Here is a 54,784-nt window from a genome sequence, read left to right on the forward strand (position 1 = left end):
GGGAGGACGTCAAGACAACGCCGTTGCGCTTTATCGTCTGTGAGTCTGTAGCCCGATGAGGAAACCCGTATGCAACTGACCGACTTCGATACGTTGACTTTCGACTGCTATGGGGCGTTGATCGACTGGGAGAGTGGCATCTTTTAAGGCTTGCGGCCGCTGCTGGAGCGTGTCGTGCCGCCGCTCACGCGTGACCAGGTGCTCGAAGCCCATGCGCGGCATGAGTCGTCGCAGCAGAAGTCCACGCCGCATCTGCGTTATCAGGAACTGCTGTCTATCGTCTACAAGCGTCTCGCCGAAGAATGGCGGGTGCCATGCACGCTCGCGGACTGTGCCGCATATGGCAAGTCCATCCGCAACTGGCCTGCGTTCGACGATTCCGCGCAGGCATTGCACTATCTGAAGCAGCACTACAAGCTCGTGATTCTGTCGAACGTCGATAATGAAAGCTTTAGCCATAGCAACGCGAAGCTGCAGGTCGAATTCGACGCGATCATCACGGCCGAAGATGTCGGTTCATATAAGCCGTCGCCGCGCAATTTCGAGTACATGCTGGAAAAACTCGGCGAACGGGGCATCGGCAAAGAAAAGATCCTGCACACCGCCGAGAGCCTCTTTCACGATCACAAGCCCGCGAACGAATTCGGCCTCGCGTCGTGCTGGATTTATCGCCGGCACGCGAAGCAGGGCTTTGGCGCGACGATGAATCCGGGCTCGCAGCCGAAGTTCGACTTCCGGTTCAACAGCATGGCCGATCTCGTGACCGCGCATCAGGACGCGTTGCAGCGGAAGTGACGCGGTGGCTGGTGATCTATTAGCGTCAGCGCCGCTGCCGCGGTCCCGTCGATGCGCGCACGATCAGTTCGGGTAACGGCCCAAGCACCATCGACGGCTGCTGCTCCGGCGTCTGGATCAGGCGGATCAGACTCTCGATCGACAACTCCGCGACCGCCGCGGTCTGGATCGCCACCGTTGTGAGGGCAGGGTGCACCTGGTGCGCGAGCTGAATGTCGGTGATGCCGATCACCGACACGTCGTCCGGCACCGCACGGCCAAGCGTGATCAAAGCCTGCGCAGCGCCGATCGCGAGCAGATCGTTGGTCGCGAAGATCGCGCTCAGTTGCGGCCGGTTCGACATCAGCTGCATGCAAGCGGCGTAGCCGGCGTCGATCGAGTCGCGAATCTGCAGCACGGCGGCGGCATCCGCTTCGATGCCGGCCGCGCGCATCGCCGCGCGAAAGCCGTTCGAGCGCGCATCCTGCAAGCCGCCGCAACCGTCGCCGATCAACAGACCAATCTCGCGATGGCCGAGTTCGAGCAGATGCCGCGCCGCCAACTCGCCCGCATGCGCGAAGTCCACCGCGATGCAGGGCAGCGCGGGTGGCGACTCCGGGTGCTCCCACATCGCCAGCAAAATCGGCGCACTGTGCGCGGCCGACGCGCACAGATCGTTGATCGTGATGTCCGTGTTCATCACGAGCACGCCGTCGGCGAGCGTGCCCGCGATCTGGTTCAGATACGCGCGGCCGATCTCGGCGTCGTCGTCGGTATTGCAAACCATCAGGAAGTGGCCGGATTTGCGCGCGGCGCGTTCCGCGGCCAGCACGAACTCGGGGTAGAACGGGTTCGAGATGTTCGACAACATCAGCGCGAGCGTCGACGAGCGCCCCTCGGCCAGTGCGCGCGCGTTCAGATTGGGCCGGTAGCCGAGATCGGCGATTGCCTTCAGCACGCGTTCGGCCGTTTCCGGGCGGACCTTCTCGCGATTGCGCAGCACGTTGGAGACGGTGGCGGCGGTAACGTGCGCGCGCTTCGCCACTTCGGACAGCGTGACCATTTTTTGGTTATCCCATATTTAGGGAATACGATTCAAATGTTGCAAGCGATCTGCGACGTTGATAAGTTTCTGGAAAAGACAGCGGAGACAACCCACCATGACTTTTTCCCTCGAACTCGAATTTAAGCGATTAAATGCTTGCCGCACAAGGGCTGGCCGTTTATTTTTTCAAGAAATTTAAGCGGTTAAATCGAACGGAGGCAGCATGGCGACCATTCGTCTCGCGGACGTGCAGAAGTCATACGGCGATCATCCGCCGGTGATCCGGCGCGTCAATCTGGAGATCACCCAGCACGAGTTCTGCGTCTTTCTGGGACCGTCGGGTTGCGGCAAGTCCACCTTGCTGCGGATGATCGCCGGCCTCGAAGATCTGAGCGAAGGCGAACTGCACATCGGCGGGCGGCTCGTGAACGACGTGCCCTCGGCGCAGCGCGGCGTGGCGATGGTGTTCCAGAGCTACGCGTTGTTCCCGCACATGACCGTGTTCGACAACATGGCGTTCGGCCTGAAGCTCGCGAAGCAACCGAAGGACGTGATCGAGCGCAAGGTGCGCGAAGCCGCACGCATTCTGCAACTGGAGAGCTTGCTCGAGCGCTATCCGAAAGCGCTCTCGGGCGGACAGCGACAGCGCGTCGCGATCGGCCGGGCCATCGTGCGCGAGCCGGGCGTGTTCCTGTTCGACGAACCGCTGTCGAATCTCGACGCCGCGCTGCGCGGCCAGACGCGCGTGGAAATCGCACGTCTGCATCAGCGCTTTGCGAATGCGAGCGTGGTCTACGTGACCCACGACCAGGTCGAAGCGATGACGCTCGCCGACCGCATCGTGCTGCTGCACGCCGGCGCGGACGCCGAGCGCTATGGCAGCATCGCGCAGACTGGCGCGCCGCTCGAGCTGTATCACCGTCCGAAGTCGCGCTTCGTGGCTGGCTTCATCGGCTCGCCGCGGATGAACTTCATCGACGCGACGGTCGAATCGGTCGGGCCCGGCAGCGTGACGGTGTCGCTCGCGCAAAGCGGCGAGAAGCTGATCGCCCACGTCGATGGCCAGCGTCTGCGGCGCGGACAGCCGGTCACGCTCGGCGTGCGGCCTGAGCATTTGCGGCTCGACGGCGACGAGCAGTTCGTTCAGTGCACGACAGTGCTCTCGGAGCGCCTCGGCGAACACAGCTATATTCACGCGGACCATGCAACGGGCACGCTGATCGCAAAGGCGCCCGGCGATTCGCCGATCGGCTCGGGCGAGCGCATCCGCATTCACGTTCCGCCTTGCGCGTGCCATCTGTTCGACGCGGAAGGCATCGCGTTGCGGCGGAGCATGTTCGAACCCGAACGCGTCGCCGCCTGAAAATAGTTAGGGTGCCGAACAAGTGACTATCAGATTCACCAAGCCAAATTCCGCCGCAGAGCGGGTTACTTCGCTGGCAGCCACCCGCTGTCAGTCAACAAGGTACTCAAGGAGACACAATATGATTGCTCATCGCCTTCGCCGTCTTGCCCAGGTGTCGATTGCGGCCGCCGTGGTGGCTGGCGCGTTAGCCAGCGTCACCGCCGACGCCGCCACGCTCAACGTCAACGTGTCGGCGCGCGGCAATCAGCGCTCCACATGGCAGGACGCGTTCGACAAGTTCAAGAAAGCCAATCCCGATGTCGATCTCAAGGTGACCTACATCACCGAAGAGGCGTACAAGGTGCAGATGGGCGGCTGGCTCGCCACCGATCCGCCGGATGTCGTGTCGTGGCACGACGGTGAACGGATGGCCTATTACGCGCAACGCGGCCTGCTCGAAGATCTGTCCTCCGACTGGGCCAAGAACGGCTGGTCGCAGCAGTACGCGTCGGTCAAGGAAGCATCGACGTACAAGGGCAAGCAGTACGCCGCGCCGCTAGGCTATGACGCTTATGGCTTCTTCTATCGCAAGGACCTGTTCGAGAAGGCCGGCATCAAGAGCGAGCCGAAAACCTGGGATGAGTTTCTCGAAGCCAACAAGAAGCTGAAGGCAATCGGCGTCGCGCCGATCGCCGTGGCCGCGCGCGACAGCTGGACGCTCGCCGCATGGTTCGACTATTTGAACCTGCGCATCAACGGCAATGCGTTCCATCAGAAGCTGATGGCAGGCGAGATTCCGTACACCGATCCGCGCGTGAAGAAGGTCTACACCACGTGGAGGACGCTGATCGACAACCACGACTATATCGACAACGCGCTCTCGTACGACCTCGATTCGATCGCGCCGTTTCTCGTGAACGGCAAGGCCGCGATGATGTTGATGGGCACGTTCTTCTCGGCGAGCATTCCACCGTCCCTCAAGGATCAGATCGGTTTCTTCCGCTTCCCGGTGATCGACGCCAACGTGCCGATGGCCGAGGACGGTCCCGTCAACGTGCTGCTGATTCCGGCAAAGGCGAAGAACAAGGCAGACGCGCGCAAGCTGCTCGCCTTCATGGAACAGCCGCAAATCAACGCCGATCTCGCGAAGGGCTGGGGTCAACTGCCGTCGAACAGCAAGGCGGCCGAGCCTGACGACGCGATCTCGAAAGTCGGCTTCCAGACGCTCGCGAATACGCAGGGCGGCATCGCGCAGTTCTACGACCGCGACATGCAGAAGGAAATGGCCGACGAAGGCATGAAGGCCATGCAGCAGTTCTACAGCGATCCGTCGCAACTCGACGCCGTGCTCGCCCGCCTCGAAGCGACGCGCAAGCGCATCTACCAGAAGTAAGTCCCGCAGCGCCGGCCGCGTAGTCGCGGCGGCCGGCGCTCGCCTTCGATTCCCGACGAGGCTCGATCCATGTCTCATTCCGCAGCGCGCCGCCTACCCGCGGCCCAGCACCGTCACGTCTCGACGACGCGCCGTCATCAGCATCGCGCCGCGTTTTTCTTTCTTCTGCCGGGCTGCGCGTTGTTCTGTCTGTGCGTGATCTACCCGATCATCAGCAGCATCTCGCTCAGTTTCTACAACTGGGATGGGATGACGCCGAAGACCTTCGCGGGTCTTTCCAACTACGTCGAGCTGTTTCATTCAGACACGTTCTACACGGCGCTGAAGAACAACCTGATCTGGCTCGCGCTGTTCCTGCTGGCGCCGCCGCTCGGCCTGCTGTTCGCGTTGTATCTGAACCAGCATACGCGTGGCATGCGTGTCGTGAAGTCGCTGTTCTTCGCGCCTTTCGTGCTCTCGGGCGTGGTGGTCGGTCTCGTGTTCAGCTGGTTCTACGACCCGAGCTTCGGCCTGTTGCGGCTGATCGTCGGCCGCGGCATTCCGGTGCTCGGCGATCCGCGCACGGTGACGCTCGGCATCATCTTCGCCGCGCTGTGGCCGCAAACGCCGTTCTGCATGGTGCTGTATCTCACCGGCCTCACGGGCATCAATCCCGAGGTGGTCGAGGCGGCGCGCATGGAAGGGGCGAAGGGCCTGCGTCTGCTGTGGCACGTGATCCTGCCGCAATTGCGGCCCGCCACCTTCATGGCGGTGGTGCTGACCGTGATCGGCGCGCTGCGCAGCTTCGACCTGATCGCGGTGATGAGCGGCGGCGGTCCGTTCGACAGTTCCACCGTGCTCGCCTATTACATGTACGACCAGGCCATCAAGTACTACCGCGAAGGTTATTCGGCCGCGATTGCGGTCGTGCTGTTCGCCATCATGCTCGTCTACATCGTGTTCCATTTGCGCCGCATGCTGCGCGAAGAACGCTGATTGCCCAGGAGTTACGTGTCATGTATCCGCTTCCCGTCGAACGCTGGAAACCGCTCAATCGCACGCTCTACAAAGCGTCGTTGCCGCTCGCCTTGCTGATCTGGCTGCTGCCGATGCTCGCCGTGCTCGTCACGTCGATCCGCTCGTCGGACGAGCTTTCGCGAGGCGACTACTGGACCTGGCCGAAGCATTTCGCGCTGCTCGAAAACTACGGCACCGCGCTCACGCAAACGCCGATGCTGCATTACTTCGCCAACAGCGTGCTGATCACGGTGCCCTCGGTGATCGGCGCGATCGTGCTGGCGTCGATGGCCGGCTTCGCATTGGCCACTTACCGCTTCCCCGGCAATACGGCGGTGCTGTTCGCATTCGTCGCCGGCAACTTCGTGCCGATCCAGATCCTGATGATTCCGGTGCGCGACATGGCGCTGAAGTTTGGTCTGTTCAACACCGTGTGGGCGCTGGTGATTTTCCATGTGTCGTTCCAGACCGGCTTTTGCACGCTGTTTCTGCGCAACTTCATCAAGCAGTTGCCGTTCGAGATGATCGAAGCGGCGCGCGTGGAAGGGGCGAGCGAATGGGCCATCTATCTGCGCATCGTGCTGCCGCTGATCCGGCCCGCGCTCGCGGCGCTCGGCATTCTGGTGTTCACCTTCGTCTGGAACGACTACTTCTGGGCGCTGTGCCTCACACAGGGCGACGAGGCCGCGCCGATCACCGTGGGCGTCGCCGCGCTCAAGGGGCAATGGACGACCGCGTGGAATCTGGTCGCGGCGGGCTCGGTGCTGGCCGCGTTGCCTTCCGTGCTGATGTTCTTCGCGATGCAGAGGCACTTCGTCGCCGGCCTGACCTTCGGTGCAAGCAAAGGCTGAGCACTTGCTCGACCCAACTCGTCAACTCATAACGAGACTTTCTCATGCAACTTGGTGTCTGTTACTACCCGGAACAATGGCCGCGCGCGATGTGGGCCGACGATGCGAAGCGTATGGCCGAACTCGGCATTACGCATGTGCGGATTGCCGAATTCGCGTGGAGCCGGATGGAGCCGCGCGCGGGCGTTTTCGAATGGCAATGGCTCGACGAAGCGGTCGAAACGCTCGCGGCAACGGGCCTGAAGCTGGTGCTCGGCACGCCGACCGCGTCGCCGCCGAAGTGGCTGATCGACACGCATCCGGACGTGTTGCCGGTGCGCGCAGACGGCACGCGCTGGAATTTCGGCTCGCGTCGTCACTACGACATTTCGAGCGAAACGTACCGGCGCGAATGCGTGCGCATCGTCGCTGCGATGGCGCGGCGTTACGGACGGCATCCGTCGATCGTCGCGTGGCAGACCGATAACGAACTCGGCTGTCACGAGACCGTGCCGAGCTATTCGGCCGCGGCGCTCGAGCGCTTCCACGCGTGGCTGCAGCGGCGCTATGAAACCGTCGCGTCGCTGAACGACGTGTGGGGCAACGTGTTCTGGAGCATGGAGTATCCGTCGTTCGACGCGATCGGCTTGCCGAACCTCACGCCGACCGACGCCAATCCAATCCATCTGCTCGACTTCCGCCGCTTCATGTCCGACGAGGTGGCGAGCTTCCACCGCGAGCAGATCGAAGTGTTGCGTGAGCATGCGCCGACGGCGGATCTGCTGCACAACTTCATGGGCTTCTTCACGACCTTCGATCACTACCGCTTCGCCGAAGACAATACACTCGACGTGGCGGCATGGGACAGCTATCCGATCGCGCGTACTGAATCGATCGCGCTGCCGGAAGAGCAGAAGGCACGTTTCGCGCGCACCGCGCATCCCGATGTATCCGCGTTCGACCACGACCGCTATCGCGCGATCGGCGCGGGACGTTTCTGGGTGATGGAGCAGCAGGCTGGTCCGGTCAACTGGGCGCCGTGGAATCCGGTGCCCGCGAAGGGCATGGTCCGGCTGTGGGCTTACGAAGCGTTTGCGCACGGTGCGGAACTGGTCTCTTATTTCCGCTGGCGCCAGTGTCCGTATGCGCAGGAACAGATGCACTCCGGCCTCAACCTGCCGAACAACGAACTGTCGCCGGGCGGCCTCGAAGTGCAGCAGGCGGCGCGCGAGATCGCGAACTCCGTGGCGCTGTCGACGCTCGGCGCGCCTGTGCGCGCGGCGACGGCGGTCGTGTTCGACTACGAGACGCAATGGATGTTCGAGATCCAGCGTCATGGCAAGACCTTCGACTACCAGACGCTGGCGTTCGATTACTACGAAGCGCTGCGCGAACTCGGGCTCGACGTGGATATCGTGTCGAGCCGCGCGGACCTTTCCGCGTATTGCCTCGTGGTCGTGCCGAGCATCGCGGTGATCGACGACGCGCTCGTCGATCAGATCGAACGTAGCAGCGCGCAATGGGTCTTCGGTCCGCGCAGCGGCTCCAAAACGGACGCGTTCGCCATTCCCGGCAACCTGCCGCCCGGCGCGTTGCAGCGCGTGTTGCCGATGCAGGTGCTGGAAGCCGAATCGCTGCGGCCGACGCTCACGCCCGCACTGTCGATCGACGGCACGCAGGGCGCGGCGATGCATTGGCGCGAGCATGTGCGCGCCAACGTCGAGACGCGCGTTGCCGCGCAATTCGACGATGCGTGGCCGGCGCTTCTCACGCACGGCAAGGTTAGGTACGTGGCGGGCTGGTTGTCTCACGCGTTGCATCGCACGGTGTTGCAGCAGGCGGCGCGCGACGCCGGTATCGACACGCAACTGCTCGCCGACGGTTTGCGCATTCGCCGGCGCGGCGGGCTGACCTTCGCGTTCAACTTCGGCCCGGAGCCGGTGCACGCGCCGGCGCCCGCTCAGGCGAGTTTCGTGCTCGGCGAGCCGCGCCTGGGTACCGGCGACGTCTGCGTATGGCAAGACGCTTGAAATTGGAAAGAGGGTGCAGTCGGAAGGTGATAACCGGAGGGTGAAACACAGGCGCTTCAAACCGGACCAGGCGGCCGTTGTCAGAGCCGCCATTCAATCGATGGAGGATGACAGATGAACCGAAGAGAAATGCTGGGATGGCTGGCCTCTGCCGCTGCGGCGGGCGTCGGCACGACGGTGGGCCTGCCCGTCGTCGCGGGGGAGCGGGAATCCGCAGCGCGTGGCGGCCGCTTTGCGATGGGCGCGGACGTCTCGACGCTGCTCGAACTCGAAGCGAACGGCGCGAAGTTCTACGAGCACGGCGAGCGGCTCGACTGTCTGCGGATTCTGAAGGACCATGGCGTCGACTCGATTCGTATCAAGGTCTGGAACGATCCTGGGAATCCGAACTATTTTCCGGCCAATCAGAGCCCCGCGGCCGGTTACAACAATGCCGAACATGCTCGCGTGCTGGCGCGCCGCGCTGCCGCACTCGGCATGCGCGTGCTGATCGACCTCCACTACAGTGACTGGTGGGCCGATCCGGGCAAGCAGTATCCGCCGCACGAGTGGGCCGGCAAGGACATCACGCAGACCTGCGCGCTGCTGTCCGAGTACACGTCGAATGTGCTGCAGATGCTCAAGCGCGACGGCGTTCATCCGGAGTGGGTGCAGATCGGCAACGAAATCACCGGCGGCATGCTGTGGCCGCTCGGCAAGTACGACCAGTTGGACAACCTCGCGCTGTTGTTGAAGGCCGGACATGACGCGGTCAAATCCGTCGACGAGCGCATCAAGGTGATGCTGCACATCGACAGCGGCGGCAACAACGCGACGAGCCGCTGGTGGTTCGACAGCGCGACGCAGCGCGGCGTCACGTTCGATGTGATCGGTCTGTCCTACTATCCGCAGTGGCAAGGTTCGCTGAGCGATCTGCAGAACAACGCGAACGATCTGGCGACGCGCTACGACAAGGACGTGATCGTGGTCGAGACCGCGTATCCGTGGACAACCAGCGACGGCGATTCGGAACCCAACTCGATGACCAACGTGGGGACCGCGACCTATCCGCAGACCCCGGCCGGCCAGGCGCAGTTTCTCGGCGCGGTGACGGATGTCGTGAAGGCGATTCCCGATGGACACGGCAAGGGCGTGTTCTGGTGGGAGCCGGAATGGATTCCGACGCCGAACGTTGGCTGGAAAGTCGGCGCGGGCGATCAGTGGGACAACAACACGCTGTTCGATTTTCACGGCAATGCGCTGCCGTCGCTGGACGCATTTCGCAGACGCTAGCACCGGCACAGGCACCTACATTCGCGGACGGCGTTTGCGTGCGCATTCGTGCCGTTCAACGCGGCGGGGCCGTCGAGCCCGCCGCGTTGACAGCAGGCCTCACTGCGCGGGTGCCTGCTCGTGCTTCTGCTTCACACACGCCGACGTGAACGCCATGCTGGCCTGATCGGGCGTCATATGGGGCGCGTCCGGGCTGAAGATCTTTTCGATGATGGCGTCGACCGACTGACGGTCGGCGGGGTCTTTGTAGTACCGGGCCGCCTGGTCCAGCGCCTGGGCCTTGGTCTTTTTGTGTGCGCGCCATGAAGCGACCTGGCCGGCAATATCGCCGATCGCGAAACATTGATCGCTGACTGTCTGTGCAACGGCCTGGGCGGCCGGTTGCGCGAGGCACGCCGCCAGCAGCGCGGATACGACTACGCGTTTCATTACCGGAATCCTGACTTGAGATGAGCGACGGCGCGGCGATAACGACATCCACCATCGCGGCGTCCGCACGGGCAAACAACGGCGTAGTTTATCGGGAAGTGACGTGTGCCGTTTTTTACCCGCTCACGCGTGCGCGGCGGAAATGAAAAAGCCGCCCATTGCGGCGGCTTCGAAGAATCAGTGGACCATCCAGCTTACGCGTTGCAGGGCGGCGCCGGCGCGGCGTCGAAACCGACACCGCAGCCAGCGCCCATGCAGACGCTCAATGCCCGAACGACTCAGTCTTCGACCCAGTCGTCGCCGCCACATGCGGCCGTGCCGCCTGCTTGAGCAGCAAAGCCACGCACGAAAGCAGGCCCGCCACCGCGACCGTCGCGAAGATGCCGCCGAACGTGAAGTGGCGGCGAGTCAGTTCGGCCACGAGGAACGAACCCGCGATCCCGCCGAAGCGCCCGATGCCGAGCATCCATGCCACGCCCGTGCCACGACCTTCGGTCGGGTAGAACGCGGCGGCGAGCGCGGGCATCGACGATTGCGCGGTATTCATCAACACGCCCGCGACGAACACGATGAACACCAGCGCGCCCACGTTGCCGGCCGCCTGGCCGATGAAATACACGCTCACCGCCGTCAGTGCATAGCAGGCCGCGATGATCCGGTTCGCGTTGAAGCGGTCCATCAGCACGCCGCACAGCACCGCGCCGACGCCGCCGAGCGGGAACAGCGCGGAAATCAGCGTCGCGCGCTGCGGAGTGAGGCCGGCATCCTTCAGCAGGATCGGCATCCAGTTGATCGACGCGTAGAAGATCACGAGGCCCATGAAGTAGGCCACCCAAAGCATCACCGAGCCGATGATGTACGAACGCGACAGCACGACGGCGAGGCCCTTGCCGCCGGTTTGCGGCGCGCTTTCGGTCATCGTGAAGGCGTTGGCGTGCACCGCGTCGCCCGAAATGCGCGAGAGCGCCGCGCGAATCCGCTCGGTCGGCTTGCGGTTCGCCACCATGTAGCGGACCGACTCCGGCATTTGCGACAGCAGCAGGATCAACAGCAACAGCGGTGTGGCGCCGCCGAGAAGCAGCACGCTGCGCCAGCCGAAATGCGGAATCATCCACGCGGCGAGAAAGCCGCCGAACGCCGCGCCGAGCGGAAAGCCGCAGAACATCAGGTTGATCAGGGTCGCGCGGCGGCGGTCCGGGCAATACTCGCCCATCATCGTCACGGCGTTCGGCATGGCCGCGCCGAGGCCGACGCCCGTAACGAAGCGCAGTATGGTCAATTGCTCGATGCCGGTCGAGAAGGCCGATGCGAGGCACATCGCGCCGAACAGCAGCACCGAGCCGATCAGCATCACGCGTCGACCGAGACGGTCCGACAGCGGGCCCGAAACGAGCGCCCCGCACGCGAGGCCGAACAGCGCCGCGCTCAGCACCGGCGCAAGCGCCGGCTTGGAGATGCCCCATTCGCCGATCAGCGAAGGCGCAATGAAGCCGATCGCCGCGGTGTCAAAACCGTCCAGCAGGACGATCACGAAGCACATGAAAAAAACCAGCCACTGGAACGGCGAAAAGGGATGTTCGTTGATGAAAGTTTGAACGTTCACAGCGGTGCTGCGGCTCATGATGGTCTCCTGATTGCAAAAGCGCTTGGAAACGCGCCTTTCCTTTTTTACGATCGTACGCCGTTTGGAAGCAGTACACGATGCCTGCGTCCGCCGCAAACCGGCTGTGCCGACGACGGCGCGGCGCACCGTGCCGCACGTACCTTGTCGTCGATGCGCCGCAATGCCATGTGACGCATGAAGGCCGGTACGCTCAGACGGTAAATAGTACCCGGACGGCCCGGCTGCCCGCCCCGCGCCGGATTCGCGATGCCGGGTGTCCTCGTGGCGCAAGTATCGCGGTGGCCGGGCGGGCCGGTCGCGCAGTAGCGCGGCCAACTGCCGCGAAGTCGGGACGCCCCGGCCTATGGCGCGTTTGTTCGCATATAGAACTGCGATTCTTTATACGAACATCGAACTGTAAGTAATCCGATAGCAATGGGTCAACGCGGGATTACCCGACACTGTCTACCGGGGTAGCAAAAGACTCAGGCGGTTCACGCGAGTTTTGCCGCGATCGCCTTGCCGACTTCGGTTGTGTTCGCGTTGCCGCCGAGGTCGCCGGTATGCGGGCCTTCGACCAGCGTTGCCTCGATCGCCGCGAGGATCGCATCGTGCGCGTCGCGCTCCTTGCCCGTGGAATTGCCGAGGAAGTCGAGCATCATCGCCGCGGACCAGATCATCGCGATCGGATTGGCGATGTTCCTGCCGGCGATATCGGGCGCCGAGCCGTGCACCGGTTCGAACAGCGATGGAAACTTGCGGTCCGGGTTCAGGTTGCCCGACGGCGCCAGGCCGATCGTGCCGGTGCAGGCGGGGCCGAGATCGGACAGGATGTCGCCGAACAGATTGGTCGCCACCACCACGTCGAAGCGATCGGGATTCAGCACGAAGCGCGCGCAGAGAATGTCGATGTGCTGCTTGTCCCACGTGACGTCGGGGTACTGCGCCGCGATGCCGGCCGCGCACTTATCCCACCAAGGCATGCTGATCGCGATGCCGTTGCTCTTCGTGGCGACCGTGATCTTCTTGCGCTCGCGGCGTTGCGCGAGATCGAACGCGAACTTCAGCACGCGCTCGCTGCCGTGGCGCGTGAAGACGGACTCCTGCAGCACGAATTCGCGCTCCGTGCCTTCGAACATCACGCCGCCCACCGACGAATATTCGCCCTCGGTGTTCTCGCGCACGATCCAGAAGTCGATGTCGCCCGCCTTGCGGCCCGCGAGTGGCGACGGCACGCCGGCGAAGAGCCGGGCAGGGCGCAGGTTGATGTACTGGTCGAATTCGCGGCGGAACTTCAGCAGCGAGCCCCACAGCGAGATGTGGTCGGGCACCGTGTCCGGCCAGCCAACCGCGCCGAACAGGATCGCATCGGCCGATTGCAACTGGGTCTTCCAGTCGTCCGGCATCATCTTGCCGTGCTTCGCGTAGTACGCGCAGCTCGCCCATTCGATGTGCTGATACTCGATTTCGATGCCGAAGCGCTGTTTCACCACGTCCAGCACGCGAATGGCTTCCGGCATGACTTCGACGCCGATGCCGTCGCCGGGTATGACCGCGATCCGATATTTTTTCGACATGTTGTGCTCCTTCGTTGGGATGTTCGACTGTTCAAAGACGCTTATTCTATTCCTGCTGCTGCGCATAAAATGACAGCTTTAGTTAAGCGACTGTGCACGATTCGTGTACAAAGAAGGACCTATGAACACCGTGCCGTCACCCGATCTCAACGATTTGCGCGTGTTTTGCGAAGTGGCGCGCAAATCGAGTTTCAGTGCGGCGGCGGAGGCCCTGTCGGTGTCCGCGGCCTATGTCAGCAAACGGATCAGTGTGCTCGAGACTACGCTCGGCACGCGCTTATTGCACCGGTCCACGCGGCGCGTCGCGATTACGGAGGCGGGCGAGCGCGTCTATACGTGGGCCGAAAAAATTCTCGACGATGTCGAGCAACTGGTGGAAGACGTGTCCACCACGCGCCGCCTTCCTGCCGGCAAGCTGCGCATTTCCAGCAGCCTCGGCTTTGGCCGCCGGTTCGTCGCGCCGGCGCTGGCCCGCTTCTCCGAGCGCTATGCGCAACTGAGCGTGCGGCTCGATCTGGTCGACCGGCTTGTCGACGTGGCGGGCGAAGGCTTCGACCTCGATATCCGCATCGGCGACGAGATCGCGCCGCATCTGATTGCGCGGCGGCTCGCGTCGAATCACCGCGTGCTGTGCGCGTCGCCTGAGTATGTGGCGCGGCACGGCGCGCCGCGTCAGCTTGCCGATCTGTCTTCGCATGCGTGCCTGGCGATCAAGGAGCGTGATCATCCGTTCGGTCTCTGGCGTTTACAGGTGCGTGGGGAAGCAACATCGATCAAGGTCACGGGGCCGCTGTCGACCAATCATGGCGAGGTCGCGGTGCAATGGGCGTTGGCTGGGCGCGGGATCGTGCTGCGGTCGATGTGGGATGTGCGGGCGCTCCTCGCGAACGGCCAGTTGCAGCAGGTTCTGCCTGAGGCTACGCAGCCGGCGAATGTGTGGGCGGTTTATCCGGCGCGGCTCGCGCAGTCGGCGAAGGTTAGGGTGTGCGTGGATTTTTTGAGTGCTGAGTTCGATGTTTTGGATCGCGCCGGCAACCCGTGAAAGCTTGTCGGGAACGAGTGCGAAGCGCGGAGGTTCAAGCCTCGATCTGGTTGCGCGGTGTGCGTCACGCATGTCGATATGCGGCGCGACACTTGCGCGCGCATGCATCCACAATAGCTGGATGCCCCACGTTCAACCCATGCGCTCCGCCGCCGCGGACAACGCAGCTCACGTAACCGTCGCGCGTCGAAACGTATCGCCCACACCAGCCTAACGCCCCGCGTTCAACTTGCGCCACAACGTCGTCTTGCTGATGCCGAGTGCGTCGCAGGCCGCATCGCGATCGCCGTCGTGGGCCGCGAGCGCGGCGCGGATCTGATCGGCTTCCACGTGGCGGCTGCGCTCGCGCAGCGTAAGCGCGGCCGGCGTCGCCGCGCGTGTATGGGCCTCGACGACTTCGGGCGCAACGTCGCGCAGCATCTCACGCGTGAGGACAATAATGCCTTCGTGCGGCGCGCCAGCATCGATGTCAGCGTCAGCGAGTTCAACAGCTATCCGCTCGATCACATTCTGTAATTCACGCACATTGCCTGGCCACGCATAACGTCGCAACGACGCGCCAAGTCCCGTAAGCACCCGTTCGGCGGCGGCCGCATCGGGCACGCGCGCCGCGAGCCGCGGTTCACGCGCCGCGGCCTGCCGCAGCAATTCGACGGCGAGCGGCAGCAGATCATCGGGACGTTCGCGCAACGGCGGCAGCGCGATGCTCAGAATGTTCAACCGGTAGTACAGATCGGCGCGAAAGCGCCCCGCTTCGATGCCCTCGGTCAGCGCGCGATGCGTCGCCGCGACGACCCGGATATCGACGCGCGTCGGCTCGGTCGAACCGAGCCGCACCACCTCGCGTTCCTGCAGCACACGCAACAGCCGGCTCTGCAACGACAGCGGCATTTCGCCGATTTCATCGAGAAACAGCGTGCCGCGGTGCGCAACTTCGATCAGCCCCGCCTTGCCGCCCTTGCGCGCGCCGGTGAACGCGCCTTCCTCGTAGCCGAACAGCTCGCTCTCCAGCAACGCCTCGGGAAACGCGCCGCAATTGATCGCGACGAACGCGAAGTCGCGCCGCGCGCTCAACTGATGCATGCTCTGCGCGACCATCTCCTTGCCGGTGCCGCTTTCGCCGAGAATCAGCACGGTTGCATCCGACCTCGCGTAGCGCTGCACGAGCGAGCGCACCCGTTGGATCGACGCCGATGCGCCGACGATATCCTCGAGCCGGTAACGCGCGGCGAACTGCTGCACACGCTGCCGCGCGCGCAACGTGCGATCGAGCCGCTCGACGGCGCGCGATTCCTGAAACGTCAGCACGGTGCCCGCCGCCGCGCTGCTGCTGGCAAGCGGCCCGCGATGCACGACGTAGCTCGCGCCGCGCACCGTGCAGAAGCTGTCGCCGTCCGCGTCCGGCAGGCTGCCGGCGAGATCGGGGGCAAGGTCGAGCAGCGCGCGCCCCGCGGCTTTTGCCGCGTCGATGCCGAGCATGCTGGCCAGACGCTGGTTCATCACTTCGACGCACCCTTGCGCATCGAGCGCGACGACGCCATCGCGCAGATGTTGCAGCAGATTGTCGAGCCGTTGACGGCGCACGGTTTCGCGGCGCGTCGCCTGCGCGACTTCGAGCGCGGTGTCGAAAGCGGCGCGCACCGACGCGCGCGAGTAGAGAAACACCGCGCCCATGCCAGCATTCGCGGCGAGGTCGGTGACGAGTCCGGGGCCGACCACCACATCGACGCCGCGATCGCTCAGGTCGAGCACGACGCCTTCCGCATCCTGCGCGGACTGATACGACGCGAACGTCACGTCGAGCGCATAGGCGGCCATGAAGCGCCGCACTTCTTCGGGCGTGTCGCCGTGTGTGACGAGACCGACGCGCGCGCCGTCGCGACGAGCGCGTGCGAGCGCATGCATCACGTCGAAACCGGTCGGGCTGATCCGCACGACAGGGACCGTCACGCGTGTTTTCAGATACGCACCGTTGGAGCCGCCCGCAATCACGACATCGGGACGGTTCGCGCCCGCGGCCTCGATCTCTCGCACGGCATCTTCGAAGCCGTGCGAGACGACGCGCAGATCCGCGCGTTCCACGTATTCGCCGGCGATGTCGAAAAACAGATCGCGCAGGCGGCTGATGCTCAGCGCCCAGATGCGCGGGCGCGGAGACGGTTCGAACAGAGGTGTGCTCAAGGCGGGCGGCTCGCGGCTGGATTGGAAAGTCCATCCATTATGCGCGCATTGATTTCCAATTTGAAATTGGAGTTTCATTTGTGAAATACTTGCTGAGCAAGGGCGGCGCGGCTGTCTCCTGTAAAATCAGGTACTTAGCGCTTGCAGACTGTGCTGGCCCGTTCTTTGCTCTTCAAGAGCCGATCAAACAGCCCACACTGTATTTGGAGAACAACTGATGAGCGAAGCAGACAACAGCACGACGAACGCGGGCGCATTCAAACCGAAGAAATCCGTCGCCCTGTCGGGCGTAACGGCGGGCAACACCGCGCTGTGCACGGTCGGCAAGACCGGCAATGACTTGCACTACCGCGGCTACGACATTCTCGACATCGCGAGCGCGTGCGAATTCGAAGAGATCGCGTATCTGCTGGTCCACGAAAAGCTGCCGACCCAGGCCGAACTGACCGCCTACAAGACGAAGCTCAAAGGCTTGCGCGGCCTGCCCGCGAACGTCAAGGCCGCGCTCGAATGGATCCCCGCCGCCGCGCATCCGATGGACGTGATGCGCACCGGCGTGTCGGTGCTCGGCACCGTGCTGCCGGAGAAGGACGATCACAACCTGTCGGGCGCGCGCGACATCGCCGACAAGCTGATGGCCTCGCTCGGTTCGATGCTGTTGTACTGGTACCACTACTCGCACAACGGCAAGCGCATCGAGGTGGAAACCGACGACGATTCGATCGGCGGTCACTTCCTGCATCTGCTGCACGGCGTGGAACCGTCGAAGTCGTGGGTCGACGCGATGCACGTGTCGCTGAACCTGTACGCGGAGCATGAGTTCAACGCGTCGACCTTCACCGGCCGCGTGATCGCGGGCACGGGCTCGGACATCCATTCGGCGATCACCGGCGCGATCGGCGCGCTGCGCGGCCCGAAGCACGGCGGCGCCAATGAGGCCGCGTTCGAGATCCAGTCGCGCTACCAGACGCCTGACGAAGCCGAGGCGGACATCCGCCGCCGGGTCGAGAACAAGGAAGTGGTGATCGGCTTCGGCCATCCGGTGTACACGATCTCCGACCCGCGCAACAAGGTCATCAAGGAAGTCGCGAAGAAGCTCTCGAAGGAAGCGGGCAACACCAAGCTGTTCGCGATTGCCGAGCGGCTCGAATCGGTGATGTGGGAAGCGAAGAAGATGTTCCCGAATCTGGACTGGTTCAGCGCGGTTTCGTATCACATGATGGGCGTGCCGACGGCGATGTTCACGCCGCTGTTCGTGATCTCGCGCACGGCCGGCTGGAGCGCGCACATCATCGAGCAGCGCATCGACAACAAGATCATCCGGCCGAGCGCGAATTACACCGGACCCGACGACCTGCCGTTTGTGCCGCTCGCAAAACGCGTCTAACGATGGCCGACCAGGCATCTACGAGCCGTTGAACGCGTACCAGCAGTCAAGCCGCGCAAGCGTTTCTCCTCCGTTGCGTCCTCGAAAGTTGATGCAATGAACTTGGGCCCTGGCTCACCGACACCCGGAGCCAGGGCTGCTTTTTGCAGCGACGACTGAAGCAGTTGCCCGAGCAGCCGCTCGTGCGACGTGTTCAATCAGGCGGCCGCGAACCAGCGAGCTAAACTACACACATTGTCTGACCGGCCCGCCCCAAAAGCGAAAAGCCGCCGCTGATCGCGATCGACGCCCGCTCATTACTTTATTTGTTCCCCACGCCATGAATACTGCAAACCGCAAACGCCTTCCGGGCACCCAGCTCGATTTCTTCGATACGCGCGCCGCGGTCGACGCGATCCAGCCCGGCGCCTACGACAAACTGCCGTACACGTCGCGCGTGCTGGCCGAAAACCTCGTGCGCCGCTGCGATCCGGCGATGTTGACCGCGTCGCTCAAGCAGATCATCGAGCGCCAGCGCGAACTGGACTTCCCGTGGTTCCCGGCGCGCGTGGTGTGTCACGACATTCTCGGCCAGACCGCGCTGGTCGACCTCGCCGGCCTGCGCGATGCGATTGCCGCGCAAGGCGGCGACCCGGCACTGGTCAATCCGGTGGTGCCGACACAACTCGTGGTCGACCATTCGCTCGCGGTCGAATGCGGCGGTTTCGATCCGGATGCGTTCGCGAAGAACCGCGCGATCGAAGACCGGCGCAACGAAGACCGCTTCGATTTCATCAACTGGACCAAGCGCGCGTTCAAGAACGTCGATGTGATTCCGCCGGGCAACGGCATCCTGCATCAGATCAACCTGGAGCGCATGAGCCCGGTGGTGCAGGTGAAAGACGGCGTGGCGTTCCCCGATACGCTGGTCGGCACCGACTCGCATACGCCGATGGTGGACGCGCTCGGCGTGATCGCGATCGGCGTGGGCGGCCTCGAAGCGGAAAGCGTGATGCTGGGCCGCGCGTCGTATATGCGGCTGCCGGACATCGTCGGCGTGGAACTGACGGGCAAGCCGGGCGAGGGCATCACGGCGACCGACGTAGTCCTTTCGCTGACCGAATTCCTGCGCAAGGAAAAGGTGGTCGGCGCGTACCTCGAATTCTATGGCACGGGCACCGCGAAACTCACGCTCGGCGACCGCGCGACCATTGCCAACATGGCGCCCGAATTCGGCGCGACGGCCGCGATGTTCTACATCGACGAGCAGACCATCAAGTATCTGAAGCTCACCGGCCGCGACGACGAACTCGTCAAGCTGGTGGAGACGTATGCGAAGGAAACGGGCTTGTGGGCCGACACGCTGAAGCACGCCGAGTATGAACGCGTGCTGAAGTTCGATCTGTCCAGCGTGGTGCGCACGCTCGCCGGGCCGTCGAATCCGCATCGCCGCTTGCCGGTATCCGAATTGGCGGCGCGCGGCATCAGCGGGAAGGTGGAGAACGAGCCGGGGCTGATGCCTGACGGCGCGGTCATCATCGCCGCGATCACCAGTTGCACGAACACCAACAATCCGCGCAACATGATCGCCGCCGGCCTGCTGGCGCGCAACGCGAACCGGCGCGGACTGACCCGCAAGCCGTGGGCGAAGACCTCGCTCGCGCCGGGCTCGAAAGCGGTCACGCTGTATCTCGAAGAGGCGGGTCTGCTGCCCGAGCTGGAGACGCTGGGCTTCGGCGTGGTCGCGTATGCGTGCACGTCGTGCAACGGCATGTCCGGCGCGCTCGATCCGGTAATCCAGAAGGAAGTCGTCGAGCGCGATCTGTATGCGACCGCCGTGCTGTCCGGCAACCGCAACTTCGACGGCCGGATCCATCCGTATGCGAAGCAGGCGTTTCTCGCGTCGCCGCCGCTCGTGGTCGCCTATGCGATTGCGGGCACGATCCGCTTCGACATCGAGAAGGACGTGCTCGGTATCGACGCCGACGGCCATGCCGTCACGCTGAAGGACATCTGGCCGTCGGACGAGGAAATCGACGCGATCGTCGCCTCGAGCGTGAAGCCGGAGCAGTTCCGCAAGGTCTACGAGCCGATGTTCGCGGTGTCCGTCGACACGGGCGAGAAAGCCAATCCGCTGTACGACTGGCGCGAGATGAGCACCTACATTCGCCGTCCGCCGTATTGGGAAGGCGCGCTGGCCGGCGAGCGCACGCTCAAGGGCATGCGGGCGCTGGCGGTGCTCGGCGACAACATCACGACCGACCACCTGTCGCCGTCCAACGCGATTCTGCTGGACAGCGCGTCGGGCGAATACCTCGCGAAAATGGGCCTGCCTGAAGAGGACTTCAATTCCTACGCGACGCATCGCGGCGATCACCTGACCGCGCAGCGCGCGACGTTCGCGAACCCGACGCTGAAGAACGAGATGGTGCTCGAAGACGGCAAGGTGAAGGCCGGTTCGCTCGCGCGCATCGAGCCCGAGGGCAAGGTCACGCGCATGTGGGAAGCGATCGAAACCTACATGGAGCGCAAGCAGCCGCTGATCGTGATTGCCGGGGCCGACTACGGCCAGGGTTCGTCGCGCGACTGGGCGGCCAAGGGCGTGCGCCTGGCGGGCGCGGAGGCGATCGTCGCGGAAGGATTCGAGCGCATTCACCGCACGAACCTGGTGGGCATGGGTGTGTTGCCGCTCGAGTTCAAGGCGGGGGTGAATCGCATCACGCTCGGCATCGACGGGACGGAAACGTTCGATGTGATCGGCCAACGCAAGCCGCGTGCGGATTTGACGCTGGTGATCCACCGCAGGAATGGCGAGCGCGTCGAGGTGCCGGTGACGTGCCGGCTCGACACGGCTGAAGAGGTTTCCATCTACGAAGCCGGCGGCGTGTTGCAGCGCTTTGCGCAGGACTTTCTGGAGTCGTCGAAGGCGGCGGCTTGAAACGGCTTCGGTCGACGCGATTTGATTGAGTCGCCTGAATCCGCCGGAGCGGGCGATTCAGCGATGAACGTAACGTAACGCAGCACAGGGCGGTATGGCCTCGCAAGCCATGCCGCCTGCTCACTTCAGGACACGACTTTCATGGCCCATAAACCGCAGATCAAGATTCCGGCCACCTACATGCGTGGCGGCACCAGCAAAGGTGTGTTTTTCCGCCTGCAGGATTTGCCCGAGGCGGCCCAAACGCCCGGCGCCGCGCGCGACGCGCTGCTGATGCGCGTGATCGGCAGCCCCGACCCATACGGCAAGCAGATCGATGGCATGGGCGGCGCGACGTCGAGCACCAGCAAGACGGTGATCGTCGCTAAAAGCAGCCGGCCCGGTCACGACGTGGACTATCTGTTTGGCCAGGTGTCGATCGATAAAGCCTTCGTCGACTGGAGCGGCAATTGCGGCAACCTGTCCGCCGCGGTCGGTCCGTTCGCGATCAGCGCGGGTCTGGTCGACGCGAGCCGCATTCCGCGCGATGGCGTGGCCACCGTGCGCATCTGGCAGGCCAACATCGGCAAGACGATCATCGGACACGTGCCGATGACCGGTGGCGCCGTGCAGGAAACCGGCGACTTCGAACTCGACGGCGTGACCTTTCCCGCAGCGGAGGTGCAGCTCGAATTCATGGACCCGGCAGCGGAAGAAGAGGGCGCGGGCGGCTCGATGTTCCCCACCGGCAATCTGGTCGACGATCTAGAAGTGCCGGGCGTCGGCACGCTGAAGGCGACCATGATCAACGCGGGCATTCCGACCATCTTCGTGAACGCGCAGGCGATCGGCTACACGGGCACGGAGTTGCAGGACGCCATCAATAGCGATGAGAAAGCACTGGCGATGTTCGAGACCATTCGTGCGCACGGCGCGCTGCGCATGGGCCTCATCAAGCATCTCGACGAGATCGCGACGCGGCAGCATACGCCGAAGATCGCTTTCGTCGCGAAGCCGGCCGATTACGTGGCGTCGAGCGGCAAGCGCGTCGGCGCGGCCGACGTCGATCTGCTGGTGCGCGCGATGTCGATGGGCAAGCTGCATCACGCGATGATGGGCACGGCGGCGGTGGCGATCGGCACGGCGGCGGCGATTTCGGGCACGCTCGTGAATCTGGCGGCCGGCGGCGGCGAGCGTGAGGCGGTGCGCTTCGGGCATCCGTCGGGCACGTTGCGGGTGGGCGCGCAAGCGAGTCAGAACGATGGCGAGTGGACGGTGACCAAGGCCATGATGAGCCGTAGCGCAAGAGTGTTGATGGAGGGATGGGTGCGGGTTCCGCAGGAGGGGTGAGGGTCGTGCGGTGTTGAGGCGTGTCGTCGCCACGGTCATGGAGGGAACCATGAAAGTCAAAAGGATCGTCGCGAATATCAGCACGCAGGCGGTGGATGATGCGAAGCGCTTCTACCAGCAGATATTCGGTCTCGAGTTGCTGATGGATCATGGCTGGATTGCCACGTACGGTTCGTCCGAAAAGATGGATGTGCAGATCAGTATCGCTTCGCAAGGAGGATCGGGTACGCCTACGCCTGACCTGTCGATCGAAGTGGACGATATTGCCGTCGCGCTTGAGCGCGTGAAGGCGGCGGCGATTCCGGTCGAATATGGTCCGGTCGACGAACCGTGGGGTGTGCGGCGGTTTTATGTCCGCGATCCGTTCGGCAAGCTTGTCAATGTGCTTGCTCATCTTTGATGCGCTATCGATGTCCATCAAAGTAAGCGGCACGGAAGGCTATGCGGAACAAGCGCAAGCTCTGGTCGAGCAATGGCAGAGCATTTCGTTCGCCGACCAGCACCGGTCAGTCCTGCACCTCATACCGGACGCCTCGTCGAGAATTCTCGACATCGGTTCCGGGTTGGGGACTGATGCGGCCGCATTCGCCGCGATGGGGCACACGGTGGTAGCCGTTGAGCCGGTCGACGCACTGCGTACTGCGGGAATCGATCTGCATTCGTCGCCGCGCATCGAGTGGATCGACGATAGCTTGCCCGACCTCGCTATCCTGCTTTCGCGGCGCGAGACATTTGATGTGGTCATGCTCACGGCCGTATGGATGCACCTCGATGAGCAACAGCGCCGCCGGGCAATGCCTAACGTGAGTTCTCTTGTGTGCGAGGGCGGCGTGTTGATTATGTCTTTGCGACACGGGCCCGTTCCATATGGCCGCCGCATGTTTGACGTCACGCCTGAAGAGACGATCCAACTTGCGGCCAGCGAGGGTTTGCAAGTCGTGCAGCGTTTGCATACCGAGTCAGTTCAGCAGTCCAATCGGAATATGGGCGTGAGCTGGACGCGATTAGCGTTTGAGCAACGCTCCTGGATGATCGCAATGTCAGCTGGCTTCGGCGCGAATTACGTATCCACGCCTGGACCGCAGCAGCGGCCGCAAAAAGCTCAATAATTTGCCGGCGTGGCATGAACGATCGACGAATCTAATCATTGCGGACTGGCAAAAAAGCGCGGGCCGGGACGGTCATCATCCATCCCGGCCCGGCTTTCAAACCAACGCGGCTAATCAAGCTAATCGCCTAAGCCGTACGAACCGCCCTCTCAATTCACATCAACCAGAACCCGCCCCTGCAATTTCCCCGCGAGCATATCCGCCGCGGCGCCGCTCACTTCCGCCAACGGAACGGTTTTCGACGTAATTCCATCGAGCACCGACAGCGGCAGATCACGCACAATGCGCTGCCACGCGCTGATCCGGTCTTTCGACGGCAGCATGACCGAGTCCACCCCGATCAACTTGACGCCGCGCAGGATGAAAGGCATCACGGTCGTCGGCAGATCAGCACCGGCGGCAAGGCCGCACGCGGCGACGACGCCACCGTAATTCATCTCGGCCAGCACGCGCGCCAGCACCTTCGAGCCAACCGTATCGATCGCCGCAGCCCAGCGCTGGCCTTCCAGCGCGCGCGGCGGTTCGCTCCACTCGGGGCCGTCGATCACTTCCTTCGCGCCGAGGCGCTTCACGTAGTCGTGTTTGGCGGGATTGCCCGTCAACGCGCTGACCTCGTAACCGAGCTTGGTCAGGATCGCCACGGCCACGCTGCCCACGCCGCCCGCCGCGCCCGTCACCAGAACCGGGCCGCTTTGCGGCCGGATGCCCGCGGCTTCGAGCGCATTCACGCAGAGCATGCCGGTGAAGCCGGCGGTGCCGATCATCATCGCCTGCCGCGTGCTGAGTCCGACGGGCAGCGGCACGAGCCAATCGCCGCGCACGCGCTGATACTGGCTGTAGCCGCCCCAGTACTTTTCTCCGACGCTCCAGCCGGTGAGCACCACCTTCTGGCCGACTTCGAGATTCGGATTGGTGGTTTCGACCACCGTCCCCGCGAAGTCGACGCCGGGCACGAGCGGCCACGTCTTGACGATCTTGCCCGCGCCAGTGACGGCGAGCGCGTCCTTGAAGTTGATCGTCGAAAAGTCGATCTTGACGAGCGTGTCTTCATTGGGCAGCGCGTCGAACGACAGCGTTTCGATCGTGGCCTTGGTCTTCCTGTCTTCTTCGCGAAGAATCATTGCGTTGAAAGTCTGTTCCGACATGTGAGTGATCTCCCGGTAGTTCAAAAGGAAAGAGGTTGCGGCGCCCGGCTTTAGCGGGAAAACCGCCGGTCGCGCCATTGAATGGCTTCGCGCATGCCCTGTTCGCGCGCCACCGCCATGAACGCCTTCTTGTCGGGCGAGCCGGCGGTCTCGATCGCGTGATCGAGATCGAGCGCGTGTTGCAACGCGGCCTTCATGCCGCGCGCCTCGAAGCTGTGATTGATCGCGGTCTTGGTCACGCGCACGAGGTTGGGGTCGATCACCGCCATCGCGTGCGCGATACGCAGCGCTTCGGCAACGTGCTCGCCTTCCGGCACGATGCGGTTGACCAGACCCAGCTCGCGCGCGGACTGCGCGTCGATGCGGTCGAGCCCGGTCAGGATGATTTCCTTTGCCTGTTTGGGGTTGGTCATCCACGGCAGCAGCATCGTGACGATGCCCGCGCCGAACTTCAGTTCGGGCTCGCCGAAGGTCGCGCCCGGCGTGGCGACCGTGATATCGCAGGCCAGCGCGATCTCGAACGCGCCCGCGAGACACGCGCCGTGCACCGCCGCGATGGTCGGCTTGGGCGAATCCCAGAAGCGCATGGTGGTGTCGAAATCGCGCGCGAGGATTTCGCGCCACACGGCCTCGCCCTCGGGCCGCGCCTCCATCTGTTCCTTCAGATCGAATCCGGACGAGAACGCCTTGCCCGCGCCGCTGATCACGATCGCCTTGACGCTCTGGTCGGCCTCGGCGAGATCGAGCGCGGCGTTGATCTCCATGTGCGATAGCTTGCCAAGCGCATTCAACCGCTCGGGACGATTCAGCGTGAGGTGAGCAACGTTCTGTTCAACGGCGTACAGCAACGTGGAAAATGTGGACATGGATCGGTCTTCCTATTGAACGTGACGGTTGAGCGGGACGAACGGGCGGAGGGTGCCGGTCGCCACCATGCTGCGCAATTCGCGGCTGCCCGCTCAAGGCCGTGCCCGCTATCGACCCCGGTTGTAGACGACCGGTCAGTTAGTCTTTATAGACACTAGTTGACTGGTCGTCTACAAAAAATTATAGTGGCTCGGGTAAGTCCCGATCGCGTGAAAAGAAGGGACGATCGACACGACAATGGCTCGCCGCGCAGGCCGCGCGCAGTAGCGAGCTGGAGGAGGCGGGATGGAGGACAGGCTGGATGCCGCAGACGCGGCGAGTACCGTAAGCGCGACAGAGGCGGCGCTGATTACGGCACGCGCGAATCGCGCCGTGCTGGTGATCGCCGTCGCGCAACTGCTCGGCACGTCGCTATGGTTCAGTGCGAACGGTGCGATGCGCGACTTGCAGACAGCGTGGCAATTGAACGCGTCCGGTATTGGCTGGCTGACGAATGCGGTGCAGGCGGGCTTCATCGTCGGCACGCTGATTTCGGCAACCACCGGACTCGCGGATCGTGTCTCGGCCAGCAAGGTGTTCGCCGTGTGCGGCGTTCTCGGCGCCGCTTTGAACGCGCTGTTCGCGCTGTGCAGCACCGGGCTTGCATCCGCAATCGTGTTCCGGTTCGGTGTGGGCGTTGCGCTCGCGGGCATCTATCCGCTAGGGATGAAGCTGCTGGTGTCGTGGGACCCTCGCCGGGCCGCGCAGACGCTCGCGTTGCTGGTCGCGATGCTGACGCTCGGCACGGCGTCGGTCCATGCGATCCGCGGTCTGTTCTCCACCGTTGCCTGGCAAACCGTGGTGTTGGCTTCGTCGATGCTCGCGGTGATCGGCGCGCTGCTGGTGCTTGCGCTCGGCGAAGGGCCGCATGCGCGGCGCGCGGGCAAGCGTCGCGCGGGTTTGTCGGCGGGAGTCGGGCAGGTCTTGCGGATCAGCGAGTTTCGCGCGGCGGCGCTCGGCTACTTCGGGCACATGTGGGAGCTGTACGCGTTCTGGACGCTGACGCCGCTTCTGGTGCAGCGTGCGTTTGCGGGCGGCGCGCATGCGTCGGCCAGTGTAGTCGCGCTGTGGTCGTTTCTGATCATCGCGATCGGCGCGATTGGCTGCCTGCTGGGTGGCAAGCTGAGCAAATCGGCCGGCAGCGCGCGCACCGCCGCGCTTGCGTTGACGATCTCGGGCACGCTGTGCGCGGTCTATCCGCTCGCGTCGACGCTGGGCACCGCCGGGCAGCTTGCGCTGTTGCTGGTATGGGGCATCAGCGTGATCGCCGATTCGCCGCAATTCTCCGCGCTGTCGGTCAAGGCATGTCCCGCCGACAAAATCGGCGGAGCGTTGACGTTGCAGAACAGCTTCGGCTTTTTCCTGTCGGCGTGTTCGATCCTGTGGTCGACGAGCGCCTATCATTCGCTCGATGCGCGGGTCGCCTGGCTGCTGTTGCCTGGACCGATCATCGGTTTGATCGCGATGAGGCCGCTGCTTCGCAAGCGGCCGCTGTGGTGATCGGCGTCGCGATGCGCGGCCGGGCGGGACAGTGCATAGGCAGCGCAGGTACGCAACGGCAGACTCGATTGAAGTGTTAGCAGTCTCAGCAGTCAATGAGGAGAGGACAAGAAAAATGGCGACCACGACAACCAAACGCGACAGCGGGCGACGCGCCGAACTGGTACGCATCGGCGTAGCCATTCTTACCGAGAAGGGTTTCTACAATTTCTCGCTGGACGAACTGGTCGCGCTCGCGGGTGTGCCCAAAGGCTCGTTCCATTACTACTTCAACAGCAAGGACGCATACGCGCTGGAAGTGATCGAGAGCTACGCCGCGTACTTCGCGCGCAAACTCGATCGCCATCTCAGCGATACCACGCTCGACCCGATCAGCCGTATCGAAGCGTTCGCCGAAGACGCGGCGAGCGGCATGGAGCGCTTCGACTTCAAGCGCGGCTGTCTGGTGGGCAATCTCAGTCAGGAACTCGCCGCGCTCGACGAAACGTTTCGCGCGGCGCTGCTGAGCGTGATCCAGGATTGGCGCCGGCGCATCCAGGTCTGTCTCGACGAAGCGAAGGAGGCAGGCCAGGTTCGCGCGGACGCGGATACGGCGGCGCTCGCCCGATACTTCTGGAACGCGTGGGAAGGGGCGGTGCTGTGCTCGAAGCTGGAGAAGTCACGCGCGCCGCTGGATGATGCGAGTGTGGCGTTCATCGAGCATTTGAAATGCTCGGCGAAGCGCGCGGATCAGAAATAGATCTTTTTCAACCGTAGTGGTGAGGTGTCGGGCGCTCTGCAAGATACGGCCTCATTGCACCACCACGGCGTTGGCGGGCGCGTGGTTCGCCGCAAAGTCCAACACCACAACGCCGCCGCACCGCAAAGCCGCTTTTTACTTGCCGCCGTGCTTCGCCTGCCAGCGATGCATGAACGCGATCTCATCGTGCTGGGCCTTGATGATGTTCCGTGCCAGGCGCTTCAGCTCTGGGTCCTTCCCATACTTCAATTCCACCTGCGCCATTTCGATCGCCCCCTGGTGATGCGGAATCATGTGCGCGACGAAGTCCTTGTCGGCGTCGCCCGTGTATTCGGGTGCGCTCATGTCATGCATCATTTTCTCGTCGGCGGCTTTGAACGCGTCCGTCGATTCGCCCGCTGCGCCGTGCTCCGAACCTGACATATGCATGCCTTGCATCGCAGGCGCTTGCTGCGCGTGAACCGGCATCGCCGCTACAGCAAACGTCAAGCCGCTGAACATACAAAGAGCACGAAATGCGCGAAGGTTTTTCATAGTGGATGTCCGTTGGTAAAAAATTGTCCCGAGTGGATGGTCTCGGGTGAGCTTGCTGCCGGGAAGCGGAAGTTTAACCAGGCCTCGCGTCTTCCCGGCCGCATTCCGATCAATTTCCTGCTGAAGGATGAAAACCTGCTGCCTCGATCACCTCGATGAGCCGCTGCTCGGGCAGCATCGACGCGATCTTGACGGTTTTGACGGCGATATCAACGTCGAGCGTCGCGGCAGGGTCGAGACGGTTGACCGCGCGAGTGATCGCATTGGCACATCCTTGACACGTCATGTCCGGGATTGCGAATTCCATTTGCTGCCTCCAATGAGTAACCAGACACAAGCGTGGACCTTCCCACGACGGTAAGGTCAAGCGCGTTCGCTAATGGATTGACGCGAGGAGCCGGTCCGACGCAGGCCTATAATAAAAAACCTCATCGCGGGCTCATGAGGTTGTGAACCGAAGAGCCCGCCGCCTGCCAACCGTATCGCAACCGCAAAGAGGCTGACAGCATGTATATCGCCATGAACCGCTTCAAAGTGACACCTGGGTCCGAGGCCGCGTTCGAAAATGTGTGGACGTCTCGCGACACCCATCTGAAAGAGGTTCCGGGCTTCGTGGAATTTCATTTGCTGAAGGGACCGCAGAAGGAAGATCACGTTCTGTATTCGAGCCATACGATTTGGCGCGACCGTGCCGCATTCGAAGCGTGGACGAAATCGGAAGCCTTTCGCGCCGCGCATCGGAGTGCAGGAAACGAAAATCGTGTGCTCTATCTCGGACATCCGGAATTCGAAGGCTTCGAGGTCATTCAGACCGTGAAGTAGTCACCGTAGTAAGGCCGCGTCCCGCACCCCGTTTGCAATGAACGGGCAAAGTTGCGGGGCGCGCGGTTCGCGTCTGCCGTCACATCCATCGCGTTTTCCCCGCTCCGGCACGACGAATGTAGCGGCTGCCTTGAGACTCACCACGCAGTTTCCACGCCGACCAGTCGAGCGCGAACGACGGCGGCAACTTCTGTGCGCAATCGCGACGTTCACGATGAGCTATCAGTGGAGGCGATTCAGAGAAGCAATTCACCGGGCGAGTTGCATGAGCCGCGCACTGCATGCGCGACGACGCGTTAATCGTGCATGCGGTATTCTTTGATGAGTCATCCGGCAGGCTCGATCTTCATTGCGCAGCAAGCATCGCCGAGCATGTCCGATGCCGATGCATGCCTGCAGAGCGCCTGCGCAACTCACAAAGGAATAGAACCATGAAAGCCGTCAAAATCGGTTCGCCCGCCACTGTGGCGAGCCTCCAGGTGGTCGATCTCGCGGACCCTGGTCAACCCGCGGCGGGCCAGATTCGCGTGCGTATTCACGCGAGTTCGCTGAACTATCACGACTACGGCGTGGCCAGCGGCAACTTGCCTGCTGAAGCGGGCCGGATTCCGATGGCGGACGGCGCTGGCATTGTCGAAGCGGTCGGCGCCGGCGTGAGCGAATTCAAGGCCGGCGATCACGTGGTGTCGTGCTTCTTCCCGTTCTGGGAAAACGGGCCGCCCGCAATCGGCGACTTCCGCACGACGCCCGGCGACGGCGTGGACGGTTACGCGCGCGAAGTCGTCGTGTTGCCGAGCCACTACTTCACGCATGCACCGCGCGGCTACAGTCACGCCGAAGCAGCGACGCTGACGACGGCCGGGTTGACCGCGTGGCGCGCGCTCGTCGTGGACGGGCAGTTGAAAGCGGGCAGCACGGTGCTCGTGCTCGGCACAGGCGGCGTGTCGATCTTCGGCTTGCAGATCGCCAAAGCGATGGGTGCTTCGGTGATCGCCACGTCATCGTCCGATGCGAAACTCGCGAAGCTTCGCGAACTGGGCGCGGACCATACGATCAACTATCGCGACAATCCCGAATGGGGCAAGCAGGTTCGTCAGTTGACGGATGGGCGAGGCGTCGATCATGTGATCGAAGTAGGTGGTCCTGGCACGTTGCCGCAGTCGATTACCGCTTGCCGGATCGGCGGCCATATCGCGCTGATCGGCGTGTTGACCGGGCGCGCGGGACCGGTGCCGACCGCCGCGCTGATGGCAAGACAGCAACGCTTGCAAGGGCTGATCGTGGGCAGCCGCCAGGATCAGATCGACATGATCCGCGCGTTGGAAGTGACGGGCATCAAGCCGGTGATCGACAGCACGTTTGCGCTGGAGAAACTCGGCGATGCGTTCCGGCACGAGGAGTCGGGCGCGCACTTCGGGAAGATTTGCGTGACGATGTGACGAGCGCGTCCGCAAGCGGGAGCGGAGCCGAAGATCACGGCGTGACTCCCGCTGCTTCTACGGTCGCGGGACAGCGTTTTGCTTGCAGCAACCCTCAACCGCGCCGCGCGAGGCCCGTGAAATCAACGCTCGTCGCTTCGCACGCTTGCGTCAATGCCGCGTCGTAGCTGGTAAAGAACACCGTGCGCGTGCTCGCCAACGATTTGAACAAATCGGCCAGCACGGCGCGTGCGGCGGCGTCGAGCCCGCCGGCCGGTTCGTCCGCGATGACAACGCGAGTCTCGCCAAGCGCTGCGGCCGTCAGGAAAAACTTCTTCCGCGTACCGAACGACATCTGTTCGAAATGTTTGTCGAGATGTGGCGTGAGGCCGAAACGGTCCGCCAGATCGAGCGTATCGCTTTCGACCGTGGTCTTTCTCTCCCCTGCCACATCCTTCAGATACTCACGACCGGTCCGATCCGGATGGATCATGCAGTCCTCGGGGACATACGCGAGCACGGATTTCGCGGCGAGCGGCGCGCTGCGCAACGAATGGCCGCCGAGCCACACATCGCCCGAGTCGGCTTGGATCGTGCCGGCCAGGATGCTGAGCAACGTCGATTTTCCGCTGCCCGATTCATCGTTTAACGCGATACATCCCGATGCGGCGTCGTAGTGCAGTCCTTCGAAGATGATGCGGTCGGCGTAGTGCTTGCTGAGGTTGTCGAATCGAAGCATGAGTTGGAGCGTATGGTTTCAGCAGGTTGGCGTTGCGCCAGTTTAGCAGCGCAACGCCGTTGCCTTCACCGGTCTACGTCGAGCAGGAAGGCCACCATCCGGTCGCACACACGGCCGAACATTTGCGTGCCCGTCACGGTCGGGCAGCCACGTGCGCGCGCCGCTTCGATCAGCGGCGTGAGCGGCGGTTTAGTCACGACATCGCCGACGAACGTCGTGGCAGGCAAGCGCGATAAGTCGATCGGCAACGGATCGTCCGCGCGCATGCCGAGCGGCGACGCATTCACGACCACGTCGTATGCATGAGCTTCCACCGCGGCGTCGACGCTGCGTGCTTCGCCATGCCCGAGCGCATTCAATCGCCCGACCAGCGAAGCCGTGCGTTCCGCATCGTTGTCGCGCACGTCGAGCAAGCCGACGCCGCTTTGCATCAGCGCATGGCCGATCGCGGAACCCGCGCCGCCGGCGCCGATCAGCAACGCGCGTTTGCCGCGCAACTCGCAACCCGCATCGACGAGCGCCGCAACGAAGCCGGTGCCGTCGAACATGCCGCCGTGCCACAGCCCGTCCGCCGTACGGCGCAGCGTGTTGACCGCGCCGAGGAAGCCCGCTTCCTTGGACAACGTGGAGCAATACTCGGCGGCGCTGAACTTGTGCGGCACCGTGATGATCACGCCGTCGACGTTGCGCATCGGCGTGACGCCCGCGAAGAACGCGGGCAGGTCGGCGGAGGCGACGTGAGCGGGGACCACCAGCGCGTCGCGGCCGGCCGCGCGCAACGCGGCGGTCACGCCGGACGGCGAGCGCACCTGCGCAATCGGATCGCCGACGATGAAATACACCCGCGTCGCGCCGATAAGGCCCTCGTCGAGTGAAGCGGAAAACGGCAGTGCGTGAGCCTGCGTCATGTTCGAATCTCCAGAGAGTGAAGACCTGTTGCATCGTGCACGATGCCGGGCTGTCCTGCTTGATCGGATTGAAGTGCGAGTTAGCGATAGAACGCCACGGTTTGCCGCAAGCCCTGATCGAGCGGCGTGTGCGGCAGACCGGGCAGCAGGTCCGCAAGCGCTGGGTCGACGGGAAACGACGTGGCGATCGGCAACGGTTCACCGGCTGCATCGATGCGCGCGCCCGGCACGATCTCGCCGATCCGTTCGATGACCTGGTCCACCGAAACGATGTCGCCCGCCAACGTGAACACATTTGCGCCGCGCGGCGCTTCAAATAGCGCGGCTTCGTAAGCGGCGGCCACGTCGTCCGCGAACACGAGGCCGGTCGAGCCAGTGAACGGAATCGTGTACTGCTCGCGTCGCGCCGCGGCGCGGCACGCGAGACTCGGTCCGGCGCTCGAACCGGTTTCGCGTCCGGCGCCATACACGACGAGCGGCCGGAAGCCCACGCTGGCGATGCCGTGATCGTGCCAGTAGGCGCGCGCCGCGCCTTCGCACGCGAGCTTGAACGCGCCGTACAAGGTCTGCGGAAACGGCACGCTGCCGTCGTCGGGACCGAACACGCCTGCGCTGCTCGCATACAACACGCTTTTCAAGCCGGCGGCGCGCGCGGCTTCGAATACGTTGAGCGTGCCGATCAGATTGATTTGCGCGCCGCGCACCGGATCGAGCGCGCATGCCGGCGTCAGCACGCCGGCCAGATGAATCACCGCGTCGCAACCGTCCAGCGCGTGCGACACGTCGTCCGCGAGCGCGATGTCGCCGCTCGCCCATTGCACTGACGCGGCTCGCTCCGGTGCGAGCGCTTCCAGCAGCGGCGAGCCGGCGCGCAGATCGAACGCCTTAACGCTCACGCCTTTGTCGAGCAGGCGGCGCATGACCCACGCCGCCAGAAAACCGCTTCCTCCCGTCACCAGTACGCGCATTGCTGTGTCTCCGTGAAATGTTTCAACGCTTTGCATTTTTGCATTTGTGGAATAGTATTCCAATTCAATAGCAAATTCTAGATGAACGACGGGCCATAAAAAATCCGCCTGGTCGTCGCCGGTAAAGAACACAAAGGGCGCAAAGGAGCAGTAAATGGTGGAGACACTCAGCGGTTTGCAGCAGGACGAAACGTTCGACGTCGTCGTGATCGGAGCAGGCGGGGCGGGCATGTCGGCGGCGCTGTTCGCCGCGATTGACGGCGCGCGCGTGCTGCTGGTCGAGAGCACCGAATATGTGGGCGGCACCACCGCTTTTTCGGCCGGCACCACGTGGATACCGGCTTCGATGCACGGCCCGTCGGTCAATCCGGACGACAGCAGCGCGAACGCCGAGGCCTTTCTGCGCCGAGCGGTCGGCGAGCGCAGCAACGAGGCGTTGCGTCGCGCGTTCCTGCAGGCGGGTCCGCAGGCCGTCGCGCACCTCGAGGCGAATTCGGACGTGAAGTATCGCGCGCGCCCGTTTCATCCCGACTATCTGTCCGAACTCGAGGGGTCGACGTTGCGCGGCCGCGCGCTCGAACCGCTCGCGTTCGACGGCCGCAAGCTCGGCAAACAGTTCGCGCTGATCCGTCCGCCGATTCCCGAATTCACGGTGCTCGGCGGGATGATGGTCGATCGCGACGATGTCGCTCATCTGCTCAACATGACGAAGTCGTTGAAGTCGCTGCGCCATGCGGTGAAGCTGCTCGCGCGTCATGTGCGCGACCGCATGAGCTGGCCGCGCGGCACGCGTCTCGTGATGGGCAATGCGCTGATTGGCCGCTTGCTGCATTCGTTGCTGGCCCGGGACGTCACGGTGCTGGTGAACACGAAACTGGAGTCGTTGCATACCGGCGCGGGCGGCAGCGTCGAAAGCATGACGCTGAGTCAGAACGGCCAGCGTCGCCGGATCACGGTGACAGGTGGCGTGATTCTCGCGAGCGGCGGTTTCAACCGGCATCCGCAGCGGCGTCGCACGATGCTGCCGGGCGCCGACCCCAGCTGGTGTCCTGGCGCGCCGGGCCACACGGGCAGCGCGCACGATCTGGCGCTCGCCATCGGCGCGCGTTATGGCGAAGGCGCGTTGAGCAACGCGTTCTGGGCGCCGGTTTCGGTGCGCAAACGCAGCGACGGCACGACTGCGGTGTTCCCGCACTTTCTGATGGATCGCGGCAAGCCCGGCATGCTCGTGGTCAATCAGCAAGGCAAGCGTTTCCTGAACGAAAACACCTCGTATCACCTGTTCGGCATTGCGATGCAGGAAGCGCATTGCAAGACGCCGTCGGTGCCCGCGTATCTCGTCACCGATGCGGAAGGCCTGCGCAAATACGGGCTCGGCATGGTGCGGCCGGGCGGAAGGGCCTTGCGCCATTTCTCGCGGACGGCTATCTGACCCGCGCCGAAACGCTCGACCAACTCGCGGCGAAGCTCGGCATCGATGCAGCCGGACTTGCCGACAGCGTCGCGCGCATCGACGGATACGCGCGAACCGGGGTGGACCTGGATTTTCAGCGCGGCACCACCGACTACCAGCGCGCCAATGGCGACCCGAACTGGCCAGGACCGAACCCTTGCCTCGGACCGATCGGGCGCGCACCGTTCTACGCGGTGCGGCTCTATCCGGGTGACATCGGCGCGGCGACCGGGCTCGTCAGCGATCAGAAGGGCCGCGTGCTGGGCCGCGACGATCAGCCGGTCGGCGGGCTGTACGCGTGTGGCAACGATATGCAATCGGTGATGGGAGGCGTGTATCCCGGACCCGGCATCACGCTTGGACCTGGGCTCGCGTTTGCGTATCTGGCAGGGCGCGATGCGGCGGCGCGTGCGAAAGGGGCGCGGTCAGATGTGGCCTCATCCGATTCGGTCAGCGGAGCACCAGGGCGGCACGAGGAAAAAATCCTCTGACGAACCAGGGCCCAGCCTGGTTTAAATAGTATTGTGAAATGGAATAGTATTCAACAAATGAGTCCGATCCGATCTCTGTTCAACGATGAAGCGAACTGGCGATGAAGCGCGAACCGATCCTCGAATGTGATGTGCTGGTGCTGGGTTCCGGCGCCGCTGGTCTTGCCGCCGCGGTGACCGCCGCGACGCGCGGGCTGCGCGTGATGGTGGCGGAGAAGGCCGACGTGTTCGGCGGCACGAGCGCATGGTCGGGCGGCTGGATGTGGATTCCCGGCAACCCGCTCGCCGCGCGTGCCGGAATTGTGGAGGAACCCGAAGCATCGCGGACCTATCTGAGCAACGAACTCGGCACCCACTTCGACACCGCCAAGGTCGACGCATTGCTCGAAGCCGGTCCGCGGATGGTCGAGTTTTTCGAACGCCATACGTCGATGCGTTTCATCGACGGCAATCGCATTCCCGATTTTCATACGACGCCCGGCGCTGCGAGCGGCGGCCGCTCGGTGTGCGCGATGCCGTTCGACGGCCGCGAACTCGGTCCGCTGATTGAACGGCTGCGCCCGCCGCTCGGCGTCGTGACGCTCAAGGGCATGGCGATCGGCTCGGGCCAGGATCTCGCGCACTTCTTCAACGCCACACGCTCGTTGCACTCAGCCATGCACGTGCTGCGCCGCCTCGCGGCATTCGCGGGCCACAAGCTGCGGTATGGCCGTTCGATGCATCTGGTGAACGGCAATGCGCTGGTCGCGCGTCTGCTGAAATCGGCGCACGACCGTGGGGTCGATTTGCGCACGAATGCAAAGGCGGTGGCGTTGCTGCGCGAAACGGGTGGTGAAGCGGGCAAGGAAGCCGGCCGCGTGATCGGCGCGCGTGTCGAGATCGACGGCGTGTCGCACGAAGTGCGCGCCGCGCTCGGCGTGGTGCTCGCTTGCGGCGGTTATCCGCACGACCTCGCGCGTCGCGCGCAGACTTTCGCTTATACGCCGTCGGGGCACGAGCACTGGTCCGCTGCGCCGCTCACGAATACCGGCGACGGCATTCGTCTCGGCGAAGCGGCCGGCGGGCATTTCGATGCGTCGCTTGAGACGCCCGCGGCATGGGCGCCCATCTCGCTCGTGCCGCAAGGCGGCGGCCAACCGGCCGTCGCGTTCCCGCATCTGATCGAGCGCGCGAAGCCGGGCGTGATCGCGGTGACGCGGGCAGGGCAGCGCTTCGTCAATGAAGCGTCGTCGTATCACGACTTCATCAGCGCGCTGATCGGCACGACTCCCGCTGGCGACGAAGTGTGTGCATGGCTGGTCTGTGACCACCGATTCCAGCGCCGTTACGGCCTCGGTTTTTCAAAGCCGTTTCCGTTTCCCACCGCCCCGTATCGCCGCTCGGGCTATCTGAAGCGCGCGAACAGTCTCGCCGAACTGGCTGCGCAATGCGGGATCGAGCCGCAAGGACTTGAGAACACCGTCGCCGCATACAACAGCTATGCGAAGGACGGCTACGATCCGCAATTCCACAAGGGCTCGACGCCGTACAACCGCGTGCAGGGCGACGCGCGGCACACACCGAACCCATGCGTCGCGCCGCTCGAAGACGGCCCGTTCTACGCAGTGAAGTTGTTGCCCGGCAGCCTCGGCACGTTCGCGGGCCTCGCCACCGACGCAAGCGCCCATGTACTCGGCGACAACGGCCAACCGGTGCCGGGCCTGTACGCGGTCGGCAACGACAGCGCCAGCATGATGGGCGGCTGTTATCCGAGCGGCGGCATCACGCTCGGCCCCGCGATGATCTTCGGTTATCTCGCGGGACTCGCTCTCGCCAGCGCGGCTCAAACTGCCAAGGCGGACTCGACGAAACAACCCACCCCGCCCACGAATTCCACCATCCCGTCACAAGGACACATGCAATGACTCTCTACGACGTCGTCACGCTCACAGTGAAAATCGGCGCGAACGCGCAGGTCTTCGAAAGTATCAAGGCAAGTGGCGACCAGCCCGGCTCGACACTGCTCGGCTGCTGGTATTCCGACATCGGCGCGCTCGGGCAGGTGCTGGTGCTGCGCGGTTTCGACTCCGAAGCGTCGTTGATCACCGAACGCAAGCGCATGCTGCTCGAAGGCAATCCGTTCGGTTGCGGCGAGTCCGTCACCGACGTGAAGATCGACAGCTATGCGCTGTTCCCGTTTTTGCCGCCGATCGAGCCGGCCGTGCACGGCGGCATCTACGAGATGCGTGTCTACGGCACGAAGCTGGCGAGCCTGCAGCACACCATCGATGCATGGGAGAAGGCCGTGCCCGAGCGTACCCGGCGCTCGCCGCTGGTTGGCGCGATGTATTCGCTCGACGGCACCGTGCCGCGCTTTCTGAACATCTGGCCGTATGCGAGCGTCGACGAACGCTCGCGGATTCGCGCGGAAGCGGTGAAGGACGGCATCTGGCCGCCCAAGGGCGGCCCGGCGCATCTGACCACGATGGAGTCGACGATCTGCGTGCCGGCGCCGTTCTCGCCGCTGCGCTGAACGCGATTGAACGCATCTGAACACCAGGAGACGACATGTCCCAGCATCACTCGCGAGCGCTCTCGCTATCGGCGTTGACGGTGCTCGAACTAAGCCCGCCGCAGATGGTGGAGTGTGCCGCGCAGGCCGGCTACGACTTTGTCGGGCTGCGCCTGTTGCCCGCCACCGATCATGAAGTGCGGCACGAGATCATCGGCCCCACGCCGCTAAAGCGCGAGACGCTGGCGCGTTTGCGCGACACCGGCATCAAGGTGCTCGACGTCGAGATTCTGCGGCTCAAACCTGATACCGACGTGCGCGCCTATCAGCCGATGCTCGACACCGCCGCCGAATTCGGCGCGCGCTACGTGCTGGTCGCGGGCAACGATCCCGACGAAGCGCGCACGGCGGAGCGTCTCGCGCAACTGTGCGATCTGGCCGCGCCGCTCGGCCTGTCGCCGTCGCTCGAACCGATGCCGTGGACCGACGTGAAGGACATCACGCAAGGCGCGCGCATCGTGAGGGCGACGACGCGGCCCAACACCGGTTTGATCGTCGATCCGATTCATTTCGACCGCGCGGGTTCGTCGACCGTCGCGTTACGTGCATTGCCGCGCGAGTACTTCGGCTACGTGCAGTTTTGCGACGCTCCGGCCGAGCGCCCCGCCGACCTCGACACGCTGCTGTTCCAGGCGCGTTGCGAGCGTCTGATTCCGGGCGAGGGCGGCATCGATCTCGCCGGCATCCTGCGCGCGTTGCCGGATGATTTGCCGCTCAGTATCGAAGTGCCGACGCAGCAGTGGGCGCGCACCGCGCCCGCGCTCGCTCGTGCCCGCAAGCTGCGCGAGGCGACGCTCGGTGTGCTCGAACGGGCTTACGCGATGACGTAAGCCGTCAACGTCGTGCCAGTCCACCGAGCCGAAGCGCACGGCAAAGATGCGCTGCGGACTGGCGCTGTCAATCGATAAAGACAAGAACGGTCTGGAACAAGCAGATGGAACCTTCAAGCAAGGCGATGCGGGCGAACGTGCGCGCATCGCGAGTCATCGCGTGCAGCAGTTGCTCGACGAACAGCCGGTCGGGCGCTTTCAGATTCTCGTGTTGCTGATGTGCATGTTCATCGTCACGCTCGATGGGCTCGACACCGTGATGGTCGGCTTCATCGCGCCGGCGTTGTCGAGCGCGTGGGCGATTCCGCGCGATGCGCTCCGCCCCGTGATGAGCGGCGGCCTGCTTGGGTTGGCGTTCGGTGCGCTGTTCAGGGGCCGCTCGCGGACTGCTTCGGCCGCAAGACGGTGATGACTTGCGCGGTGCTGTTGAAGGGCGCGCGTCATCGCGGGCCGGCGTTGCAGGTGCGTGCGGGGATTGGGCACTGACCTGTGCGTTGGGCGCGGGCCGCTGACTACGGCCGCCGGCGTCGGCTGGATTTCGTGCAAGCCCGGTGCCAACGCGCTTGAGTTCCGATATGGAATCGTGTTCTCATTCGGGATCGAAATCGAACTGAGAGTGCATCATCATGGCGGGGAATCTGGAGCGGGCGCTGGCCATCATCGAATTGCTGGCGCGCCAGGGCGGCAGCATGCAACTGGCCGCGATCGCCGACACGCTGAACATTCCGCGTAGCGGCACGCACCGGCTGCTCGCGGAGTTGAGCGAAGAAGGCTATGTGCGTCAGGATGAGCACGGCGAGTACGTGCTGGCGCTCAAACTGGTGTCGCTCGCGCTGATGTGGCTGTCCACCGGCGGCGTGCTCGACATCTCGCAGCCGGTGCTCGACCGGCTGGCGGCGGCCTCGGGCGAGCTGGCGCGTCTGGGCGTGGTCGAGGACGATCGCATCACTTTTGTCGGCAAGGCGCAGGGCGCCAAATCCGGTTTGCGCTACGACCCGGACATGGGTAGCCAACCGCCGCTGCATTGCACGGCGAGCGGCCAGGCGTGGCTGTCGACGATGAGCGACGAGGAAGCGCTCGAACTCGTCTCGCGCCAGGGCGGCATCGGCAAGGCGGGACCGCGCGGGCCGAAGGCGCCGAAGACGATCCAGCAGTTCCTGCAGGACCTGAACGGCGCGCGCAAGCGCGGCTATGGCATCGCGAGCGAAACCTACGAGGCGGGCATGACGTCGATGGCGGCGGTGATCCGTCATCCGGTGACGGGGCTGGTGGTCGGCATCGTCAGTCTCGCGGGGCCGACCAGCCGTTTGTCGGACGCGCGTCTGAAAGAGCTGGCACCCGCGCTGCTCGAAGCCGCGACGGACATGGGCGCGGCCACGCTGAGTTCGCCGTATTTCAAACGCAGTCTGCGCGTGGCGCCGGTGGCCGCCGTGGTGCAGCCGGTCGAGCCGAAGCGCAAGGGGCGGCCGCGTGCGGCGTGACGCGTGAGACGCGTTTGCGCGCATCGGCAAAGCGCGTCGAGATCGACGCGCGATGAAAACATCACTGCGTAAGCGAATGAGCCCACGGCATCAAGATGCGCGTTCGCGGGCCGTTAAAGAACTGAGCTTCACGATTCCCCCAGCCGCTTCCCCGACTATCGCGACAAGTCTGTCGACCACCACTTATGCACACTGCTGCCGGCATCCACGCCCAGCCATCGCGCGCCGAACTTCGGCGGATCATTACCGCCATCGTGATCGGCAACGGCTTCGTCGCCTACGATTTCACTGTCTATAGCTTTTCGGCCGTCATCATCGGCAAGCTGTTTTTTCCGTCGGACAATCCGGCGGCTTCGCTGTTGCTCTCTCTCGCCACCTTCGGCGCGGGCTTCGTGATGCGCCCGCTCGGCGCCCTGATGATCGGCCACATCGCCGACAGTCGCGGCCGCAAGGCGGGCCTCACCGTATCGCTCACGCTGATGACGCTCGGCACGTGGCTGATCGCGTGCGTGCCGGGCTATGCGTCGATCGGTCCCGCCGCGACCGTGCTGATGGTCCTCGCGCGGCTGATGCAAGGGCTCGCCTCGGGCGGCGAGATCGGCCCGGCGTCGGCCTCCCTGATGGAGTCGGCTGGCTACGGGCAGCGCTGCTTCATGGTGAGTTGGCGCGGCGCGAGCCAGGGCGCGGCCGCGTTCGCCGCCGCGCTGGTCGGCGCGGCCACCACGGCGCTGCTGTCGCCCGCCGCGATGCACGAGTGGGGATGGCGCATTCCGTTCGTGCTGGGCGGCCTGATCGGCCCGGTCGGCTGGTATCTGCGGCGCCGCATGCCGGCCGCCGCGCCACGCCAGCGAGTGCGGCTCAGTCCAAGGCGGATGTTCGCGGAGCACAAACGCCCGCTCGTCTGCGGCATTCTGATGATGGCTGCGCCTTCGGTGAGTATCTACCTCACGGTGTTCTACATGCCGGCCTATCTGGTTCGGACGCTGCATCGTCCGCCGGCGATCAGCTTGTTGACGGCCTGCCTGTCCGGCCTCGCGATCCTCGTGACGACGCCGCTGATCGGGCGCGCAGCCGACCGGCTCGCAAGCCGCAAGACCTTGCAATACGCGTCGCTGCTGGCGTCGCTGAGCGTGACGTGGCTGGCTTTCCGCGCGCTGACCCACGGCGCGGGCGATCTCGCCGCGCTGGTCATCATCACGGCGTATGTGGCGCTAGCCGTCAACAATGCTGGCGCCAGTTCGGTGCTGATGATGGAAGCCTTTCCGGAGCAGCGGCGCGCGGCCGGGTTGTCGGTGATCTACAGCTTCGGCGTGGTGCTGTTCGGCGGCTTTTCGCCGTTCATCGTGACATGGCTGATCGAGCGGACCGGCAATCCGATGATTCCGGCCTGGTATCTGATGGGCGCGACCGTGCTGACGCTGATCGCGCTGAAGGCGTTTCCAGAACGAACGGCGCCCCTCGCGTGCGCCGATGGTGCGGTACGGCCGGCCGGCTGAACGCTACGTCGCGTTGCGAAGCCGCAGATCGAATGCGCGGGCGCGCATGTCCTGCGGGCTCATGTCGAACGCGCGGCGAAACGCGCGGGTGAAGTCGGAAGGGCTTTTGAAACCCAGCCCATACGCGATTTCCGCGACCTGCAGATGCGGAAAACGGACCAATTCGTCCGCCGCTTCCCGCAACCGCCGATTGCGAATATAGGCGCCGAGCCCGCCCTCGTGCTCGAACCAGCGGTAGATGGTCGCGCGTTTCAGTTGCAACGCCTGCACCACGCTGGTTGGCGTGAGGTCGTCGTGATGCAGGTTGGCCTCGACATAACGGCGCACCTGTCCCATCAACACGGCCTGCAGCGCCGCGCGGTCCGCGCCGCTCAGGCGTGCCGCCTTGCGGAACGCGGCGAGCAGCAACTGGGCGCCCGCGTGCAGCGCGTCGATTGCGCTGGCCGGATCGAGCGACGGGATTTCGCGGGCGACCGCCGCGAGATGATCCAGCACCACGCCGGCAAGCGGTGACTGCTTCTGCACGATGCGGCCGTGAATGCCGGCGCCGTCGCGCAAACCTTCGTCGACGACGCTGGCCGGCACGAACAGGCTCAGCAGCCGGCATTTGGGGCGTTCCGCGCGGAACGGCTGGTTCAGATCGAACGCGACGATGCCTTGCACCGAGCCCACTTCGCTGCGCTTTTTGCGCATGCCGCTCACGTGGCCGACTTCGCCTTCCAGGAAGAGTTGAAACGCGTAGTCGCGCCGCGTGTCGGTGGATACGCGGGCCACCGAGCGTTCCAGACGCATCGAATCGGTGCTGCAGTCGGTGAACACCATGCCGCCGACCGCATATAAATCGATTTCACCATCGAACCCCCCGGCGACCTGTTCCTTCGACGGCGGCGCGTCGACCACATGGCCTACGCGCTGGCGCCACGCGAGGAACTGCTGGTCCGCCGCGAGGCCGCGCGTGCTGAACCGGCTCGTCGAAATGGCGGAGCGCGAATCGGCGGCGGCGGCCGCGGCCAGGTGTGGCGGCAGTGAGCGGTGGGTCATGAGTCGGTCGCGGCTGGCAGGTCGGTGCAGTTACGGTGGCAGGGACGGCGGCAAGCGGATCGGTAGCCGAACCGCAAGCGAACCAAAAAAAGTGAGCATCTCGCACGTCGTCGCCCAATATTGAGACGCATGGTAAAGCCTAACAAAAAAGATGCATTATCGTCACACGATTAGATTGCAGATCGTTTTCGCTGGCGGCGCCGTGCAGGAGTTGGCGGCGGCCCCCGGATCCGTAACTGCGCGTCAATGAGCGCCGAGCGCGATGCGCGGCGCAAGGGTGCGAGGTAACCGCTTTGCCAGCAGGTCATTCACGGGGTGGGAAAGATGAGCGGCACGAGCAAGCAACCGACCGCGCAAGGCGGTGGACGGCGTCCGGCCAGTCTGGTGGATAGCCAGTTGCAGCATCTCGAGAACATGGTCGAGTACGTGGCGCGCGGGAGCGCGGCCGGCGTGCCGCATGCGTTCGACCATGAGTATTGGGAAAAGCGCCTCCGCGCGCTTGAAGAAACCCATGAACTGATTGCGAGTCAGCGCGAGCGCATCGTGAGGCTGCAGGGACGGCTGGCGATGCAAGCGCAACTGGGGCTCAAGCGGCGCACCGCCGCTTGAGAGCCAGTAGAAGAACGGAACGCGAGGACCGGAGTAGCAAGCAGGGGAGAACCACAGCGATGCCGGCAGGCATCGGTAATAAAAAACTGTAGGACCTGAGAGAAAGTGGCGATGACGCGAACGGGCCCAAAGAGGTCCGTCGCTCATCGGCCCATCACCGAACAGAACACTTGCGGCGTGAATCCATGCCGTTTCCGGCCGTTTTGCCCATCAGCGGCGGTCGATGATCTTCCCAGACACTCACATAACCGGCGCGCATTGCATCCGCTTTGCTTTCGATCTTGCGCGCAAACCGGCCTCCTCACAGCCGACCAAAATAGCCGGAATTACGCAGCCTATTTTCATATGAATCGTAGGCAGCCATTTAATAAAGGCATTTTCGCGGTAATTATGACCGTATTTAAACAGGGTGCGATTAAATACTGAGTATGCGAAACACGCAGTTAATTTAGCGCTGATAAACTGTGCGCCTGAGCAGTGCGGCAAGGTCTTTTACGCCATCGTCCGTTCCCTCGATTCCGGCAGTGCAAACTGCCCGGAAAGACGGTAGAAACAGGCCTTTTCCGCGATTTGGAAGACGCGCTTACGCCACATACTGGCCGAAGTGAACGCGGTTAAAAGGGACATATTTCTGGTTGTTCTTTTCAGTCGTCCTTTCTTCCCTGCACGCGTGGTGTTTCGCATCAGCGATTTTCCTCGCCAAACTCATCCTCCCTGATTTTGACCAGTATCGGGGCTCGCTTTGAGCCCGTTTTTGGAAGTGACTCATGAAGCCGGGAAATCATTCGCTTGGAAAGAAACGCACTCGCAAGATCGTCTTTGCGGTGCTTGCCGTATGCATCGCGGTACTGCTCGGCGTGGGCTTGTGGTATTCCCAGCAGCGCGCCGCGCAGACTGCGCCGGCGCTGACCGGCATCGCGAGCCAGATGCGCCACGGCACGTCGGCATGGACCCACGAAGAGAGAGATGCATCGCAGATGCTGCGCGATATTCACGACGCGAACGTCGTCGCGATCGGCGTAAGCCCCAGCGCCATTCTGGTGTCGACGCGCGACGGCTCGAAGTACTTCGTCACCGACCACAACGCGACGTTCTCGCATGCGCTGCTGCTAGGCGAGCCCAAGGCCGGCCAGGCCGCGCCGTATCAACTCGTGTGGCTGCCCGACGCGGACATCCAGGCCGGCGGCGCGCACTGGACCCAGGCGCTCGACCACTTGCGCGACGCCATCAGCGTGCTGTTGCCGCTACTGCTGATCGGCGGGATGGTCTGGTTCATGCGGCGCGAAATGAAAGGCGGCGCGACGCTGCTCACCGAAACGCCCGCGCTGCGTTTCGACGACGTGATCGGCGCGGGCGAAGCGAAGGCCGCGCTCGCGGACATTCGCGGCTACCTGTCCGATCCGAAGCAGTTCACGTCGATGGGCGTGCGCGCGCCGTGCGGCATTCTGATGGTGGGCGGTCCGGGCGTCGGCAAGACCCGGCTCGCGCAGGCGCTCGCCGGCGAATGCGGCGCGAGCTTCATCTCGATCACGGGCAGCTATTTCAGCGCGAAGTACTATGGCGTGGGCATCCAGAAGGTCAAGCATCTGTTCGAACTGGCGCGCAAGAACGCTCCTACGGTGATCTTCATAGATGAAGCCGACGGTCTCGCGAAACGCACCGACACGGGCGGCGGTCCGGTCGAAGCCGAGAGCAATCGCATCATCAACCAGTTGCTGGCGGAGATGGACGGCTTCGCTTCGAACGAAGGGGTCATCGTCGTTGCCGCGACCAATCATCCGGACAATCTCGACGAGGCGCTGCGCCGGCCCGGCCGTTTCGATCGTACCGTGCAGGTCCGTTTGCCCGATCGCGAAGACCGCGCGAAGATTTTCCGCTTCTACGCGGAAAAGCTGAAGTCGAAGTCCGCGGACATCGACTATGACCAGCTTGCGCGTCTCACCACGGGCTTGTCGCCGGCTACGGTGGCGATGGTCGTGAATCAGGCGGGGCTCGTCGCGCGCAAGGCCGGCGACACGGAAATTGCCTCGAAGCACTTCATGGAAGCAATCAAGATCGCGCGCATCGGTGACGTGAGCGGCGCGGAGCGCGCGCTCAGCGAAGACGAACGCACGCGCATCGCGGTGCATGAGGCGGGGCATGGGCTGGTCGCCGCGCTGCTCGGCACCGGCGTGCTGGAAGAGGTGACGATCCTGCCGCGCGGCGGCGCGCTGGGTGTCGCCCTCATCACCAAGGCGCAGGACAAGCATCTGTATCGTGAGACCGAGATCCGTAACGAGATCCAGGTTCTGCTCGGCGGCCGCAACGCCGAAATTCTGACGTTCTCCGAAGCATCGAGCGGCGCCGCGTCGGATTTGCAGGAAGCGTCGCGGATCAGCCTCGACATGGTGTCGAAGTTCGGCTTCAACAGCGACGGCAATCTGTTCAGCCTCGCGGCGCTGCCGTCGCAGTACGCGGGTCTGCAAATGAAGAGCGCGATCGAACATGCGAACGTGCTGCTCAAGGAATTGAACGAACTCTGCTATGGCCTTCTGCAAGCCTACGAGCCGGTGTTGCGCGCAATCGCCGACGAACTGCTGGAGCACGAGACCGTTCCGGGCGAAACGGTTTATCGGTTGATCCGCGAACACAAGAGCACGCTGACAATCGTTCACGAGCCGGCTGCGGCGTGAGCTGGCTCTGCCGGGCGCGCGGCCTTCCTGGCGGCGCGCCCGCGATGCCCCCATTGCGCCTGCAAAGAGAGGCTGGCGTAGTTAGAATCCGCCGCGCTCTTTCACCGGCTCGCAAAAGGGCTTCTATACGCTGAATTCCGGTTGCACGGTACATTGACCATTCGTTACGACAGCGGGTGGTCCTGTTGCTCGAAATGGGCGTGACCGATCATGCGAGACTCATTAAAGCCGTCATTCGCGGCGAGACCCTCTACACTGCCGTCCAGACCATGGTCGGCGCGATCTATCAGGCACCTCGTCAGGAGGCCGTGGACGCCAGCGGTCGGCGACCCGGGGCGGCACTGGGAAGGCATCGCAGGCCAGCGTCGCTAGGCGAAGTCGGACGGCCCCGGTGGCGGAACGCCGGGAGGCGGGTCGGTTTCGCCTAAAGGGTCGGCTTTGGCGTCGTCCGCCTCGTCGGCGGGCGGGGGCGTTTCGCCTTTGTGCGGCAGCGGCTGATCGAGACCGGGCTCGACCGGCGTGGGAATTGCATTGCCGATGGGCTTGGAGACCTCGGTGGGCGCGCCGCCGGGGTCTTCGTCGGCCTCACGATCGGATTCGTTCGGGGGATTTGCCATGTTTGCCATGACGCTCTCCGGTTGATGGGTTTAGTGAGGAGAGCAGCAATGCGCGTACCACGGCCATGATTGATGTGACTGAGGTGATTCCCGCGATCGAAATCGCGGCGCGGGTTAGACGGCGTCGGAAGCCGTGCTGTCTTCGCGCAACGTCCGCTCGTTGCGAGGCGCCACAGTGGCTATCGTTCCCGCTGCAACAACCGGCGTTGCATGCGCCGGCCGACGCCGTGTCTTCAGCCGGAGAATCGGCTCTTCGATCAGCCGCCACGACAGAACCGCGATCGCGAGCGAGATCGCAAACGACGCCGCGATGCCCACGGCGTGCGCCCAGAGCGGCACCGTGCCGCCGAAGAGCGCTTCTGCGCGATGGTTGCGGGCGAGGTCGGGGATCAGATTGTGATAGAGATAAAAGCCGTAGCTGATGCGGCCGAAGCTCACCAGCCAGCCCGTTTCGAGCAGACCGATCACGACGGCGTTGCGGCAGCAGGCAATCGAACACACGAGCGCCGCAATGCAGACGCCGTATAAAGCGCTGACCGCGGTGAACAGAAGCGGATTGTCGAGCGTGCTCCATGTCGGCTCGGTCGCGCACAAGCCCACGAGGCCGAGACTCAGAGCGAACAGCGTGAGGCCGTGTCCGAGCCACGCGCGCACGCGGCTCTGTTCGCGCGCGATCATCAGGCCGCCAATGCCGCCTAGCGCCAGCAACCAGAAGTTGCTCAGCGGATGCGTGTAGATCGTGATCTCTTCCCAATGCGCGGCGCGCATCGCCAGCAAAGAGCCCAGTCCGAGCGCGACGATTGCCCAGCACACCGCGCGATGCCGCCGCGCGGCAAGCAGCAGCAATAACGGCGCGACCACCAGATAGAACTGCTCTTCAATCGCGAGACTCCACAAATGCGAATAGCGCCCCGGCCAGTAACGTAGCACCGTGCCGATCCAGAAGTTCGACAGATAAGCGAAATGAAACGGCATGCCGCTCGCGAGTTCAGGACTCGCGAATCCGAATGCCATCAGCACGCACATCACCGTCAGCATCAAGTAGTAGATCGGAAAGATGCGCAAGGTCCGGCGAAACAGAAAGCGCTTGAGTTCGGCGCCGAACCCGCTGCCCCCGGTTTCGATGCGCGCGCGTTGCGTAGAAAGAATGCCGATGATCAGAAAGCCGCTCAGCGCGAAGAAGATCCACACGCCGAGATGACCGATCTCGCCGATGTCGCCAAACAGGCGGTGCTGGAAAAACACCATCAGCACTGCGATGGCGCGCAATCCGTCGAAGCCGGCAATCCTGTTGTTCATGTGGTTGTCTTCCAGAGCGAAGGCCACGCGCGAGGCGCTGCCGTTCAGGGCGTGGTGGAAGGACCGGAGTGCCGGCGCCGGCGAAGCCGGGTTCGGCGGGAAAATGAGGCGTCGTCACGACGCTCGGCGAGCCGGCCGATCGCGGATCAGTCGGCAGCGTGTCCGGTCCACATGAGTGGCCGCCGCCGGAAGAGGGCATCGTGCGAGACAAGCGCACGAGCTTCGGCGGGCAAGCTTGCAAGCATCGTACGATGAAAAAAAGCGAAAAAAATCGCATGACGCGTTCAGTGAATTTTTTTCGTCGCGTATTGCCGGTCGTTCTCGCGCTTCCGATATGAAAGCCGCAAAACTTGCCGCAAAAGTTGCCGCATTTCGAACCGCGACGACTCAGTATTACCGCACGCCGACAGCCGAATTTCAGATCGCCGCTACGTGCGCGGAAATTAGAGGGTGGTTGTCAGCGCCCAACGGCGACGCGTACGGGGGTGGCCGGAACAATTTATTCTCCTCGTATTCCTACGATGTGTTGCCACGAATACAGCGGTCGATTGACCGAGGCTCACGGCGCGTCGCGCGCCATCATTGTGCGAGGACACGAATGGAAATTCGCCGGGGACGCTCGATCGAAGTGGATTTCTTTCGCGGCGTCGTGCTGATCGTCATCGTGCTGGATCACATTCCCGGCAGCACGTTATCGCATCTGATGTTGCACGCGTATGCGTTGTGCGACTCGGCCGAAGTGTTCGTGTTTCTCGGCGGCTATGCATCGGCGGCGGCGTATGCGGCGGTGCTCGCGGGCCGCGGCGAAAACGCGGCGAGGATGCGCTTCTTCAGGCGCTGCTGGGAAATCTATCGTGCGTACTTATTGACGGCAGTCTTGACGCTCGTGTCCGGCGCGCTGCTCGCGCTGCTGCATCTGAATCCGCCGATGGTCGAGTTGACCGGTTGGCTGCCTTTCTCGGGTCAGCCGCTACGCGAGGCGTTCGACATCGCGGTGCTGCGGCGGCAGCCGTATCTGTCGAGCGTGCTGCCCATGTACGTGATTTTCGCGCTGGGCGTGCCTTTCGTCGTGCCGCTCGCGCGCCGTTCGTCGCTGATGGCGTTGGGCCTGAGCGTGGCGATCTGGGCGCTCGCCCGGCCGCTGGCCGCGTTATTCAGCATTGACGACATGGCTGACTGGGCTTTTAATCCGTTTGCGTGGCAACTGATGTTCGTGCTCGGCATTCTGTGCCGGGTGCAGCCCATCAGCGAACGCTTCCACGCAAGCCGCAGCGCGCGCTGGTTGACGCTGGCCGCGGTGGTCGCGGTGCTGGCGTTCGCCGTCGTCAAACTCTTCGTGCTGACGCAACCATTGCCCGGCACGCTTAAACAGAATCTGTCCGTGGATCGTGTGATCAACTTTCTCGTGATTGCCTGGCTGGCCGCGCAGTACGTGCGGATGGGTTGCGTCGCGCGGCTCGCGCAGCGCCTGCCCGCCGTGGTGACGGTCGGCCGCACCGGGCTCGTGTGTTTTGTCACGGGCACGCTGGTGTCGTTGATCGTCGACACGGCGACGCCGCACACGTTTCATGGCTTTCGCGGCGTGCTGATCGGGCTGGGCGGCGATCTGGTCGCGATCGGCGCCGTGCTGATGATCGCGCGCGGCTGGAGCGGCTGGAAAGGGCAGCAGTCGGGTGCGCCGGCCAATGGCGCGGGCTACGGATGACGGTGCGGTGGCGCCGCAGGCGTTTCACGCGCAATGCGCACACGGCCGCCAAGGCCGCTGGCGCGCTGTTATGGCTCGCGGCTCACCCGGCTCAACCCGCGCTTGCCGCGCCCCAAGATGCCTCGCTCGCAATGCGTTGCGCCGAATTCGCGGGTGCGGTGTTGCCTCCTGAACTGATTGCGTTGCCCACTGCCGGCGCGCAGATCGAAAGCGCGACGATGGTGCGGGCCACCGCACCCGGCAATCAGCAAGGCGGCGAGTATTGCCGCATCACGGGCCGCATCAAGGCGCTCAAAGCGAGCACGCCTGATATCCGTTTCGATCTGAATCTGCCGCGCCGATGGAACGGCCGCGCGCTGCAGATCGGCGGCGGCGGTTATAACGGCGTAGTGGTGAGCGGCACCGGTGTAATGCCGTTTTCGCCGGACCGCGCGCCGCTCGCGCAGGGCTATGCGACGTTCGGCGACGACTCGGGGCATGTCGGCGATTCTTCGCTCGCGGTCTTTGGGCTCGTCGACGAAGCGGTGACCAATTTCGGCTACGCACACCTGAAGAAGACTCACGATGCGGCCGTCGCGTTGATCGCGCGCACGTATGGCAGGCCGCCGCAGCGCATGTATTTTGCCGGCGGCTCGACCGGCGGGCGCGAAGGCTACACCGTGATGCAGCGCTTTCCCGACGACTACGACGGCGTGATCGCCAATTCCCCCGCGCTCAATTTTTCCGGCGTGCGCTTGATCGGCGTGAAGCTGGGCCACGCGGAATACGCGACGCCCGGCGGCTTCGTTCCACCGCTGTTGCTGGAGCGCGTGTATCAACGCACGCTTGCCGCGTGTGACCGGCTCGACGGCGCGGCGGATGGCATCGTCAGCAATGTCGCCGCGTGCCGCGCGCACGAAGCGGAGATCGTCGACGCGTTGCGCTGCGCGGGAGCCACGACTACAAGCGACGATCAATGCCTCACCGACCCGCAACTCTCCACACTGCTCGTGATGCGCGATGGCCTGTCGTTGCCGTACCGTCTCGCTTGGGACGTCGGCGGTTATCGCGGCTACAACGTTTTTCAAGGCACGCATCTGACCGGAATGCTCGGGCTCGCGCATCAGCGGGAGCGCTCGCCGGTGCCGACGTTCTTTGCCAACGGCTATCTGTTCGCGCAAGGCGACGGCTACATCCGCTACTTCGTCGCGCGGGATGCGGACTTCGATTCGCTGCGATTCGATCCGAAACATCCGGGCAAATATCGCGCGCAGCTGATTGCGTTATCGCAGACGATCGGCGCGATGAACCCCGACCTGTCGCGCTACATCGGGCACGGCGGCAAGCTCATTACGTTGCAAGGCCTCGCCGACGAAGTGATCAGCCCGAATCAGACGATCGCGTACCATCAGGCGCTGATCGATCGCTTCGGCGCCGCGCAGGTCGACGGTTTCATGCGGCTCTACATGGTGCCGGGGTTTCAGCACGGCAGCGGCGTGTTCATTCCGTCAGTGGATCTGCTGGGCGCGCTCGACAACTGGGTGACGCGCGGCACGGCGCCCGAGACCTTGACGGCAACCGACATCGCCGCGGCGACCAATGGACGCTCGCGGCCGTTGTGCCGCTACCCGCTGTTTCCGCGCTACACCGGCAAAGGCAACGTGAATCAGGCGAGCAGTTTCGTGTGCTCCGAATCTTCCGAACCTTGAGGCGATGGTCGAGGCGGAGTGAAGCAGGCGCAAATGAATACAGCGGGCAGGGGCCCGGCAAGGGCAGCGAATTCGTCGTATGTCTGCCGCTGACTCACCTCGCTCACGCCGACCAACCCGCGTCGGCGGCGCTGCGCCTGCTGCGGGTGGATGACAGCGTCGACGCCGCGGTGGGAATGCCGCCGGTGCTGGAGTCGGATGGTCACGACGTGCGTGTTGCGCACGAGGCCGTGACCGCGCTCGAACTTGCCGAAGAGTTCGTGTTGAAAATCGTGCTGCTCGATCTGGGCCTGCCGGGCATGGACGGTTTTCAGCTCGCGTTGGAGCTGCGCGAGCGGGCCGCCACGGTCAATGCGCTGCTGATCGCGAGCCGCTTTCCCGTCGGGCAGCGCCAGGCGCACAACGCGTGCTGGGCGGCGCGCGGTGCTGGCGCTCATGGTCGTCCGCACGCTTGTCCATATTGATACGGAACCCGAACTATTTTGCAGTGCAGCGAACCGCAGGCCCGCTGCGCCGTGCGTCCCGCCGTGCCATCGCGGCGCGCGTCTTCCGATAGTCCGGCCCACATCGCCCGTTCGACCCGCTGCACGGTTTCACACTTTCCATTACATTGCGGGGGCGGCCGCGCGTTCGCGCCGCTCCTTCCAATCAGATAGTGGTGTCTGCCATCGTCGAATCCATGCAGCCAATCGTCTCGGTCACGAACCTCTCGAAAACCTATGCCAGCGGTTTTCATGCGCTCAAAAATATCAACCTGGCTATCAACCGTGGAGAAATTTTTGCCTTGCTCGGCCCGAATGGCGCGGGCAAGACCACCCTCATCAGCATCATCTGCGGCATCGTCAATGCCAGCGTGGGCAGCGTCATCGTGGACGGCCGCGACATCGCCGCCGACTATCGCGGCGCTCGCTCGCTGATCGGCCTCGTGCCGCAGGAGTTGACCACCGATTCCTTCGAATCCGTCTGGGCGACCGTGTCGTTCAGCCGCGGGCTGTTCGGCAAGCCGAAAAACCCGGCGTACATCGAGAAAGTGTTGCGCGACCTGTCGCTGTGGGATAAGCGCGACAGCAAAATCATCACGCTGTCGGGCGGCATGAAGCGCCGCGTGCTGATCGCCAAGGCGCTGTCGCACGAACCGCGGGTGCTATTCCTCGACGAGCCGACCGCCGGCGTGGACGTCGAATTGCGGCGCGACATGTGGAAGCTGGTTCGCTCGCTCGCCGAGAACGGCGTGACGATCATCCTCACCACGCACTACATCGACGAGGCCGAGGAAATGGCCGATCGCATCGGCGTGATCAGCGGCGGCGAGATCATGCTGGTCGAAGAGAAGACGGAGCTGATGCGCAAGCTCGGCAAGAAGCAACTGACGCTGCAGCTGGACAGCCCGCTCACGCAAGTGCCGGCGTCGCTGGCCGGCTACGCGCTGGCCGTCGCGAAGGACGGCAACGAGCTGATCTACACCTACGAAGGCGAGGGCGGCCGCACCGACATCATCGCGCTGCTCAAGGCGCTCGACGACGCCGGCATCCGCTTCAAGGACCTGCATACCACGCAGAGTTCGCTCGAAGACATCTTCGTCAGTCTGCTCCGAGGTGACCAATGAATATCTACGCAATGCGCGCGATCTACAAGTTCGAGATGGCGCGCACCTGGCGCACGCTGATGCAAAGCATCATCGCGCCGGTTATTTCGACATCGCTTTACTTCGTTGTGTTCGGCTCGGCGATCGGCTCGCGCATCAAGGAAGTGGACGGCATCAGCTACGGCGCGTTCATCGTGCCGGGGCTGATCATGCTGTCGTTGCTGTCGCAAAGCATTTCGAACGCGTCGTTCGGGATTTACTTTCCGCGCTTTACCGGCACGATCTACGAGCTGTTGTCGGCGCCGGTGTCGTACCTGGAGATCGTGGTGAGCTATGTGGGCGCGGCGGCCACCAAGTCGATCCTGCTCGGATTGATCATTCTCGCGACCGCCGGACTGTTCGTGCCGCTGCAGATCCAGCATCCGTTCTGGATGGTGCTGTTTCTCGTGCTGACGGCGGTGACCTTCAGCCTGCTCGGGTTCATCATCGGCATCTGGGCGGACGGCTTCGAGAAGCTGCAACTCGTGCCGCTTTTGATCGTCACGCCGCTGACCTTTCTCGGCGGCAGTTTCTATTCGGTGAACATGCTGCCGCCGTTCTGGCGCGTCGTGACGCTGTTCAATCCGATCGTCTATCTGGTGAGCGGCTTTCGCTGGAGTTTCTTCGGCCTCGCCGACGTGAACGTCGGCTTGAGTCTCGGCATGACCGCGTTGTTTCTCGCGGTGTTTCTGCTGATCGTCGGCTGGATCTTCCGGACCGGGTACCGGCTCAAGAGCTGAGGGTGCGTGAGGCGTCGTGCATCGTGCGGGATTCGCGGCGCTCCTGAACGCGGCATGCGAAACTGATGGCCACCTTCACTACGGAGCCCATTGCCACCATGTCCGTTGATCTGAGTCTGATTGAGCGAAGCGCGTGCGATGTCGTCGAACTGTTGCGCGAGGAGGCGCTGAGTCCGCATGACCTGCTCGACACGCTGGCCGCGCAGGTGGCGCGCGTCGAGCCGCAGGTCAATGCGCTACCCACCCTGTGTTTCGAGCGCGCGCACGCGCATGCCGATGCGCTGCTTAAAAAGTCGGTGGCCGAGCGTGGCCTGCTATGCGGCCTGCCGGTCCCGATCAAGGACCTGACCGACGTCGCGGGCGTGCGCACCACGCGTGGCTCGCTGGTCTACCGCGACCGCATTCCCACCGCGTCGGACGCCGGCGTGACGCTGCTCGAAGCGCACGGCGGCGTGGTCTACGCGAAATCGAACACGCCGGAGTTCGGCTCGGGCGGCCATACGTACAACAGCGTGTTCGGCATCACGCGCAATCCGTGGGATTTGTCGCGCTCGGCGGGCGGCTCGTCCGGCGGCGCGGCGGCCGCGTTGGCGTCGGGCACCGCGTGGGTCGCGCAGGGCTCCGATCTGGCGGGGTCGTTGCGCACGCCGTCGGCGTTCTGCGGCGTGGTGGGTCTGCGGCCGACGCCGGGGCGCGTGTCATACGGCCCGGCCGCCAATCCCTACGACACGCTCGGCATTCATGGGCCGATGGCGCGCAACGTGACCGACGCGGCGCTGCTGCTCGACGCGATGTGCGGCGAAGTGGATAGCGCGCCGCTGTCGCTGGTCGAGCCGGCGGGTTCGTTTCTCGCGTATGCGCGCAGCCCCAAGCGCCCGGCGCGCGTCGCATTCAGCGCGGGGCTCGGCATCGCCACGGCCGAACCGGAGATTCTCGCGATCTGCCGTCAGACCATGGACCGGCTTGCAGGGGCCGGCATCGGCGTGGATGAAAGCGATCTCGATCTGAGCGCGGCGACCCAGGCGTTCCACACACTGCGCGGCATCGCCTACGCGACCAATTACGAGGACGTGCTCGCGCAGCATCGCGACGTGCTGAACCCGAACGTGATCTGGAACATCGAGTTCGGTCTGCAACTGGACAACCGTGCGATGCGCTCGGCGCAGCGCACGCGCGCCGAACTGTTCCACAAGATGACTGCGCTGCTGCAACGCTATGACGTGCTGATCTGCCCGGCGTCGATCGTGCTGCCGTTTCCGGTCGAAGCGCGTGACATCCGCGACGCGGCCGGCCAGCACTTCGACACCTACATCGACTGGCTCGCGATCACCTACGCGCTGACGCTCACCGGCATGCCGGTCATCGCGATTCCATGCGGGATGAGCGCGAGCGGATTGCCGGTGGGCATTCAGATCGTCGGCAAGGTGCGGGGCGAAGCGGCATTGCTGTCGGCGGCGCGGGCGGTGGAGGAGATCATCGGCACGTGGGCGACCCGCGAGCCGCAAGTGCGCTGAGCGGTTGCTCAGCGCGTAGGTCCATGCGTGTACTC

The 54,784-nt window shown here is 63.9% G+C and carries 45 protein-coding genes and 2 pseudogenes; 32 read left to right on the plus strand and 15 right to left on the minus strand.

The window, feature by feature from the left end:
* Positions 1 to 69: 69 nt before the first annotated feature.
* A pseudogene (locus P0D89_RS30450) lies at positions 70 to 795 on the plus strand (haloacid dehalogenase type II).
* 25 nt (positions 796 to 820) lie between these two features.
* Here the strand turns inward: P0D89_RS30450 and P0D89_RS30455 are convergent.
* Entirely contained in the window at positions 821 to 1,837 is a 1,017-nt protein-coding gene (locus tag P0D89_RS30455; protein ID WP_408368520.1) for a LacI family DNA-binding transcriptional regulator, read from the minus strand.
* Positions 1,838 to 2,042: 205 nt separating this feature from the next.
* Between P0D89_RS30455 and P0D89_RS30460 the strand changes: the two genes are divergently transcribed.
* The 6 genes from P0D89_RS30460 to P0D89_RS30485 all read left to right on the plus strand — a co-directional run bounded on the left by P0D89_RS30460 (position 2,043) and on the right by P0D89_RS30485 (position 9,685).
* Entirely contained in the window at positions 2,043 to 3,182 is a 1,140-nt protein-coding gene (locus P0D89_RS30460; protein ID WP_408368518.1) for an ABC transporter ATP-binding protein, read from the plus strand.
* Positions 3,183 to 3,303: 121 nt separating this feature from the next.
* On the plus strand, positions 3,304 to 4,557 hold the full coding sequence (locus tag P0D89_RS30465; protein WP_408368516.1) for an ABC transporter substrate-binding protein: 1,254 nt from the start codon (positions 3,304 to 3,306) through the stop codon (positions 4,555 to 4,557).
* A 69-nt stretch (positions 4,558 to 4,626) separates the two neighbouring features.
* Positions 4,627 to 5,532 carry a carbohydrate ABC transporter permease gene (locus P0D89_RS30470; RefSeq protein WP_408368514.1) on the plus strand — a complete coding sequence of 302 codons (906 nt, stop codon included), beginning with the start codon at positions 4,627 to 4,629 and terminating at the stop codon, positions 5,530 to 5,532.
* A 20-nt stretch (positions 5,533 to 5,552) separates the two neighbouring features.
* Positions 5,553 to 6,404 carry a carbohydrate ABC transporter permease gene (locus P0D89_RS30475; RefSeq protein ID WP_408368512.1) on the plus strand — a complete coding sequence of 284 codons (852 nt, stop codon included), beginning with the start codon at positions 5,553 to 5,555 and terminating at the stop codon, positions 6,402 to 6,404.
* Between the two features lie 44 nt (positions 6,405 to 6,448).
* The gene (locus P0D89_RS30480; protein ID WP_408368510.1) at positions 6,449 to 8,413 is read left to right on the plus strand and encodes a beta-galactosidase; all 1,965 of its coding nucleotides are present in this window, start codon (positions 6,449 to 6,451) and stop codon (positions 8,411 to 8,413) included.
* Between the two features lie 114 nt (positions 8,414 to 8,527).
* Complete coding sequence (locus tag P0D89_RS30485) at positions 8,528 to 9,685, plus strand: glycoside hydrolase family 53 protein (RefSeq protein ID WP_408368508.1); 1,158 nt, start codon at positions 8,528 to 8,530, stop codon at positions 9,683 to 9,685.
* 99 nt (positions 9,686 to 9,784) lie between these two features.
* Here P0D89_RS30485 and P0D89_RS30490 read toward each other — a convergent pair whose 3' ends face one another.
* The 3 genes from P0D89_RS30490 to P0D89_RS30500 form a co-directional block, all read right to left on the minus strand.
* Positions 9,785 to 10,114 carry a hypothetical protein gene (locus tag P0D89_RS30490; protein WP_408368506.1) on the minus strand — a complete coding sequence of 110 codons (330 nt, stop codon included), beginning with the start codon at positions 10,112 to 10,114 and terminating at the stop codon, positions 9,785 to 9,787.
* Between the two features lie 262 nt (positions 10,115 to 10,376).
* Positions 10,377 to 11,735, minus strand: a complete 1,359-nt coding sequence (locus tag P0D89_RS30495; RefSeq protein ID WP_408368504.1) for an MFS transporter — start codon at positions 11,733 to 11,735, stop codon at positions 10,377 to 10,379.
* 476 nt (positions 11,736 to 12,211) lie between these two features.
* The gene (locus tag P0D89_RS30500; RefSeq protein WP_408368502.1) at positions 12,212 to 13,294 is read right to left on the minus strand and encodes a tartrate dehydrogenase; all 1,083 of its coding nucleotides are present in this window, start codon (positions 13,292 to 13,294) and stop codon (positions 12,212 to 12,214) included.
* Positions 13,295 to 13,415: 121 nt separating this feature from the next.
* Between P0D89_RS30500 and P0D89_RS30505 the strand changes: the two genes are divergently transcribed.
* Positions 13,416 to 14,336: a LysR substrate-binding domain-containing protein gene (locus tag P0D89_RS30505; RefSeq protein ID WP_408368500.1), complete on the plus strand. Its 921-nt coding sequence runs from the start codon at positions 13,416 to 13,418 to the stop codon at positions 14,334 to 14,336.
* Positions 14,337 to 14,546: 210 nt separating this feature from the next.
* Here P0D89_RS30505 and prpR read toward each other — a convergent pair whose 3' ends face one another.
* Positions 14,547 to 16,517 carry a propionate catabolism operon regulatory protein PrpR gene (gene prpR, locus P0D89_RS30510; protein ID WP_408368498.1) on the minus strand — a complete coding sequence of 657 codons (1,971 nt, stop codon included), beginning with the start codon at positions 16,515 to 16,517 and terminating at the stop codon, positions 14,547 to 14,549.
* Positions 16,518 to 16,734: 217 nt separating this feature from the next.
* Here prpR and prpC point away from each other — a divergent pair, with 217 nt between their 5' ends.
* From prpC to P0D89_RS30535, 5 genes are all read left to right on the plus strand, one after another.
* Positions 16,735 to 17,904, plus strand: coding sequence for a bifunctional 2-methylcitrate synthase/citrate synthase (prpC, locus tag P0D89_RS30515; protein WP_408377624.1), 1,170 nt, complete (start codon positions 16,735 to 16,737; stop codon positions 17,902 to 17,904).
* 319 nt (positions 17,905 to 18,223) lie between these two features.
* Positions 18,224 to 20,821 carry a Fe/S-dependent 2-methylisocitrate dehydratase AcnD gene (gene acnD / locus P0D89_RS30520; protein ID WP_408361856.1) on the plus strand — a complete coding sequence of 866 codons (2,598 nt, stop codon included), beginning with the start codon at positions 18,224 to 18,226 and terminating at the stop codon, positions 20,819 to 20,821.
* A gap of 141 nt (positions 20,822 to 20,962) precedes the next feature.
* Positions 20,963 to 22,150, plus strand: a complete 1,188-nt coding sequence (gene prpF / locus P0D89_RS30525; protein ID WP_408361855.1) for a 2-methylaconitate cis-trans isomerase PrpF — start codon at positions 20,963 to 20,965, stop codon at positions 22,148 to 22,150.
* Between the two features lie 49 nt (positions 22,151 to 22,199).
* Complete coding sequence (locus P0D89_RS30530; protein WP_408361854.1) at positions 22,200 to 22,550, plus strand: VOC family protein; 351 nt, start codon at positions 22,200 to 22,202, stop codon at positions 22,548 to 22,550.
* A gap of 10 nt (positions 22,551 to 22,560) precedes the next feature.
* The gene (locus tag P0D89_RS30535) at positions 22,561 to 23,259 is read left to right on the plus strand and encodes a class I SAM-dependent methyltransferase (protein ID WP_408361853.1); all 699 of its coding nucleotides are present in this window, start codon (positions 22,561 to 22,563) and stop codon (positions 23,257 to 23,259) included.
* Positions 23,260 to 23,408: 149 nt separating this feature from the next.
* Here P0D89_RS30535 and P0D89_RS30540 read toward each other — a convergent pair whose 3' ends face one another.
* Both P0D89_RS30540 and P0D89_RS30545 read right to left on the minus strand, forming a co-directional pair.
* Entirely contained in the window at positions 23,409 to 24,404 is a 996-nt protein-coding gene (locus P0D89_RS30540) for an MDR family oxidoreductase (RefSeq protein WP_408361852.1), read from the minus strand.
* 50 nt (positions 24,405 to 24,454) lie between these two features.
* Positions 24,455 to 25,270 (minus strand): enoyl-CoA hydratase/isomerase family protein, encoded by an 816-nt coding sequence (locus P0D89_RS30545; protein ID WP_408361851.1) that lies wholly within the window; start codon positions 25,268 to 25,270, stop codon positions 24,455 to 24,457.
* Positions 25,271 to 25,556: 286 nt separating this feature from the next.
* On the opposite strand from P0D89_RS30545, the gene P0D89_RS30550 reads away from it, so the two are divergent.
* Positions 25,557 to 26,810, plus strand: coding sequence for an MFS transporter (locus P0D89_RS30550; RefSeq protein WP_408361850.1), 1,254 nt, complete (start codon positions 25,557 to 25,559; stop codon positions 26,808 to 26,810).
* A gap of 115 nt (positions 26,811 to 26,925) precedes the next feature.
* Positions 26,926 to 27,549 (plus strand): TetR/AcrR family transcriptional regulator, encoded by a 624-nt coding sequence (locus P0D89_RS30555; protein WP_408361849.1) that lies wholly within the window; start codon positions 26,926 to 26,928, stop codon positions 27,547 to 27,549.
* A gap of 135 nt (positions 27,550 to 27,684) precedes the next feature.
* On the opposite strand, the gene copM is transcribed toward P0D89_RS30555, so the two are convergent.
* Positions 27,685 to 28,083, minus strand: a complete 399-nt coding sequence (copM, locus tag P0D89_RS30560; RefSeq protein ID WP_408361848.1) for a CopM family metallochaperone — start codon at positions 28,081 to 28,083, stop codon at positions 27,685 to 27,687.
* Between the two features lie 109 nt (positions 28,084 to 28,192).
* The gene (locus P0D89_RS30565) at positions 28,193 to 28,390 is read right to left on the minus strand and encodes a heavy-metal-associated domain-containing protein (protein ID WP_408361847.1); all 198 of its coding nucleotides are present in this window, start codon (positions 28,388 to 28,390) and stop codon (positions 28,193 to 28,195) included.
* A gap of 200 nt (positions 28,391 to 28,590) precedes the next feature.
* On the opposite strand from P0D89_RS30565, the gene hmuQ reads away from it, so the two are divergent.
* The gene (gene hmuQ / locus P0D89_RS30570) at positions 28,591 to 28,905 is read left to right on the plus strand and encodes a heme-degrading protein HmuQ (RefSeq protein ID WP_149672618.1); all 315 of its coding nucleotides are present in this window, start codon (positions 28,591 to 28,593) and stop codon (positions 28,903 to 28,905) included.
* Positions 28,906 to 29,336: 431 nt separating this feature from the next.
* Positions 29,337 to 30,344, plus strand: coding sequence for a zinc-dependent alcohol dehydrogenase family protein (locus P0D89_RS30575; protein WP_408377626.1), 1,008 nt, complete (start codon positions 29,337 to 29,339; stop codon positions 30,342 to 30,344).
* A gap of 94 nt (positions 30,345 to 30,438) precedes the next feature.
* Here P0D89_RS30575 and P0D89_RS30580 read toward each other — a convergent pair whose 3' ends face one another.
* The 3 genes from P0D89_RS30580 to P0D89_RS30590 form a co-directional block, all read right to left on the minus strand.
* Positions 30,439 to 31,062: an ABC transporter ATP-binding protein gene (locus tag P0D89_RS30580; RefSeq protein ID WP_408361845.1), complete on the minus strand. Its 624-nt coding sequence runs from the start codon at positions 31,060 to 31,062 to the stop codon at positions 30,439 to 30,441.
* A gap of 65 nt (positions 31,063 to 31,127) precedes the next feature.
* Positions 31,128 to 31,970, minus strand: coding sequence for a shikimate dehydrogenase family protein (locus tag P0D89_RS30585; protein ID WP_408377627.1), 843 nt, complete (start codon positions 31,968 to 31,970; stop codon positions 31,128 to 31,130).
* Between the two features lie 80 nt (positions 31,971 to 32,050).
* A complete protein-coding gene (locus P0D89_RS30590) occupies positions 32,051 to 32,938 on the minus strand; it encodes an NAD-dependent epimerase/dehydratase family protein (RefSeq protein WP_408377628.1) in 888 nt (295 codons plus the stop codon).
* Positions 32,939 to 33,092: 154 nt separating this feature from the next.
* Between P0D89_RS30590 and P0D89_RS30595 the strand changes: the two are divergent.
* From P0D89_RS30595 to P0D89_RS30625, 7 genes and pseudogenes are all read left to right on the plus strand, one after another.
* Positions 33,093 to 34,882, plus strand: a pseudogene (locus P0D89_RS30595) (FAD-dependent oxidoreductase).
* 101 nt (positions 34,883 to 34,983) lie between these two features.
* Entirely contained in the window at positions 34,984 to 36,786 is a 1,803-nt protein-coding gene (locus P0D89_RS30600) for an FAD-dependent oxidoreductase (RefSeq protein WP_408377629.1), read from the plus strand.
* Positions 36,783 to 37,394, plus strand: a complete 612-nt coding sequence (locus P0D89_RS30605; RefSeq protein WP_408361840.1) for an NIPSNAP family protein — start codon at positions 36,783 to 36,785, stop codon at positions 37,392 to 37,394. Before P0D89_RS30600 ends, P0D89_RS30605 begins: the two co-directional genes overlap by 4 nt.
* 35 nt (positions 37,395 to 37,429) lie before the next feature.
* Positions 37,430 to 38,263 (plus strand): sugar phosphate isomerase/epimerase family protein, encoded by an 834-nt coding sequence (locus P0D89_RS30610; protein WP_408377631.1) that lies wholly within the window; start codon positions 37,430 to 37,432, stop codon positions 38,261 to 38,263.
* 46 nt (positions 38,264 to 38,309) lie between these two features.
* Positions 38,310 to 38,672: a hypothetical protein gene (locus tag P0D89_RS30615; RefSeq protein ID WP_408377632.1), complete on the plus strand. Its 363-nt coding sequence runs from the start codon at positions 38,310 to 38,312 to the stop codon at positions 38,670 to 38,672.
* A 217-nt stretch (positions 38,673 to 38,889) separates the two neighbouring features.
* Positions 38,890 to 39,744: an IclR family transcriptional regulator gene (locus P0D89_RS30620; RefSeq protein WP_408377633.1), complete on the plus strand. Its 855-nt coding sequence runs from the start codon at positions 38,890 to 38,892 to the stop codon at positions 39,742 to 39,744.
* A 185-nt stretch (positions 39,745 to 39,929) separates the two neighbouring features.
* Positions 39,930 to 41,240: an MFS transporter gene (locus P0D89_RS30625; RefSeq protein ID WP_408377634.1), complete on the plus strand. Its 1,311-nt coding sequence runs from the start codon at positions 39,930 to 39,932 to the stop codon at positions 41,238 to 41,240.
* Positions 41,241 to 41,243: 3 nt separating this feature from the next.
* Here P0D89_RS30625 and P0D89_RS30630 read toward each other — a convergent pair whose 3' ends face one another.
* Positions 41,244 to 42,281: an AraC family transcriptional regulator gene (locus P0D89_RS30630; RefSeq protein WP_408377636.1), complete on the minus strand. Its 1,038-nt coding sequence runs from the start codon at positions 42,279 to 42,281 to the stop codon at positions 41,244 to 41,246.
* A gap of 324 nt (positions 42,282 to 42,605) precedes the next feature.
* On the opposite strand from P0D89_RS30630, the gene P0D89_RS30635 reads away from it, so the two are divergent.
* Complete coding sequence (locus P0D89_RS30635; protein WP_408377638.1) at positions 42,606 to 42,890, plus strand: hypothetical protein; 285 nt, start codon at positions 42,606 to 42,608, stop codon at positions 42,888 to 42,890.
* A 767-nt stretch (positions 42,891 to 43,657) separates the two neighbouring features.
* Positions 43,658 to 45,562 (plus strand): ATP-dependent metallopeptidase FtsH/Yme1/Tma family protein, encoded by a 1,905-nt coding sequence (locus tag P0D89_RS30640; RefSeq protein ID WP_408377640.1) that lies wholly within the window; start codon positions 43,658 to 43,660, stop codon positions 45,560 to 45,562.
* A 368-nt stretch (positions 45,563 to 45,930) separates the two neighbouring features.
* Here P0D89_RS30640 and P0D89_RS30645 read toward each other — a convergent pair whose 3' ends face one another.
* Together P0D89_RS30645 and P0D89_RS30650 are read right to left on the minus strand one after the other, a co-directional pair.
* On the minus strand, positions 45,931 to 46,188 hold the full coding sequence (locus P0D89_RS30645) for a hypothetical protein (protein ID WP_408377642.1): 258 nt from the start codon (positions 46,186 to 46,188) through the stop codon (positions 45,931 to 45,933).
* A 105-nt stretch (positions 46,189 to 46,293) separates the two neighbouring features.
* Entirely contained in the window at positions 46,294 to 47,478 is a 1,185-nt protein-coding gene (locus P0D89_RS30650; protein WP_408377644.1) for an acyltransferase family protein, read from the minus strand.
* A gap of 598 nt (positions 47,479 to 48,076) precedes the next feature.
* Here P0D89_RS30650 and P0D89_RS30655 point away from each other — a divergent pair.
* From P0D89_RS30655 to P0D89_RS30680, 6 genes are all read left to right on the plus strand, one after another.
* Positions 48,077 to 49,183: an OpgC domain-containing protein gene (locus P0D89_RS30655; RefSeq protein ID WP_408377646.1), complete on the plus strand. Its 1,107-nt coding sequence runs from the start codon at positions 48,077 to 48,079 to the stop codon at positions 49,181 to 49,183.
* Entirely contained in the window at positions 49,180 to 50,871 is a 1,692-nt protein-coding gene (locus P0D89_RS30660) for a tannase/feruloyl esterase family alpha/beta hydrolase (RefSeq protein ID WP_408377648.1), read from the plus strand. Before P0D89_RS30655 ends, P0D89_RS30660 begins: the two co-directional genes overlap by 4 nt.
* Positions 50,847 to 51,335, plus strand: coding sequence for a response regulator (locus P0D89_RS30665; protein WP_408361826.1), 489 nt, complete (start codon positions 50,847 to 50,849; stop codon positions 51,333 to 51,335). Before P0D89_RS30660 ends, P0D89_RS30665 begins: the two co-directional genes overlap by 25 nt.
* 215 nt (positions 51,336 to 51,550) lie before the next feature.
* Positions 51,551 to 52,477 (plus strand): ABC transporter ATP-binding protein, encoded by a 927-nt coding sequence (locus P0D89_RS30670; protein ID WP_408361861.1) that lies wholly within the window; start codon positions 51,551 to 51,553, stop codon positions 52,475 to 52,477.
* On the plus strand, positions 52,474 to 53,235 hold the full coding sequence (locus P0D89_RS30675; RefSeq protein WP_408361825.1) for an ABC transporter permease: 762 nt from the start codon (positions 52,474 to 52,476) through the stop codon (positions 53,233 to 53,235). The genes P0D89_RS30670 and P0D89_RS30675 overlap by 4 nt, the downstream gene beginning before the upstream one ends.
* 98 nt (positions 53,236 to 53,333) lie before the next feature.
* Positions 53,334 to 54,749, plus strand: coding sequence for an amidase (locus P0D89_RS30680; RefSeq protein WP_408377650.1), 1,416 nt, complete (start codon positions 53,334 to 53,336; stop codon positions 54,747 to 54,749).
* Positions 54,750 to 54,784 lie beyond the last annotated feature (35 nt).

It is taken from the genome of Paraburkholderia sp. RL18-085-BIA-A (genome assembly GCF_046027075.1).
Classification (GTDB): Bacteria; Pseudomonadota; Gammaproteobacteria; order Burkholderiales; family Burkholderiaceae; genus Paraburkholderia.

Bases quoted from the DNA above. Each gene is read 5' to 3' on its own strand.
- P0D89_RS30490 (WP_408368506.1), bottom strand. From the start codon at position 10,114: ATGAAACGCGTAGTCGTATCCGCGCTGCTGGCGGCGTGCCTCGCGCAA.
- P0D89_RS30655 (WP_408377646.1), top strand. From the start codon at position 48,077: ATGGAAATTCGCCGGGGACGCTCGATCGAAGTGGATTTCTTTCGCGGC.
- P0D89_RS30600 (WP_408377629.1), top strand. From the start codon at position 34,984: ATGAAGCGCGAACCGATCCTCGAATGTGATGTGCTGGTGCTGGGTTCC.
- P0D89_RS30635 (WP_408377638.1), top strand. From the start codon at position 42,606: ATGAGCGGCACGAGCAAGCAACCGACCGCGCAAGGCGGTGGACGGCGT.
- P0D89_RS30535 (WP_408361853.1), top strand. From the start codon at position 22,561: ATGTCCATCAAAGTAAGCGGCACGGAAGGCTATGCGGAACAAGCGCAA.
- P0D89_RS30530 (WP_408361854.1), top strand. From the start codon at position 22,200: ATGAAAGTCAAAAGGATCGTCGCGAATATCAGCACGCAGGCGGTGGAT.
- P0D89_RS30455 (WP_408368520.1), bottom strand. From the start codon at position 1,837: ATGGTCACGCTGTCCGAAGTGGCGAAGCGCGCGCACGTTACCGCCGCC.
- P0D89_RS30470 (WP_408368514.1), top strand. From the start codon at position 4,627: ATGTCTCATTCCGCAGCGCGCCGCCTACCCGCGGCCCAGCACCGTCAC.
- P0D89_RS30645 (WP_408377642.1), bottom strand. From the start codon at position 46,188: ATGGCAAACATGGCAAATCCCCCGAACGAATCCGATCGTGAGGCCGAC.
- P0D89_RS30545 (WP_408361851.1), bottom strand. From the start codon at position 25,270: ATGTCCACATTTTCCACGTTGCTGTACGCCGTTGAACAGAACGTTGCT.
- P0D89_RS30620 (WP_408377633.1), top strand. From the start codon at position 38,890: ATGGCGGGGAATCTGGAGCGGGCGCTGGCCATCATCGAATTGCTGGCG.
- P0D89_RS30460 (WP_408368518.1), top strand. From the start codon at position 2,043: ATGGCGACCATTCGTCTCGCGGACGTGCAGAAGTCATACGGCGATCAT.
- P0D89_RS30575 (WP_408377626.1), top strand. From the start codon at position 29,337: ATGAAAGCCGTCAAAATCGGTTCGCCCGCCACTGTGGCGAGCCTCCAG.
- P0D89_RS30540 (WP_408361852.1), bottom strand. From the start codon at position 24,404: ATGTCGGAACAGACTTTCAACGCAATGATTCTTCGCGAAGAAGACAGG.
- P0D89_RS30485 (WP_408368508.1), top strand. From the start codon at position 8,528: ATGAACCGAAGAGAAATGCTGGGATGGCTGGCCTCTGCCGCTGCGGCG.
- P0D89_RS30480 (WP_408368510.1), top strand. From the start codon at position 6,449: ATGCAACTTGGTGTCTGTTACTACCCGGAACAATGGCCGCGCGCGATG.
- P0D89_RS30550 (WP_408361850.1), top strand. From the start codon at position 25,557: ATGGAGGACAGGCTGGATGCCGCAGACGCGGCGAGTACCGTAAGCGCG.
- P0D89_RS30630 (WP_408377636.1), bottom strand. From the start codon at position 42,281: ATGACCCACCGCTCACTGCCGCCACACCTGGCCGCGGCCGCCGCCGCC.
- acnD (WP_408361856.1), top strand. From the start codon at position 18,224: ATGAATACTGCAAACCGCAAACGCCTTCCGGGCACCCAGCTCGATTTC.
- P0D89_RS30675 (WP_408361825.1), top strand. From the start codon at position 52,474: ATGAATATCTACGCAATGCGCGCGATCTACAAGTTCGAGATGGCGCGC.
- prpC (WP_408377624.1), top strand. From the start codon at position 16,735: ATGAGCGAAGCAGACAACAGCACGACGAACGCGGGCGCATTCAAACCG.
- prpF (WP_408361855.1), top strand. From the start codon at position 20,963: ATGGCCCATAAACCGCAGATCAAGATTCCGGCCACCTACATGCGTGGC.
- P0D89_RS30615 (WP_408377632.1), top strand. From the start codon at position 38,310: ATGCGCTGCGGACTGGCGCTGTCAATCGATAAAGACAAGAACGGTCTG.
- P0D89_RS30610 (WP_408377631.1), top strand. From the start codon at position 37,430: ATGTCCCAGCATCACTCGCGAGCGCTCTCGCTATCGGCGTTGACGGTG.
- P0D89_RS30475 (WP_408368512.1), top strand. From the start codon at position 5,553: ATGTATCCGCTTCCCGTCGAACGCTGGAAACCGCTCAATCGCACGCTC.
- P0D89_RS30640 (WP_408377640.1), top strand. From the start codon at position 43,658: ATGAAGCCGGGAAATCATTCGCTTGGAAAGAAACGCACTCGCAAGATC.
- P0D89_RS30670 (WP_408361861.1), top strand. From the start codon at position 51,551: ATGCAGCCAATCGTCTCGGTCACGAACCTCTCGAAAACCTATGCCAGC.
- copM (WP_408361848.1), bottom strand. From the start codon at position 28,083: ATGAAAAACCTTCGCGCATTTCGTGCTCTTTGTATGTTCAGCGGCTTG.
- P0D89_RS30565 (WP_408361847.1), bottom strand. From the start codon at position 28,390: ATGGAATTCGCAATCCCGGACATGACGTGTCAAGGATGTGCCAATGCG.
- P0D89_RS30590 (WP_408377628.1), bottom strand. From the start codon at position 32,938: ATGCGCGTACTGGTGACGGGAGGAAGCGGTTTTCTGGCGGCGTGGGTC.
- P0D89_RS30625 (WP_408377634.1), top strand. From the start codon at position 39,930: ATGCACACTGCTGCCGGCATCCACGCCCAGCCATCGCGCGCCGAACTT.
- P0D89_RS30500 (WP_408368502.1), bottom strand. From the start codon at position 13,294: ATGTCGAAAAAATATCGGATCGCGGTCATACCCGGCGACGGCATCGGC.
- P0D89_RS30580 (WP_408361845.1), bottom strand. From the start codon at position 31,062: ATGCTTCGATTCGACAACCTCAGCAAGCACTACGCCGACCGCATCATC.
- P0D89_RS30465 (WP_408368516.1), top strand. From the start codon at position 3,304: ATGATTGCTCATCGCCTTCGCCGTCTTGCCCAGGTGTCGATTGCGGCC.
- P0D89_RS30605 (WP_408361840.1), top strand. From the start codon at position 36,783: ATGACTCTCTACGACGTCGTCACGCTCACAGTGAAAATCGGCGCGAAC.
- P0D89_RS30505 (WP_408368500.1), top strand. From the start codon at position 13,416: ATGAACACCGTGCCGTCACCCGATCTCAACGATTTGCGCGTGTTTTGC.
- P0D89_RS30495 (WP_408368504.1), bottom strand. From the start codon at position 11,735: ATGAGCCGCAGCACCGCTGTGAACGTTCAAACTTTCATCAACGAACAT.
- P0D89_RS30650 (WP_408377644.1), bottom strand. From the start codon at position 47,478: ATGAACAACAGGATTGCCGGCTTCGACGGATTGCGCGCCATCGCAGTG.
- P0D89_RS30660 (WP_408377648.1), top strand. From the start codon at position 49,180: ATGACGGTGCGGTGGCGCCGCAGGCGTTTCACGCGCAATGCGCACACG.
- hmuQ (WP_149672618.1), top strand. From the start codon at position 28,591: ATGTATATCGCCATGAACCGCTTCAAAGTGACACCTGGGTCCGAGGCC.
- P0D89_RS30680 (WP_408377650.1), top strand. From the start codon at position 53,334: ATGTCCGTTGATCTGAGTCTGATTGAGCGAAGCGCGTGCGATGTCGTC.
- P0D89_RS30585 (WP_408377627.1), bottom strand. From the start codon at position 31,970: ATGACGCAGGCTCACGCACTGCCGTTTTCCGCTTCACTCGACGAGGGC.
- P0D89_RS30555 (WP_408361849.1), top strand. From the start codon at position 26,926: ATGGCGACCACGACAACCAAACGCGACAGCGGGCGACGCGCCGAACTG.